At 41.3% G+C, this 57,671-nt stretch carries 42 protein-coding genes and 1 pseudogene (2 of these 43 running past the window's edge); 22 read left to right on the forward strand and 21 right to left on the reverse strand.

Annotation, left to right across the window (positions count from 1 at the left end; all coding sequences use genetic code 11):
* Window positions 1–73 carry the beginning of a PA4780 family RIO1-like protein kinase gene (locus MTF66_RS09370; RefSeq protein ID WP_248527088.1) on the reverse strand. 782 nt of this gene lie to the left of the window's left edge, so the window shows 73 of its 855 coding nt (coding positions 1–73); its start codon is at window positions 71–73; its stop codon lies off the left edge, out of view.
* 268 nt (window positions 74–341) lie between these two features.
* Window positions 342–2,327, reverse strand: coding sequence for a ligand-gated channel protein (locus MTF66_RS09375; RefSeq protein WP_248527089.1), 1,986 nt, complete (start codon window positions 2,325–2,327; stop codon window positions 342–344).
* Between the two features lie 121 nt (window positions 2,328–2,448).
* Here MTF66_RS09375 and MTF66_RS09380 point away from each other — a divergent pair, with 121 nt between their 5' ends.
* On the forward strand, window positions 2,449–3,333 hold the full coding sequence (locus tag MTF66_RS09380) for a LysR family transcriptional regulator (protein ID WP_055011472.1): 885 nt from the start codon (window positions 2,449–2,451) through the stop codon (window positions 3,331–3,333).
* Window positions 3,334–3,366: 33 nt separating this feature from the next.
* On the opposite strand, the gene MTF66_RS09385 is transcribed toward MTF66_RS09380, so the two are convergent.
* Both MTF66_RS09385 and MTF66_RS09390 read right to left on the reverse strand, forming a co-directional pair.
* A complete protein-coding gene (locus MTF66_RS09385) occupies window positions 3,367–3,984 on the reverse strand; it encodes a LysE family translocator (protein WP_138621801.1) in 618 nt (205 codons plus the stop codon).
* A gap of 203 nt (window positions 3,985–4,187) precedes the next feature.
* The gene (locus tag MTF66_RS09390; protein WP_248527091.1) at window positions 4,188–6,629 is read right to left on the reverse strand and encodes a prolyl oligopeptidase family serine peptidase; all 2,442 of its coding nucleotides are present in this window, start codon (window positions 6,627–6,629) and stop codon (window positions 4,188–4,190) included.
* Between the two features lie 275 nt (window positions 6,630–6,904).
* Between MTF66_RS09390 and MTF66_RS09395 the strand changes: the two genes are divergently transcribed.
* Window positions 6,905–8,128 (forward strand): glycosyltransferase, encoded by a 1,224-nt coding sequence (locus MTF66_RS09395; protein ID WP_248527093.1) that lies wholly within the window; start codon window positions 6,905–6,907, stop codon window positions 8,126–8,128.
* Between the two features lie 122 nt (window positions 8,129–8,250).
* Window positions 8,251–9,483, forward strand: a complete 1,233-nt coding sequence (locus MTF66_RS09400) for a threonine/serine exporter ThrE family protein (RefSeq protein ID WP_075169987.1) — start codon at window positions 8,251–8,253, stop codon at window positions 9,481–9,483.
* A 41-nt stretch (window positions 9,484–9,524) separates the two neighbouring features.
* Here MTF66_RS09400 and MTF66_RS09405 read toward each other — a convergent pair whose 3' ends face one another.
* Complete coding sequence (locus tag MTF66_RS09405) at window positions 9,525–10,583, reverse strand: alcohol dehydrogenase family protein (protein WP_248527095.1); 1,059 nt, start codon at window positions 10,581–10,583, stop codon at window positions 9,525–9,527.
* A gap of 11 nt (window positions 10,584–10,594) precedes the next feature.
* Complete coding sequence (locus tag MTF66_RS09410; protein WP_248527096.1) at window positions 10,595–11,101, reverse strand: TetR/AcrR family transcriptional regulator; 507 nt, start codon at window positions 11,099–11,101, stop codon at window positions 10,595–10,597.
* A gap of 226 nt (window positions 11,102–11,327) precedes the next feature.
* Here MTF66_RS09410 and MTF66_RS09415 point away from each other — a divergent pair, with 226 nt between their 5' ends.
* Both MTF66_RS09415 and MTF66_RS09420 read left to right on the forward strand, forming a co-directional pair.
* Window positions 11,328–13,376 carry a S9 family peptidase gene (locus MTF66_RS09415; RefSeq protein ID WP_178956887.1) on the forward strand — a complete coding sequence of 683 codons (2,049 nt, stop codon included), beginning with the start codon at window positions 11,328–11,330 and terminating at the stop codon, window positions 13,374–13,376.
* 136 nt (window positions 13,377–13,512) lie between these two features.
* The gene (locus MTF66_RS09420) at window positions 13,513–15,180 is read left to right on the forward strand and encodes an RluA family pseudouridine synthase (protein WP_248527098.1); all 1,668 of its coding nucleotides are present in this window, start codon (window positions 13,513–13,515) and stop codon (window positions 15,178–15,180) included.
* Window positions 15,181–15,525: 345 nt separating this feature from the next.
* Here the strand turns inward: MTF66_RS09420 and MTF66_RS09425 are convergent, their stop codons facing one another.
* Window positions 15,526–15,939: a hypothetical protein gene (locus tag MTF66_RS09425; RefSeq protein ID WP_054201343.1), complete on the reverse strand. Its 414-nt coding sequence runs from the start codon at window positions 15,937–15,939 to the stop codon at window positions 15,526–15,528.
* 235 nt (window positions 15,940–16,174) lie between these two features.
* On the opposite strand from MTF66_RS09425, the gene MTF66_RS09430 reads away from it, so the two are divergent.
* The 10 genes from MTF66_RS09430 to MTF66_RS09475 all read left to right on the forward strand — a co-directional run bounded on the left by MTF66_RS09430 (window position 16,175) and on the right by MTF66_RS09475 (window position 32,559).
* Window positions 16,175–18,526: a TonB-dependent siderophore receptor gene (locus MTF66_RS09430; protein WP_248527099.1), complete on the forward strand. Its 2,352-nt coding sequence runs from the start codon at window positions 16,175–16,177 to the stop codon at window positions 18,524–18,526.
* A gap of 17 nt (window positions 18,527–18,543) precedes the next feature.
* Window positions 18,544–20,697 (forward strand): FAD-dependent oxidoreductase, encoded by a 2,154-nt coding sequence (locus MTF66_RS09435; protein ID WP_248527100.1) that lies wholly within the window; start codon window positions 18,544–18,546, stop codon window positions 20,695–20,697.
* 1 nt (window position 20,698) lies between these two features.
* Complete coding sequence (locus MTF66_RS09440) at window positions 20,699–21,505, forward strand: DUF547 domain-containing protein (RefSeq protein ID WP_248527101.1); 807 nt, start codon at window positions 20,699–20,701, stop codon at window positions 21,503–21,505.
* The gene (locus MTF66_RS09445) at window positions 21,492–22,754 is read left to right on the forward strand and encodes an ABC transporter substrate-binding protein (protein WP_248527102.1); all 1,263 of its coding nucleotides are present in this window, start codon (window positions 21,492–21,494) and stop codon (window positions 22,752–22,754) included. Before MTF66_RS09440 ends, MTF66_RS09445 begins: the two co-directional genes overlap by 14 nt.
* Entirely contained in the window at window positions 22,751–24,469 is a 1,719-nt protein-coding gene (locus tag MTF66_RS09450) for an ABC transporter permease (RefSeq protein WP_248527103.1), read from the forward strand. Before MTF66_RS09445 ends, MTF66_RS09450 begins: the two co-directional genes overlap by 4 nt.
* 24 nt (window positions 24,470–24,493) lie before the next feature.
* Window positions 24,494–25,147, forward strand: a complete 654-nt coding sequence (locus tag MTF66_RS09455; RefSeq protein ID WP_131692198.1) for an ATP-binding cassette domain-containing protein — start codon at window positions 24,494–24,496, stop codon at window positions 25,145–25,147.
* Complete coding sequence (locus MTF66_RS09460) at window positions 25,137–25,784, forward strand: CDP-alcohol phosphatidyltransferase family protein (RefSeq protein WP_010389273.1); 648 nt, start codon at window positions 25,137–25,139, stop codon at window positions 25,782–25,784. The genes MTF66_RS09455 and MTF66_RS09460 overlap by 11 nt, the downstream gene beginning before the upstream one ends.
* A complete protein-coding gene (locus tag MTF66_RS09465; RefSeq protein WP_248527104.1) occupies window positions 25,774–26,562 on the forward strand; it encodes a sterol desaturase family protein in 789 nt (262 codons plus the stop codon). Before MTF66_RS09460 ends, MTF66_RS09465 begins: the two co-directional genes overlap by 11 nt.
* Before the next feature lie 271 nt (window positions 26,563–26,833).
* Complete coding sequence (locus tag MTF66_RS09470) at window positions 26,834–29,491, forward strand: glycoside hydrolase family 16 protein (protein ID WP_248527105.1); 2,658 nt, start codon at window positions 26,834–26,836, stop codon at window positions 29,489–29,491.
* A 74-nt stretch (window positions 29,492–29,565) separates the two neighbouring features.
* Window positions 29,566–32,559, forward strand: coding sequence for a TonB-dependent receptor (locus tag MTF66_RS09475; RefSeq protein WP_138621774.1), 2,994 nt, complete (start codon window positions 29,566–29,568; stop codon window positions 32,557–32,559).
* Window positions 32,560–32,632: 73 nt separating this feature from the next.
* On the opposite strand, the gene MTF66_RS09480 is transcribed toward MTF66_RS09475, so the two are convergent.
* From MTF66_RS09480 to MTF66_RS09505, 6 genes are all read right to left on the reverse strand, one after another.
* A complete protein-coding gene (locus MTF66_RS09480; protein ID WP_138621772.1) occupies window positions 32,633–34,105 on the reverse strand; it encodes a S41 family peptidase in 1,473 nt (490 codons plus the stop codon).
* Window positions 34,106–34,282: 177 nt separating this feature from the next.
* Window positions 34,283–34,540 carry a hypothetical protein gene (locus MTF66_RS09485; protein WP_138621770.1) on the reverse strand — a complete coding sequence of 86 codons (258 nt, stop codon included), beginning with the start codon at window positions 34,538–34,540 and terminating at the stop codon, window positions 34,283–34,285.
* A gap of 43 nt (window positions 34,541–34,583) precedes the next feature.
* Window positions 34,584–35,135 carry a GNAT family N-acetyltransferase gene (locus tag MTF66_RS09490; protein WP_138621768.1) on the reverse strand — a complete coding sequence of 184 codons (552 nt, stop codon included), beginning with the start codon at window positions 35,133–35,135 and terminating at the stop codon, window positions 34,584–34,586.
* 70 nt (window positions 35,136–35,205) lie between these two features.
* Window positions 35,206–35,415 carry a hypothetical protein gene (locus tag MTF66_RS09495; RefSeq protein ID WP_054201355.1) on the reverse strand — a complete coding sequence of 70 codons (210 nt, stop codon included), beginning with the start codon at window positions 35,413–35,415 and terminating at the stop codon, window positions 35,206–35,208.
* A 114-nt stretch (window positions 35,416–35,529) separates the two neighbouring features.
* Window positions 35,530–36,135, reverse strand: a complete 606-nt coding sequence (locus tag MTF66_RS09500; protein WP_109875142.1) for a DUF998 domain-containing protein — start codon at window positions 36,133–36,135, stop codon at window positions 35,530–35,532.
* Window positions 36,136–36,461: 326 nt separating this feature from the next.
* A complete protein-coding gene (locus MTF66_RS09505; RefSeq protein WP_010389285.1) occupies window positions 36,462–37,982 on the reverse strand; it encodes an aldehyde dehydrogenase family protein in 1,521 nt (506 codons plus the stop codon).
* Window positions 37,983–38,176: 194 nt separating this feature from the next.
* Here MTF66_RS09505 and MTF66_RS09510 point away from each other — a divergent pair, with 194 nt between their 5' ends.
* Both MTF66_RS09510 and MTF66_RS09515 read left to right on the forward strand, forming a co-directional pair.
* Window positions 38,177–39,070 carry an AraC family transcriptional regulator gene (locus MTF66_RS09510; protein ID WP_010389287.1) on the forward strand — a complete coding sequence of 298 codons (894 nt, stop codon included), beginning with the start codon at window positions 38,177–38,179 and terminating at the stop codon, window positions 39,068–39,070.
* 81 nt (window positions 39,071–39,151) lie between these two features.
* Window positions 39,152–40,183, forward strand: a complete 1,032-nt coding sequence (locus MTF66_RS09515; protein WP_138621766.1) for a LacI family DNA-binding transcriptional regulator — start codon at window positions 39,152–39,154, stop codon at window positions 40,181–40,183.
* A 74-nt stretch (window positions 40,184–40,257) separates the two neighbouring features.
* On the opposite strand, the gene gtfA is transcribed toward MTF66_RS09515, so the two are convergent.
* Entirely contained in the window at window positions 40,258–41,730 is a 1,473-nt protein-coding gene (gtfA, locus tag MTF66_RS09520; RefSeq protein WP_248527106.1) for a sucrose phosphorylase, read from the reverse strand.
* 172 nt (window positions 41,731–41,902) lie between these two features.
* Here gtfA and MTF66_RS09525 point away from each other — a divergent pair, with 172 nt between their 5' ends.
* The 3 genes from MTF66_RS09525 to MTF66_RS09535 all read left to right on the forward strand — a co-directional run bounded on the left by MTF66_RS09525 (window position 41,903) and on the right by MTF66_RS09535 (window position 46,760).
* A complete protein-coding gene (locus MTF66_RS09525; protein WP_055011497.1) occupies window positions 41,903–43,132 on the forward strand; it encodes a sugar MFS transporter in 1,230 nt (409 codons plus the stop codon).
* A gap of 167 nt (window positions 43,133–43,299) precedes the next feature.
* Window positions 43,300–45,693, forward strand: coding sequence for a TonB-dependent receptor (locus MTF66_RS09530; RefSeq protein ID WP_138621762.1), 2,394 nt, complete (start codon window positions 43,300–43,302; stop codon window positions 45,691–45,693).
* A 116-nt stretch (window positions 45,694–45,809) separates the two neighbouring features.
* Window positions 45,810–46,760, forward strand: a complete 951-nt coding sequence (locus MTF66_RS09535; RefSeq protein ID WP_138621760.1) for a carbohydrate kinase — start codon at window positions 45,810–45,812, stop codon at window positions 46,758–46,760.
* Window positions 46,761–46,808: 48 nt separating this feature from the next.
* Here MTF66_RS09535 and MTF66_RS09540 read toward each other — a convergent pair whose 3' ends face one another.
* The 3 genes and pseudogenes from MTF66_RS09540 to MTF66_RS09550 all read right to left on the reverse strand — a co-directional run.
* Window positions 46,809–47,198, reverse strand: coding sequence for an STAS/SEC14 domain-containing protein (locus MTF66_RS09540; RefSeq protein WP_010389301.1), 390 nt, complete (start codon window positions 47,196–47,198; stop codon window positions 46,809–46,811).
* Window positions 47,199–47,301: 103 nt separating this feature from the next.
* The gene (locus MTF66_RS09545; protein ID WP_138621758.1) at window positions 47,302–47,997 is read right to left on the reverse strand and encodes a cupin domain-containing protein; all 696 of its coding nucleotides are present in this window, start codon (window positions 47,995–47,997) and stop codon (window positions 47,302–47,304) included.
* A gap of 48 nt (window positions 47,998–48,045) precedes the next feature.
* Window positions 48,046–48,194: pseudogene (locus MTF66_RS09550) on the reverse strand (glutathione S-transferase); the annotation flags it as partial.
* 174 nt (window positions 48,195–48,368) lie between these two features.
* Between MTF66_RS09550 and MTF66_RS09555 the strand changes: the two are divergent.
* Window positions 48,369–48,887, forward strand: a complete 519-nt coding sequence (locus MTF66_RS09555; RefSeq protein ID WP_010389306.1) for a TetR/AcrR family transcriptional regulator — start codon at window positions 48,369–48,371, stop codon at window positions 48,885–48,887.
* A gap of 130 nt (window positions 48,888–49,017) precedes the next feature.
* Here MTF66_RS09555 and MTF66_RS09560 read toward each other — a convergent pair whose 3' ends face one another.
* Complete coding sequence (locus MTF66_RS09560; RefSeq protein ID WP_010389308.1) at window positions 49,018–50,481, reverse strand: carbon starvation protein A; 1,464 nt, start codon at window positions 50,479–50,481, stop codon at window positions 49,018–49,020.
* Between the two features lie 351 nt (window positions 50,482–50,832).
* Here MTF66_RS09560 and MTF66_RS09565 point away from each other — a divergent pair, with 351 nt between their 5' ends.
* Entirely contained in the window at window positions 50,833–51,315 is a 483-nt protein-coding gene (locus MTF66_RS09565; protein WP_010389309.1) for a putative 4-hydroxy-4-methyl-2-oxoglutarate aldolase, read from the forward strand.
* Between the two features lie 92 nt (window positions 51,316–51,407).
* Here the strand turns inward: MTF66_RS09565 and MTF66_RS09570 are convergent, their stop codons facing one another.
* From MTF66_RS09570 to MTF66_RS09580, 3 genes are all read right to left on the reverse strand, one after another.
* Window positions 51,408–54,038, reverse strand: a complete 2,631-nt coding sequence (locus MTF66_RS09570) for a glycosyl hydrolase family 18 protein (protein ID WP_138621756.1) — start codon at window positions 54,036–54,038, stop codon at window positions 51,408–51,410.
* 65 nt (window positions 54,039–54,103) lie between these two features.
* Window positions 54,104–55,717 (reverse strand): lytic polysaccharide monooxygenase, encoded by a 1,614-nt coding sequence (locus tag MTF66_RS09575; RefSeq protein ID WP_248527107.1) that lies wholly within the window; start codon window positions 55,715–55,717, stop codon window positions 54,104–54,106.
* Between the two features lie 66 nt (window positions 55,718–55,783).
* Window positions 55,784–57,671, reverse strand: the 3' portion of a protein-coding gene (locus tag MTF66_RS09580) for a glycosyl hydrolase family 18 protein (RefSeq protein ID WP_138621752.1). The gene runs 1,286 nt beyond the window's last position; only the last 1,888 of its 3,174 coding nucleotides appear in the window; its start codon lies off the right edge, out of view; the stop codon is at window positions 55,784–55,786.

Genomic DNA, 57,671 nt, shown 5'->3' on the forward strand with positions numbered 1-57,671 from the left:
TCATTAACCGGCTGATCACTTCATCAATAAAACCATCATCAACTAATGGCTGCAAGCGTTTAGGTATTTTCAAACGACACCTACTAAAAATACAGGGCTGGCTTTTTGTTTTGCTATGTGGTTCAAACGAGGCATACCTTTGGGGATTGAAGAAAGTTATAAATTATTAGTAAACTTTAAAGTTACATTTAATGACTAAATACGCTGCTAGAATAAGCGACTACACAGAAAAAGCCAACCGCCTTTTGTGCTTTTTAAACATTATTGAACAAGAACCGAGATAAAACCAAAAAACGAGTACGGTTTAGCGTACTCGTTTACTTTGTATTATTAAAAAGTGTTTAGAACTGCCACACTAAAGACGCCCAATAACGGCGACCATCTTCAACATAACCATACTCTTGCTCTGTGATCTCTTTATCAAGCAAGTTATAAATTCCAGCACCGAGTTTAACGCTGTCACTTAGCTGATAATTAGCACCTAAATTGGCAATGGTATAATCAGGAGCAATTAAACTGCTTTGTGAAGGCCCTGTCGTTGGCTGGCTTTCTTCTCCACGATATTGCACGCGTAACCATCCGCCTAACTTATCTGTTGGACGCCAATTTAAAGACGTTTGTAAACTATGTTTTGGTAGCTGATTAAGTGGGCTCCCCTTATATTCACCGGTTTTTTGCTCTGAGTCGGTATAGGTATAACTGGCACTCACATCAATTTCAGTTGAAATATCATAATCTACTGATAGCTCAACACCTTGGGTTATGGCTTCATCCACATTAATGTAGGTAGTTGGCATGGAGCCGAACTGATTTGGGCCATCTGTGCACTGCGTTAATGGGCATGCTATACGGGTTATTTTGTCATCAAATTCATTATAAAAAACGGTTGTCGATATGCTTAAATCGCGTCCAGAATCATAGTAAACACCCATTTCATAGTTGACTGATTGCTCAGGCTTTAAGTCAGGGTTACCATAAATATTACCGCCACGACTCACTTGTCCCCACTGCGCAGTAGATTGGCGAATATTTGGCGCACGGAAACCCGTTGATATGCCGCCTTTGATGGTGATCGCTTTAGATGCGCTATAAACACCGTATAAACGTGGACTCCAATGACCCGCAAAGTTGCCATCATGATCGTAACGTAGGCCTGCGGTAAGCTGAAAGTCATCCGTTGCTGCCCACTCGTTTTCACCAAAAACTGACCATTGCTCGTTTTCTACATGGGTTAAGTCGCTAATTTTATTACTTGTATAATCATCCAATGACTCTTTTAAATAGGTCGCACCAAACGTAGAGTTATGATCACTAAATAGCGGTAAACTCCAAGTTGTTTGAATGTCGGTATTTTCGACAAACATTTCACGTGAGTTATTATCAAACTTATCGTATTTAATGTAACTACGCGACGAGCCAAAGTCATAAAAACCATTGTGTGACATAGAGTATGTTTGTTGCTCATACTCAGTAGTTGCTGATTCAGGGCAGCCACGTCGACCACAACTTTCTCCTGGAGCAAGCTCGGCAACTGTTTTGCCGAGGGTTTCATCTAATGTTTGTTTTGCCGAGCCAAGTTCAAACATTAATTCGTGACTATCATTAGGTGTTAATGTGAACTTAGCTTTTACGTTACTTTGTTCTTTGCCTCGAAATCCTGCAGTAAAATCATCTTCATTTCGCTTTGAAAATTGACCGTATAATTGCACGCCCAATAGATCTGGAATAATGCCACCAGAAGTGAAAAAGCTGGCTTGGTTTATATCACCTGACTGGCTTTGCTCTTGAATGGTGCTGTCTAAACGCAGTTCTCCATACCACTGCTCTGGCGCTTTACGGGTAATAATATTGATCACACCACCAATAGCATCAGAGCCATACAACGACGACATAGGGCCACGTATTACTTCAATACGTTCAATCGCTGAAATTGGCGGCGTCCAAGCACCTTCTACGCCTGGGCCATCACTATTAGGTCGTGTTTCTCTTGAGCTTTGCCGTTGTCCATCAATAAGAATAAGCGTGTATTGGCTTGCCATACCACGCAAGCTAATATCTTTTCTGTCACCTCCGCCAGTCACTATTACACCCGGGATATCAGCCATTGCGTCGGTTAAGTCACGATAAAAGCGTTTTTCTAGCTGCGCTCTGTCGATAACACTAATACTTGCAGGTGCCTCTTTGAGCATTTGTTCGTAACCAGAAGCAGTGACAACCATTACTTCCATATCTTGTTTTTTTTCATCAGCAAAAGCAGGGTTAGCAATTGCAAAAGTACTTAAAATAAATGCAGTTACCGGCCTTAACTTACAACTTACCGTGTTCATGATATTTCTCCGTGACATTTAGCATGTAAATGATAATAATTAGCGTTTGCGATAATAGTGAGAAGTTCCCTTCTTCTCAACGCTATTTTTATTAAAGCTAATTTAAGTAAGGCTTAACGGTATGAGTGATAAGTTAACTAAAACCCTGAATATATTTGTTCGCACTGTGCAAACGGGAAGTATGAGTAAAGCTGCCGCTGACCTTCTAATGACAACCTCTGCAATTAGTCAGCAAATAAAACAAATAGAGCAAGATGTAGGTTTGAGTTTATTTAATCGCAGCCCTAGAGAATTAACGCTTACCGAGGCGGGTGAGCTGTATTATCAAAGTTGCTTACAAATGCTTGCCGTTGCAACAGCTACATCAGAACAATTACAGCATTTACAAAATTGTCCGAGTGGGCAACTAAAACTAGCAGCCCCTGTTGGTTTTGGTGGTGGGTTATTAAGCGAGCCTGTAAAGCATTTAATTAACCAATTTAGTGATATAGATGTGCACTTAACGCTTTCTGACGAGCCGATTGATATGATCAGAGCAGGTATTGATTTGGTGTTGGCGATTGGCCCTCTCGAAGACTCAAACTTAATTGCACGCCAGCTCGCTAGTTGGCCATTAATACTGTGTGTTCATAAAAATCATGCACTAGCACAGCAACCAAAAATCACACTGGATGACCTAAAAGCGCATAACCGCATTGCACATATAGCTGTTGATCCGGCGCTTACGCACCTTACCCGCGGTGAAAGCACAACACTACCAAAAGCACGTATTGCCATTAATAATATGCAAACTGTGATTCAATTTGTTCTCGATGAGTTAGGCTATGCTATTTTGCCAGAGCCTGAAGTACGCAATTTCTTAGCTACAGGAGAACTTTTAGAAATATGCACTGATTGGCAGCTTCCCCATTACGATGTATTTGCTCTAACGCCTGCACGCGACACGTTAGCAGCAAAAACAAAAGCTGCAATTAAAGCACTTAACGCATCATTTTCAGCTATTTAAATAAGCTAAGTTCAGGTTAAGGCTTGTTTATAGTTAACTAATTGCAAGCCAAACTCCTACTAGCACCATTAAACTCCCCGCAATACGATTCATCCACTTAATGTTATTGCCTTTGGTTAAAAATAACCGCAGGCTTTTACCACCTGTTGCGTAAATCATCATACAGATAAACTCTGAGAGTAAAATAATGGCCACCAGCACCGCTAATTGCGGCGCAACACTGTATTGTACGTTAATAAAAGGAGGTAATAAGGAAATCATAAACGCCCATCCCTTTGGATTGGCGATAGCGGTTACAAACCCCTGTGAAAATAATGAATATCGGCTCACGGCTGTTGTGTTATGCGTATCAACCGACATTTTTCCTTTCGCACGCCACATATTAATGCCAATGTAGATTAAATAAGCACCACCTAGCCACTTTAAAATATCAAATGCACTGGGGTAATTAAGCATAACACTGGCTACACCTAGCACCGCGGCTACCGCAACACTGGCAACACCTAATAGTTCGCCAATCATCATCCATAAAGTTCGGCGCACGCCTATACTCATGCCTAAAGTCATGGCCAGTGTCATGCACATACCCGGAGTAATAGACACAAAAAAGAACGTAGGAATAAATACCGCAAGTGCCGCTACATCAATCATTTAAAGCTCGCAATAGGTTAATTAAATGGTGTTAATTATGAATGAAAGGGTAAAGGAAAAAAGCCAAAGGTGAAATAGCTTCCGATAAATTAGAAGTAACAGCGTCGAGACTCGGGCTAAGGGTAACGAGCTTAGCCCGAGTTAGCAGCGCAGTATTTCGCGCCGCCAAACCTCGAAGCCCTGAGCTCGAAACTCTTAGCAAATTAATTTACTGTTGTTTCAGTGTCTACTTCGTTATCACTTAACAAGTACTTATCAAGCCACTGCTCTTGCTCCCACAGTACATGTAATAAGCTTTTACGGGCACGGTAGCCGTGGGCTTCGTAAGGAAGCATCACTAAACGCGCTTCTTTACCCAAGCCTTTAAGTGCAGCATACATACGTTCACTTTGCATTGGGAAAGTTCCCGAATTCGGATCTTCTTGACCGTGGATCATTAACATAGGTTCGTTAATCTTCTCAGCATGGAAAAACGGCGACATGTTTGCGTACACACTTTGTGCTTGCCAAAAATCACGTTCTTCACCTTGAAAACCAAACGGCGTTAATGTGCGGTTATACGCACCACTTCGGGCAATACCAGCCTTAAATAAGTCGCTATGCGCTAATAAGTTAGCCACCATGAATGCACCGTAAGAGTGCCCTGCAATGGCGATATTATCTTTATCAGCAATACCCTTTTCAACCAGTACATCTACCGCTGCTTTGGCGCTAGAAACCAGCTGTTTTCTAAAGTGATCATTTGGCTCACTACCATCAACACCTACAATCGGCATTTTAGGATCGTCAAATACTGCAATCCCTTTAGCCAAATAAGGCATTGGGCCCCAGTAACCTATGTAGGTAAATTCGTATTCTGATTCGCGTACTTGTGAAGCAACCGCTTTATCTTTATATTCAAGTGGATATGCCCACATCAGAACAGGTAAAGGCCCTTGTGTTTTGTCATACCCTGGCGGTAAATAAAGCGTACCGGAAAGCTCAACACCGTCATCGCGGGTATAACGTAATTGCTCTTTAGTCACCCCTTTAAATGCTGGATACGGATGCTCAAATTGGGTCAGTTGCGTTAAGCTATCTTTATCTAAATCGCGAATAAAAAAGTTAGGCTGCTGCGTTTTAGACTCACGAATAGTAATAATGCGCTTACCTTCATCGTCTAATAAAGCACGCACCCGCTCGTAGTAAGGTGCAGCCGATTGCCATATTCGCTTAGTGCTATTTGTTTTTACATCATATTGATCTAAAAATGGAATATTTCCTTGCTCAGATGCACCGTTTCCACGAAGGTAAATGTAACGTCCACCTACGACTTTTATAACACGCGTGCCTAAGTCGTTTCGCTCATATATGGCACTACCTGGATCTTTATAGGCATCATTGTAGCTTCGCTCTGAAAATAACACGCGGTTACTATCAGCATTACGTGGTTGAATTACATAAGTGCGCACTTGTCGGTCACTAAAGCGCCAATCACTTAGCATGGCAATGTTGTCATTACCCCATTGTATGCCTGCAAAACGACGCTCTACTTTGGCAAATAATTTAGGGTCGCGTTTAAACGGTGCACGTAAACTATAAAGGTAATCATGATGCTCAACCTCAGTTTTCATATCGCCGCCATCTTGCGCTTCGGCCCAAATAACCTCCGCGCCCTGATCGGCTCGCCACTCAAAATCACGACGACCAGTGCGAACACTGTCATACCCTTGAGGAATGTTGTCGGCAAGAGGTTGCTTAGCCAGCTCGACTAATGCATATCCCCGCATTCCCCATATTTGCCATGTAGTTGCAAAACGGCTGTAAGGGACTTGATACGAAAATGGCTCGTCGATGGTCGCGACTAAAATATTGGTTGAATCAGGCGAAATTGAAAACGATTTAAATAAGCCAGCACGGCCAATTGGCTGTGCTTTACCATCAAGCGTGATATACGCTAATTGACCTTGACCATAAAATTTAAATTGTGCTTCATCAAATGGGCTGGTTAATAAGTTTTGATAAGTACGCGCTGGGGCTTTTTCACCGCTACTTTGTTGAATAACTGGTACTGTGCTTTGGGTATCATTGGTTAACCTGGGTTTGTCTAGGTTAACAGCTAAATTCGCCACAATCGCTGTGCTATCGGGTAGCCACTGATAAGGTGTAGCGGTTAATACTGAATTAAGCGCAAACTCATTTAACTGCTTTGCTTGCTTGGTTTTAACACTATAAACCCAAAGCCGTGCGTTATCCGGTTGTTCAACAATAAACGCTAAATACTCGCTATTTGCTGACCAGCGAGGGGAACGAATGATCCCCTGCGGCAAATTATTTACGTTAACCACAGTACCACTTTCTACATGCTTAAGTTCTAAAGCACTGTATTTGGCACTTACCCGTGAGCGTGAAAAATTAGCTGGGTTGAGCTTTATTCCCGCAAGCTTAAATTCTTCTTTTGCCAGCTCATCAAGCGACACAACACGCTTGCGTTCAAACAAAGCCAGCCACTGTCCATCACTTGATAAAGAACTAGTTGGTGCTAACTTAGCATCTACAAGTGTAGCAAGCGCTGGTGAAGGGGTTTGATATCCTTGCTCTGCATAACTTGCAGGCAATAAAACAATGCAGCCTACCAAGGCAATTAACAGCCTAAAAGCATTCATGTTTTCATCCTTTTTATTGTTAAATATTACCGGATATATAAACACGTTTTGCACCATTCATAAAGTGTTAAGCTAAGTAATGACTTAAGTAGCCTGAATACGCTAAAATACACGCCTATTTACTCAACGCTAAAATTGGTTGTTTATGTCCATTAATTTGCAGCATTTTAGTTTTTCGAAATCATACTCTGCTTTTTAAATACCGTTACAGCTTTTAAAAATATACCACTGTGTTTGAGTCTGTTTTTCCATCAAATAATTAGAGAATCTAGCCAATGAAAAAAGTGCTGGTAATTGGCTATGTATGGCCAGAGCCCAATTCATCTGCTGCAGGTACGCACATGATGTCGTTACTAAATGCGTTTAGGGCGCAAAACTGGGATGTTGAGTTCGCCACGCCCGCACTGCCTACCGAACACATGGTTGACCTTGCCGACTTTGGTATAACCAGCCAAAACATCGCTCTTAACTGCGATAGTTTTGATGACTATGTTAAAGCTTACAACCCCGATTTAGTGATGTTCGATCGTTTTATGATGGAAGAGCAGTTTGGTTGGCGCGTAGATAAGCATTGTCCTAATGCACTTAAGATTTTAGATACCGAAGATTTACAGTGTCTGCGTAATGCTCGCCATGAGGCGCATAAAGCTGAGCGTGAATTTAACCACAGCGATTTACTATCAGACATAGCTAAACGTGAAATAGCCGCTATTTTACGCTGTGATCTCAGCTTAATTATCTCAAGCTATGAGATGGAGCTACTCAATGAAGTGTTTAAAGTTGAGCCTAGTGTGTTGCATCATTTACCTTTTATGGTTGATTTAAGTGCCTTACCTGAGCAAACTAAATCGTATGAACAACGCCAACACTTTATGACCATTGGTAATTTCAGACATGCCCCAAACTGGGATGCGGTACTCTATTTACAAAAAATTTGGCCGCTTATCCGCAAACAACTACCGCAGGCAGAATTGCATATTTATGGGTCTTACCCACCACCAAAAGCCACCGCACTTAATAATCCTAAAACCGGCTTTTTAATTAAAGGCTGGGCCGATGATGCGTATGAAGTAATGCAAAGTGCGCGGATTTGCTTAGCTCCTTTGCGTTTTGGGGCAGGTATTAAAGGTAAACTTTTAGAAGCCATGATCATGCAAACCCCAAGCATCACCACGCCTATTGGCAGCGAAGGTATGCACAGCACGTTGCCGTGGCCAGGTGTGGTAACAGCAGATGTGCAAGCTTTTGCAGATGCCGCAGTCTCTTTATACAACAACGAGGCTAAATTTAGTGAAGCACAAGCCGCTGGCGGCCTTCTGCTTAATACTCTGTATGACAAAGTACAGTTAAGTGCTCAATTAATTGAAAAAATCGACTCAATAAGCAGTAATTTAGATGCTCACCGGATGAAAAATTTCACGGGTCAAATGCTCAAACACCATACCATGCGCAGCACACAATATATGTCGCAGTGGATAGCAGAAAAAAATAAAAAATAACATTAAAAATCACTAGACAGGCGGCGATTTGTGTTTAAAATCGCCGCAAATAAACTTGGGCAATTTTAGCATTATTGCCTATATTTTTAGCTTAGTTATTTAATAGTTGGTTCAAAACAAATTTGAAAACCGCAACGTTTACTGAAAAACGCAAATTTATCGTTAAATTGGGCAAAATGCTCCATAAATACGGTACACCTGCCTATCGCTTAGAAGCCCACTTAATGGAAGTGGCGACCTATTTAGATCTTAAATCATCGTTTGTTATGTCGCCCACGTCGGTTACCTTTGTTATTTGGACCGATGGCCATGAAGATGAATATACCCATGTTGCCCGCGTTGACCCAGGCGATCACGATTTAGGTTCACTTGCCGATACCGATGACCTAGTTAATAAAATGCTTAATGGTGAGCTCACGTTGCAAGAGGTTGATCAGCAACTTGATATTATTTTTGATGCCCCTAATCCATATAACAGAGTGCTGACAGGCGTTGCCTTTGCCACCTCTGGCGGCGCATTTGCAATGCTTATGGGCACCAGTTGGAATGATGTTCTGTGGTCTGGGTTATTAACCTTTATTGTATACTTATTTGTATTGTGGTCGGCCCGTTCGAAACGTGTGGCTCACATGCTTGAGCCATTAGTGGCAATAGTGTCGGCTATTCTTGCTTGTGCTATTAGCGTTCATTTAGATGCACACATCAACATTCGATTAATTGTGCTTTCTGCCATTATTGTGTTTATACCCGGTTTAGCCCTTGCACTTGGCCTTGCTGAACTCGCAGCCAGACATTTAGTATCGGGCACAGCTCGCGTTATGGACTCATTTATGTTGCTGTTTAAGCTTTATTTTGGGGCTTTTATTGGTCTTGCTATTGGCTTTGCGGTCTTTGGGCAAGCCGATTTCGTACAACCAGAGCCGTTACCAAAGTGGACTGCATGGCTCGCTATTTTACTTTTATGTAGTAGCTTAATCGTTATTTTTAGAACTAAGCTTAAACATGCAATCTGGTCTATTGCCTCAGGCTTTATAGCTTATGGCACCAGTATTGGGCCTGCTATATATTTAGATTTAAATTACACGTTAGGCACCTTTATTGGTGCATTTTCAGTTGGTGTATTTAGCAACTTATTTAACCGTGTTGCCAATGCTCCGGCCTCTATTGTAGCTATGCAGGGATTAATTGTATTAGTGCCTGGGAGCAAAACGTATATTGGTTTAAACTCACTAATTGAAGGCCAAGACTTTGTTTATGCAGATCATATTGGTCAGCAAACGTTTTTAATATTCATGTCGCTAGTGGCAGGACTTATTTTTGCAAACGTGGCGCTTCCTCCTAAAAAGAGTTTGTAAGCTTAAAGCCCGTTAACTTTAAAGTAGCGGGCTTTAGTGTGCTATTCGCTGTGCGGTATTGTTAAAACAATTTTTCCCACGTGCAGCTTTTGCGAAAACACTTGTTGCGCTGTTACTATTTCACTTAATGGCAATGTTTGCGCCACTATCGGCTTAATTTTTTCCTGCTCAATAAAGTTTACCAAGCTTTTAAATACACCTGGTTCTATAACTGTGCAGCCAAAGAATGTTAAATCTTTTAGATACAATGTACGAATATCAAGCTCAACTAACGCTCCTCCAATTGCCCCCGACACCGCGTAACGCCCTTTTGGCTTTAAAACCTCTAATAACTTTGGCCATTGCTCCCCTGCTACTAAATCGATAACTACATCAACACTGCTTTTACCCAAGGTTTTAATTAAATCGTCTTCACGAGATAAAACTTTATCAGCACCTAAATCTTTTAACTGCTGCGCCTTACTTTCACTAGTGATTGCAATAACATTAGCACCGCGCGCTTTTGCTAACTGCACAGCAGCAGAGCCAACACCACCGGAAGCTCCAGTAATTAATACAGTTTGCCCTTGTTGCGGGTTAGAGCGGTACAACATATTTTCAGCAGTTGAGTATGAGCACGGAAACGACGCAAGCTCTACATCGCTATAGCTGCTATTAATTTTATATGCATGCAAAGAATCAACTACAGTATATTGTGCAAAACCACCGTCGCACTCTGAACCAAAATACCACGGTGTTTTCAATGATTCACCGTTAGCTTTTAGCAAACATGGTTCAACTAAAATACGCTCGCCAATTCGATTTTTATCAACACTTTCACCAACGGCTATAATCACACCACATACATCAGCACCTTGAATGCGGGGAAATACTAATGCATTACCAGACCAGCTAGCATCATCGCTTTCATCACCTTTTTTTGAATACCAAGCTAAACGTGTGTTTAAGTCAGTGTTATTTACTCCCGCCGCCATGACTTTTATTAATACGTCGGTACTTGCAAAACTAGGTACAGCTATATCGGTTGCATATTTTAGCGTATCAAAATCGCCATGGGCTGTGAGCTGCACGCCATGCATTGTAGTGGGTAGGTTTGCCATTATTTGCTCCTTTAAATTAACTTTAAGATACTTTGTTTTGCGGCTAGTACTGCCTCATCACCTATTACTGGCCATGCGCTCGAAACCCCTTCATGCAATAAGAATAAGCTACTCGCTATTGATGCATTTAAGCTTTGCTCACCTAACAATTGCTTAACCTCATTTTTATGATTTTGCACTGCGCTGCTAATTACTTCGTCTTCAGGAAATGCCGACAATGCATTAATTGATAAACAGCCATTAGGTGCATACTGCTGCATCCATAATTTAAGCTGATCAAACATATGTAAAACCGCATTTACACCTTCATCGGGTGATTCCTTTAGTAAAAAATGTAGATACCGAGTATGGCGATACTCAAGTGCAGCAATAATCATTGCTTGCTTTGAAGGATAATATTTATAAAGGGTACGTAAGCTGACACCACTGAGCTTTTGCAGCTTTGCTACGCTTGGTTCGGCAAAACCATGCTGGCTAAAGGCAACCTCTAACGCTGCAGCTATTTCTTGTTTAAGCATATTTTTATACCAATGTAGAATGAACACTCTACACAAATAGTAGAGCGTTCATTCTACCATGTCAATATATCAGTTACAGTCCAAAGGTAAAAACACTGAGTAACTGGCAAACACTGAGCCTATACAGTTCATATCTCTGCGTTTTTTGTTAGATCATCGCATTTTTTAGTATATTAAGAACACCTTGCTATAATGGCTGAAATCTAATAAAGCAAAGGAAATAACAATGCTAAAAACTAGCTTAGCGATAGCAATTGGGCTTTCAAGCTCACTTGCATTTGCGCAATCAGCAATCACTGTTGAAGACATTCCAAAAGTAAAATCGGTAATACAAACAACTGTTAGCCCCGATGGCGACAGTGTTGCATTTACCCGTTCGTTACCTCGCACGCTTTACGTTGACGAAAATGGTAGCAATTACAGTGAGCTTTACGTTGTTGACGATAAAGGTGTTGAACGCCCTTTTATTACCGGTTCAGTTAATATTAAAAGCCTACAATGGTCAAACGACAGCAAAACAATTTACTTTTTAGCGAAATTAAAAGACGACAAATATACTTCGCTTTACCAAATACCTGTTGATGGCGGCCAAGCACAAGCGGTTATGTCATTAAAAGACACATCTATTTCAAGCTATCAGTTAAGCCCTGATAACAAGCAAGTCGCTATTTTAGCAATGCCAGCTGCTGATAAGTCAGAAAAAGAACTTAAAAAACTTGGCTTTAAAGCAGAAGTGTACGAGCAAGGCCTTAAAAACAAGCAGCTTTTTATTGTAGATTTAGCTAAAGCAGACAAGCCACTTACCCCTACCGCACTCAATGTTGATAACTATGTGAGTGATGTTAATTGGGCTGCGAATGGTGAAAAGCTTCTGGTTAAAACTCAACCTACTGCACTAATTGATGATAAATACACAAAATCGATGTGGCACTTGTTTGATATTGCCAGCAACAAAGTCACCTTATCGTTTAAAACTGAAGGAAAGCTAGGCGATGCCGAGCTTTCGCATGATGGTAAATACATTGCTATTTTAGGTGCTGAAGATAAGCACGACCCTGCAACTGGCCGCTTATTTATTGCCGATACTAAAACCGCCGAAATCACTGAATGGTTACCTAACTTTATGGGCCACGTTGTTGACTTTGAATGGTCGCATAAACGTAACACGCTTAACTTTATTGCCAATGTGGGCACAGAAAGTTTTGTTGCGAGCATTAAAACCGGCTCTAACAAATACAAGAAGCTAGTAAAAGAGGGCAAATTTATTGCCTCACAGCTAAGTGTTTCTGATTCAGATAAAACACTAGCACTTCGTGGTAACACGGCAAAACACCCTAACGAAGTCTTTATTGTGCGCAGTAACAAGGCAAAGCGTTTAACTGATTCAAACAGCTGGTTAAACGACAAACGCTTTGCTAAACAAGAAACAATTACGCTTAAAGCGCGTGACGGTGTAGAACTTGATGGTGTACTAGTTTACCCACTCGATTATGAAAAAGGCACACGCTACCCACTAATTATGTCAGTACACGGTGGCCCTGAAAGTCATGATAAAAACGGCTGGGTAACTAACTACTCGCGTCCTGGTCAAATGGGCGCTGCACGTGGTTATGCGGTATTTTACCCTAACTACCGAGGTTCAACAGGTAAAGGCGTTGATTACTCTAAACTAGGTCAAAACGATTACGCAGGTAAAGAGTTTGACGACTTAGTTGATTTTAAAAATCACCTTGTTGATATGGGATTAGTTGATACTAAACGCGTGGGTATTACCGGTGGCTCTTACGGCGGTTATGCATCAGCGTGGGGCGCAACTAAGCTAACCGAGCACTTTGCTGCCAGTGTTATGTTTGTGGGTGTAACTAACCAGCTATCTAAATTTGGTACTACTGATATTTCAAACGAAATGAACCTAGTTCATGCGCGTTCATACCCGTGGGATAAATGGCAATGGTATCTAGAGCGCAGCCCAATTTACTGGGCGGGTCAATCTGAAACGCCACTGCTTATTATGCATGGTAAAGACGATCCTCGCGTTCACCCTGCGCAATCTATGGAACTTTACCGTTACATGAAAGTACAAGGTAAAGATGTTCGCCTTGTTTACTACCCAGGCGAAGGCCATGGTAACCGTAAAGTAGCGGCACAGTACGATTACAGCTTGCGTTTAATGCGTTGGATGGACAACTACTTGATGGAAGGCAAAAAAGACATGCCTGCATTTGAAATTGACCATGCGGCTAAATTAAAAGCAGTGAAAGACGCTAACAAATAAGTCTTAGCTTAATACCAAAGGCCAACATAAATATGTTGGCCTTTTTGTTTGTAATGCCAGGCATGCTTAGTGGCACAGCGCTGCTTATGTTACACTCTGACTAATTATTCTGATAACTGCTAATCACACTATTGCCATGTCAAACCCTGCTAGCTGCTTTACCACTTTTAATGAAAACATAGATAACCTCGCACTGCCTGAGCAGTTTACGTTTCCCTTTTATTATAAACCTCATCCGCTGGCCGTTGCCGCTGCAAAACAATTACAACAACAATTAAAAAAGCTAGATAAGGCTATTTTAGATACAGATGATATTGATGCCGGTAAAATGTTTGGCGTATTGGTTGTTCAAGATGAGTCGCAACAGCTAGGCTTTATTAGCGCCTATTCGGGGCAAATAGCGGGGATAGATGAGCAACTGCATTTTGCGCCAAATGTGGCACTTAAACATATAGACGATGCAGAATTTAGTCAGCAAAGCCAAGTGATTAACGATATTAATGCGCAAATTACAGCCTTGCAAAACAGTGATAATTATCAGCAAATTGAGCAACAATTAACGACTGCTCGCCAACACTATGAGCAACAACTTATCGCCAAGCAGCAAGCGATGCAAGTAACTCGAAAACAGCGAAAACAGCAACGACAAGTTGCCAGCAAGCAACTCAATAATGATGAGTTTGAAAAACTGAAGAACCAATTAGCTGGGCAGAGTATTGTTGAGAAAAAACAACTACAAGCATTAAAGCAACAGTGGCAAAAACGCATTGCAGCGCTTGAACAGGCACAACTAACAATAAATGATGAAATTAACGGATTAAAAAAACGCCGTAAAGTACTCTCTAAAAATTTACAAAAAAAGCTATTCGCTCAATACCAGTTTTTAAATGCAAACGGCGAAGTGACCGATTTGAATGCCATTTTTGCCAAACTGCCCGAACACACACCGCCTTCAGGCGCGGGAGATTGTGCCGCGCCAAAATTATTACAATATGCTTATAAACATAATTTAAAGCCCCTGGCTATGGCCGAATTTTGGTGGGGCGCACCGCCTAAGTCGGCAATAAGACATCATTTACATTATTACCCATCGTGCTATAGCAAATGCCAGCCTATTTTAGGGCATATGCTAGAGGGGTTAAATGTTGAAGACAACCCGCTCTTGATCAACCCTGCACAGGGTAAAGACCTAACGATTGTTTATCAAGACGATGATTTGTTGGTGGTAAATAAACCTGCTGAATTTTTATCTGTGCCAGGCATTAATATTGACGATTCGGTATATATGCGAATCAAAACTCAGTTCCCACACGCTTCGGGGCCACTTATTGTGCACCGATTAGACATGTCGACTTCAGGGCTGTTAATGATTGCGTTAAATAAACGGGTGCATAAAGCACTGCAAAAACAGTTTATAGAGCGTAGTGTAGAAAAACGTTATGTTGCTTTAGTGGCGGGTAATATTGCTGCTGAAAGTGGCAGCATAGAGCTACCTTTAGTGCTTGATTTTGATGATAAGCCACGGCAAATGGTGTGTTACAAAACGGGGAAGCCGTCATTAACAACATGGCAGGTACTGGAACGTAAAAATAATACTACCCGCTTACAACTCTATCCAAAAACAGGACGTACTCATCAATTGCGTGTTCACTGTGCCCACCACTTGGGGTTAAATACACCCATTGTGGGCGACACCCACTACGGTGAAAAATCAGACCGACTACATTTGCATGCCGAGTATTTAGCTTTTACCCATCCTATTAGTCATGAACGATTAGAATTTGAAGTAGCCGCTGATTTTTAAATCTTCGCTGCTTTTAGTTGTATCGGATTCTAAAACAGTGCCATTTTTTCATATTGCAAAGTAGGTAACTTTTACCGTTGCAATATAGAAAAAATTACCTGCATTATGCAAAGCCACAATCCAAACAATATAAATATCTATAAAATTCATACTGTTAAAAATTGGCATTAGCTTTGCTTTTATTATTGTACGTATTTATTAAAGCAACTTAAAGCACCAATAAGTGCTTTTAGTCACGCACAGTAAATGGCTTGCTAGCCGCTTACTCTGCTCAACAGAACTTCCTACACTCCCTGTGTACTTTATTGGTTATAGGCTAACGCTTATAACCATTTTTTTTGCTTATTATTTAACGGTAAATTTTACGTCTTGATCGCGTAATAAATAAAGCGCAAAACACGCAGCCCACATCGGCCATGCTGCAAAAAACAGTAAATTATTAAAGCCATCAATGTACTGGTTGTAAGAAGACAGCGTTGATAGTCCATGCATTATAAAAATAACACCGTAAGTTATACGTTTTTTAAAACCGACTAAAAATGCTATTACTAATAATAATTGCAGTGCACCTAAAATATAAGCAATAGTATCGGTAGAGCCACTGATCCCATAAAAATGTTCAAAAATACGGGCGCTATGCCCCGGATTTACAAATTTATCTAGTGTCCACATTACCATCACAATAAACACCCCTAAGCGCAGCGATAAAAGCGACCATTGCAAACGAGTTTGTACATCTGTATTGATCGAATCTGTCATAAAATTTCCTTAAAAAAGATATAAATAAACTAATTGGCAAGTAAGACCGTATAAACGTATTTTTATTTTCAATTAATTAAAATTAAACCTAAACTGATCTTAAGTTGAGTTATTTAAAGGCACTATTATTTAAGCGCTAAGATAAAAAATAAAAATATTAGCAATTGATTGAAAGATATTTTTATCTGTCTTGGTCTTTTGTGTACATCAACATATAACAATAGAGAAACACGATTTGAAATACACGTATTTAGCTTTAACCCTCGCCCCCCTATTAAATTTAGCTTTAGCTGCTCAGGCTAATGAAACAACTAGCTCTGACCCCATTGAGCGAATTGAGGTGGCAGGTCAAGCGCTTAAATCTAAAAACCTCTCTATTAAAAACACCACAGTAAACGGCCCTTTTGGCGACAACCTGGCTTTGCAAGACATAGCCCGCTCTGTGACCCCTATTTCTAAAGAGCTAATTGAGCAACTTAACATAACAACATTGCACGATGTTCTGGCAGTAAGTCCTAATACATACGCTGCAAGTGGTTTTGGTGCACCAAGTTTACCGACGATCCGCGGCCAGTTAGGTGAGTTATTTCAAGATGGTACTCGACGCCAAGCGGGTAATAATGGTTTTGGTGTGCCGTTGTCGTTTAACGCGATAGAACAGATAGACGTAGTTAAAGGTGCACCACCTGTATTGTTTGGTTCAAGCCAACGTAACGGGGGCTTTGTAAACTTGCACTCTAAAACAGCGTCAACTGATCAGCGCAAAGGCAATGTGAAGGTGTCTGCAGGCAGTTGGGATAAGTATAGTGCCCAAGTAGATTACAACGCACCGATTGTTGAGGATAAAATTGGCTTACGTGTTAGCTATGAGCATATTGATCAGGGTAGTTATTATGACTATTCAGCCACACAAAGTGATAGCTTGTTTGCGGCATTAAAAGTTTTACCGGATGATAAAAGCAGTTGGGACATTAACTTTGAACTGTACCAAACAGAATTTACCGATAACGCTGGTATAAACCGCCCTACCCAAGCGCTTATCGATCATAATCTTTATATTACTGGTCAAGGGTTACAAGCGAATGGCAGCACAGTTCCTGGCGCAGGCTCTATTATATCGCCTACAGGACAAGTCAAAATAGATACCAGCCGTGTGCTTACCGATCCTGATAATCTCAATCAAGCAACCACTTATTTAGTTCACAGTATTTATAAGCGCGCACTGTCTGATGTAATGTCGATTAAAAACATTAGTTACTTTCAACATTTGCAGCGCGAAGAAATAGCACAAAATAGTTTTGTTGAAATAATTGATGGCGCCGATACCGCACAAAACCGCTCTGAACTCACGTATCAATGGAGCGATGAGCAGCAAACCTTATTCGCTGTTGATGTTCGTTATAATAAAGTATTGGGTTACAGCCAGTTTACTACTGAAGCCGACACACCTATTGATTTAACCGGCCCACTTTCAAACCGCCGCATTCCATTAACTGATGCACAAAAGGCACGTTTGGTAGAGCTACGCCCCGGTGTATATGTGTCCCCTGGTGGTCAGTACGATATCAACAATGATGGCAGTGGTGATTTTAACTTATCAGACACTACAGATTCACGCTCATGGCAAACCGGCATTGCCATTCAACAAGACTCACAATGGACTGACAGCTTACGCACCAGTGCTGGCTATCGTGTTGATTACTATGACGTAGAAGCAAATGACCCGATTGCACCTCAAGGGCAAATAGCCGCTAGTGATAGCATTAACGATACACTGCAATCAGCGCAGCTGAGCGTTAATTACTCAGTAAATGACGATTTAACCACTTATGCGGCAGCAAGTTATAACGAAGCCACCTCTAACAGCATGGCCGGCGGTAATACGTTAGGTGGTGACAATACAATTAGCGCACAAAATTTTGCTACGGAAAATACTTTAGTCGAGTTTGGCGTGAAATATGCGCCAACACAAAGCGACTGGTATGCAGATGCTGCTGTATTTAGCCAACGCCGCAGCTTACGTAATCGCGATGGTAGCAATACAGGCATTCGTACAACCGGATTCGAAAGCCAAGTATTTTACGACGCTTACCCTTACTGGGTAAGCGCAGGCTACAGTTACATTGATGCCCGTTATGATAACTCTGCGACAGGCCAAGACTCAGCTCAAATAGCCGATGCGTTTGATAATTCGCGTCCCGATATTATTGCGGGTAACAGCATTGGCGCACCAAGTTACACAGCTTTTTCGCCCTCAAACCGTCAAGTACAAGGGATCCCAGAGCAATCATTAAGCTTAAATGCTAACTATACAATAACTTCTCAGTGGCAAGCTGGATTTTCTGCCCTGTATACTAAAAGCTACCCATTGGATTTTTTAGCTACCGTATACATTCGCGATCAGCACACCTTAAATGTTAATACCAGCTATGCGTTTACTTCTGCAACTAAATTGAGGCTTGATGTAAATAATATTACCGATCAGCAAAACTGGCGTCCTGTATTTGAAGGTGGCTATTTTGGCGCGACACTCGCGTTCCCAGAATTACCAATTAACGCTAAGCTCACACTTACCCATAACTTTTAAACCGTTTGAGAGATAACATGTTAAAAAAACTAAGTTTGTTATTACTGGCGGCGATAGGTGTCGGCTTATTCTTTTTTTATGATCTAAACCAGCTTCTTACCCTCGACGGGTTGAAAGGGTCAATGGCGCAATTTGATCAGTACAAAGCTCAATCACCGTTTTTGGTGATCGGGGGGTTCTTTTTACTTTATATATTAGTGACCGCGCTTTCACTGCCTGGTGCAGCTATTTTAACGCTAGCCGCTGGTGCATTATTTGGTTTGGCTCAAGGGTTATTAGTTGCCTCGTTTGCCTCAAGCATTGGTGCTACGTTGGCATTTTTAGTGTCACGTTATTTATTGCGCGATACCATAAAAAAACGCTTTCCTGAACGTTTAGCTGCTATAGATACTGGGGTTGAAAAAGAAGGCGCATTTTACTTATTTACGCTGCGCTTAGTGCCTGTTTTTCCGTTCTTTTTAATTAATTTATTAATGGGTTTAACTGCTATTAAGTCATGGACTTTTTACTGGGTAAGCCAAATAGGAATGCTGGCGGGTACCTTTGTATTTGTGAACGCTGGTACTCAATTAGCACAAATAGATAGCTTATCGGGTATTTTATCGCTGGATTTAATTTTGTCGTTTGCGCTATTAGGGGTATTCCCGTTAATTGCAAAAAGCCTTATAAATGCAATAAAAAAGCGCCGTGTTTATAAAAACTTTACTAAACCCAAAACATTCGATCGCAACATGATTGTTATTGGTGCGGGCGCCGGCGGCTTAGTCACCAGCTATATTGCAGCAGCAGTTAAAGCCAAAGTTACCTTAATTGAAGCCGGCGAAATGGGCGGCGACTGCTTAAATACTGGCTGTGTGCCTAGTAAAGCTATTATTAAAAGTGCAAAAGTAGCCCAGCAAATGCGCCAAGCTGAAAAATATGGGCTACAAAGCACGACACCGCAGTTTTCGTTTAAAAAAATAATGGCACGTGTACAGCAAGTGATTGCCGATATAGCCCCACACGACAGTGTTGAGCGCTACACAAACCTAGGCGTAGATGTTGTAAAAGGCTACGGTAAATTATTAGACCCGTGGACTGTAGAAATTAAGCTTAACGATGGCGGCACACAAACACTCACTGCTCGTACGATTGTGATTGCCACCGGCGCACGCCCATTTGTACCTCCACTACCTGGCATAGAAGAAACAGGCTATGTAACCAGTGATACGTTATGGAGCAAATTTTCTGAGCTTGACGAAGCCCCTAAAAAGCTTGTTGTACTTGGCGGTGGACCAATTGGTAGCGAACTTGCACAAAGCTTTGCGCGTTTAGGTTCAAACGTTACACAAATTGAAATGGCTGAACGCATTATGATCAAAGAAGACTTAGAGGTGTCTAAATTTGCTCATGAAGCGCTAACGCAAAGCGGCGTAAACATTTTAACCTCGCATCAGGCACTGCGCTGTGAAGAGCGCGATGGCAAAAAATTCATTGTGGTGAAACATAACGATAATGAAATCGATATTGAATACGATGAGCTACTATGTGCTGTAGGGCGAAGCGCACGCCTAGAAGGTTATGGCCTTGAAACGCTCGGCATAGAAACGAGCCGCACTGTAGTCACAAACGAATACCTTGAAACACTCTATCCTAATATTTTTGCAGCGGGCGATATTGTAGGACCGTATCAGTTTACTCATGTAGCCGCTCATCAGGGCTGGTACGCAGCAGTAAATGGGTTATTTGGTAACCTTAAAAAGTTTAAAGTAGATTACCGTGTTATTCCTTGGACCACATTTATTGACCCAGAAGTAGCACGGGTGGGCATAAATGAACAAGAAGCGATAGAAAAAGGCATAGACTATGAAATCACCCGCTTTGAATTTGAAGAGCTAGACCGCGCCATCACCGAAAGCGCTAACAATGGTTTTATTAAAGTGATCACCCCTAAAGGTAAAGACAAAATACTTGGTGTTACTGTGGTATCTGAACACGCTGGCGATTTAATTGCTGAGTTTGTATTAGCCATGAAACACGGTTTAGGGCTTAATAAAATATTGGGCACCATTCACAGCTACCCAACATGGGCTGAAGGTAACAAATATGTGGCGGGCGAATGGAAACGTGCTCATGCTCCTGAAAAGGTACTTAACTTGCTGGAAAAATACCACGCCTGGCGCAGAGGCTAGTATGTTTAAAACACCTTTAAAAGCGCTATTGTTAGGTTCTGCTTTGCTTGCAACATCGTTTGCAAGCAAAGCTCAAAGCATGCATGACAGATGGAATGCATTATTAAATAACCATGTTGTAGCTATTAATCATGGTCACAGCACTGAGGTTGATTACTCAGCAATAAAAGCTAAGCGCAGCGACCTTAAAGCTTATTTAGATTCGTTATCGGCTGTTACGCAAAATGAGTTTGATACATGGGAAAAACCTAAGCAGCTGGCGTTTTTAATCAACGCGTATAACGCCTTTACTGTTGAGCTGATATTAACAAAATACCCAGATCTTAAATCAATTAAAGATTTAGGCAGTTTTTTTAGCTCACCGTGGAGCAAAGAGTTTATTTTTCTGCTGGGTAAAACTCGTAGCTTAGATAACATAGAGCATGACTTAATCAGAGGTAGCGGTAAGTACAACGATCCTCGTATTCACTTTGCTGTAAATTGCGCCAGTATTGGCTGCCCAGCACTACGTGAAGAAGCCTACACAGCCACTGATTTAGAAAGCCAATTGCAAGAGCAAACGATGCGTTTTTTATCAGACATGACTCGAAATATAGCGCAAGATAACACGCTAACTATGTCTTCAATATTTAAGTGGTACGGCGATGATTTTGAACAAGGCTTTAAAGGCGCAAATACGCTACAGCAGTTTTTTATGCAATACCCTAAAGCACTAAAGCTGACACCCGCTCAGCAAAAAGCACTTAAAAATAACAATATGAAAGTTAAGTTTTTAGACTACAACTGGGATTTAAATGCTCGCCAATAAATTTTGGCAAACATTATCGCGATACAGCTTATGTTGTGTCGCGTTTTGTATTTGCCTTATTATTAGTTTTAAAAGCCTAGCAAGTACACAATTACAAAGCCGTTGGCAGCAAGTTGAAAAGTTAGGTAAAGACCAAAGCGTATATTTTTATGCTTGGGGCGGTGATGCGCAAATAAATGCCTATATTCAGTGGGCGGCTGAGCAAGTAAAAGCTAAATATAACATTGAGTTAGTGCATGTAAAGCTTAGCGACACCAGCGAGGCCGTTAGCCGCGTACTCGCTGAAAAATCAGCAAATAATCACACTCAAGGCAGTGTCGATTTAATTTGGATCAATGGCGCTAACTTTGCAGCTATGAGTAAACACGGGCTTTTACTAAAAGACTGGGCTGATAAATTGCCTAATTTTATTTACACCAATCCAGAAAACAATCCCAGCGTGTTGTTTGATTTTGGTTTACCCACTCAGGGAATGGAAGCCCCCTGGGGGCAAGCCTCACTGACTTTTTATTACGATACGCTAGCAACGAGCTCTCCTCCTCAAACCCTTAATAAGTTATTGAGCTGGAGTAAAGCAAACCCAGGCCGATTTAGTTACCCCAAACCCCCTGACTTTTTAGGGATGAGCTTTTTAAAATATGCATTAGTGGTATTACACCAACATAGCGATGCAATGCTACAAGCAAAACTAAATCAACCAGCTAATGATAAAAACAAAGCCCAAGTACTTGATCCGTTGTGGACGTTTCTAAATAAATTGCACCCTAATCTGTGGCGCAATGGCGAATACTTCATGCAAAGCGGTGTACAAATGCGCCGCTTAATAGACGATACCGAGCTTAGTATTGGCTTTACTTTTTCGGCACCAGAAGTACCGGCTGCGGTAAAGCGCTATGATTTACCAAAAAGTATAAGAAGTTATGCAATGGCCGATGGCAGCTTAAGTAACACTCACTTTGTCGCTATTCCTTATAATGCAAGCCACCAGCAAAGTGCGCAATTAGTGGCTGACTTTTTATTAAGCCCCGCAGCGCAAGCGCATAAACAAAAAACTGCTATATGGGGTGACAAAACGGTATTAATTCAAACCAGCTTAAGCGCAGAGCAGCAGGGCTTATTTAAAACCGTACAGCCGCATCCTAGCGCACTGCCTCTACATAGTGTTAAACGTACACTCAGTGAGCCACATCCGAGCTGGGTGGAGGCAATTAATACTGGCTGGGAAACCCGTTATGGAACAAGCCAATGAGTAAGGTACTCCATTCAACTGATTTATTCTCACGCCTAGTCAAAGTAACCCCTTACTGTTTGCTGGCACTGTTAGCAATGCCTGTATTAGGCGGCCTAATGGGGGTAATGTTGCCTGCCTTTGGCTGGGCGCCTGCCTTGAATAAAACCAACATGAGTTTGGCTGGGTTTAATGTTTTATGGGATACACCGGGGCTTTCACAAATGATAGGCCTGAGCATACGCACTGGACTAATTAGTACATTAATAGCGTTTGCGCTCATGATTATTATGCTGGCTGCATTTTTTAATAGTGTATGGCTAAAACGAATTGAATACGTGTTGAGTCCCATACTGGTTATTCCCCACGCTGCAGCGGCAATTGCGGTCAGTTTTTTAATCGCGCCATCGGGATTATTTACGCGCTTATTTTCGCCTTGGTTAACGCACTGGCAATTAGCTCCTGAGGGCTCATTACCTTATGACGCTTTTGGCTGGAGCATTATTATTGGGCTTGTACTTAAAGAGCTGCCTTTTTTATTACTCATTGCATTGGGTATTTTAGCGCAGCCTGAACTTGGCAAAAAGCTACGAATGCAGCATCAAATTGCCATTAATTTAGGTTATTACCCCATGGTGGCATTTTTTAAAGTGGTGCTACCTAGTTTATACCCACTGTTACGTTTGCCCATTTTTGCAGTACTTGCTTATGCTAGTGCGAGCGTTGAGATGCCACTGATACTTGGGCCAAATACGCCCCCTACTTTAGCCGTTGCTATCATGCATTGGTTTAACGATGTAGATTTAACCCTGCGCATAAAGGCCTCAGCGGGTGCTCTGTTACAATTAGCGATCACTGTTGGACTACTGCTAATTTGGCTATTGCTTGAAAAAATCAGTGCCATGATTTTTAGTCAGTCACTCATCAACGGCCGACGCCATTATGCTCACCAACTTGTTCGCGCTTTTACTTATGTCGTCACTTGCGTAATTTTAGTCTTCATTGCAGCTGCGTTAATTGGATTAGTACTTTGGTCAGTAGCTGGCTATTGGCGTTTTCCGGATACCTTACCTTCAAGTTTGGTATTACTACACTTTGAAAATGCCTTTACACACATTCACACTCCTTTATTTAATACCTTAGTGGTTGGCGTGGTTAGCTCGGGTTTTGCCACTATTTTGGTGCTACTATGTTTAGAAGCAGAGCAAATCACGGCTAAACCTTTGGCGAAGTGGGCACTGTTAATTATATACCTGCCGTTGTTGGTACCCAGTATCGCCTTTTTATTTGGTATTGTGTGGCTACAGCAATTGCTAAATAGTCAGCATGCTTTTTTTAATGTGATATTTGTACACTTGCTGTTTGTTTTACCCTATGTTTTTTTATCTATTGCCGATAGTTACAGGCGTTTAGACCCAAGATTAGCGCGTGTTGCTGCAAGCTTAGGCTCAAGCCCATGGAAGGTGTTTATACAAGTTAAATTGCCACAACTATTTGCGCCTATTTTAATTGCGATGGCGCTGGGGTTGGCAATAAGTTTTGGCCAGTATTTATCAACCCAGTTAGCAGGGGGTGGCCGAATAGCCACCATAACCACCGAAGCCGTAACACTTGCCAATGGTGCAAGTAGGCGAACCAGTGCTGTGTATGCAATACTGCAAATGGGCTTACCTCTTCTCGGCTTTATACTGGCATGGGGACTTCCTAGGTATGTTTTTAATAACAAGCAAGCATAATATGAATACATCAAAGGGCGTTTAATGCAGCCATCATTACAAATTAAAAATTGTCAGCTTTATCGTCAAAACGAGTTGTTACTGAGCTTGAATGAACAGGTTAAAGGTGGTGAAATTCTTACTATTATGGGGCCATCAGGGAGCGGTAAATCTAGCTTATTAAATTGGCTTACTGGCGCATTACCTCCGGGTTTTAATGCGACTGGCGAGGTGTGGCTAAATGATACTAATATTAGTTCCTTGCCCAGCCATTTACGCCATGTTGCTGTGCTATATCAAGACCCATTACTATTCTCGCATCTATCTGTTGGCGGTAATATTAGCTTTGCCATGCCAAAAATGGATAAAAAACAACGCCAACAGCAAATAGATGAAGCACTTACACACGTTGGGCTAAAAGGCATGGCCAAGCGCCATCCAGACACTCTCTCCGGTGGGCAGCAAGCCCGTGTTGCTTTACTGCGACTATTACTGAGTAAACCCAAAGCGATTTTACTCGATGAACCCTTTAGTAAGCTTGATCAGCAATTACGTATTGAAACCCGTCAGCTGGTGTTTTCACAAATTAGGGAATATCAGTTACCCGCCATTATGGTCACCCATGATGAAAGTGACGCAATAGCCACAAATGGCAAAATCATCAATCTAAACGTACAAAGTGATATAAATGTTAGATAAATTTATTACCCCACTTATAAAACCGGTGCTTATTCCGTGCGTAAAACAGCTGCACAAAAAAGGAGTGAGTGCCGATCAGTTAACCTTAATAGGTTTTTTAATTGGCTTACTAGCTGTGCCACTAATTATTTTTGAATATTGGTATGGCGCATTAGCTGTAATTTGTATTAACCGCATTTTTGATGGTCTTGATGGCGCACTCGCGCGTTATGCTCAGAGCAGTTCAAGCGCTGGGGGATATTTAGACATTACTCTGGATTTTTTATTTTATGCGCTTATTCCTTTTGCATTTATTTTAACCAACCCTGAGCAAAATGCACTTGCTGGGTCACTATTGCTTGTGACTTTTATAGGCACCGGCTCAAGCTTTTTAGCTTTTGCTATAGCCGCTGAAAAATTTAAACTCGATAAACCGCAATTTAAATACAAAAGTTTTTACTACTTAAATGGCTTAACCGAAGGCACAGAAACCATTGCCTTATTTATTGCCTTTTGTATTTGGCCGCAGTATTTTTCAATTCTTGCTGTTTTATTTGCTATAGCCTGCGCGATAACTATTTTCACCCGTATATATGGAGGTTATTACACCTTAAAACAGCAAGAAACCGCACTCAACGAGGTAAACCATGAGTCATGAAGTATATTGGCGGCTAGGCTTCTTTTTTAGCGTACTAGCAATAATGATGCTGCTTGAATGGCAAAAGCCTGCACGCCAATCAACTATTAAAAATAGGTCACGCTGGTTTGCTAATTTTGGATTAACCTTTACTTCTACCCTGCTTGCACGCTTTACAGTGCCGGTTGGATTAACTGCGGTTGCTGCTTATTATCAGCAGCATGGAATTGGGCTATTTAATCAACTCAATGTCTCACCACTCATTGCAGTGATACTCAGCTTACTTTTGCTTGATTTAATTATTTACTGGCAGCATCGGCTTTTTCATCAGGTGCCTATTTTGTGGCGTTTGCACCGCGTACACCACGCTGATGCACATATTGATACCAGTACCGGTCTGCGATTTCATCCTATTGAAATTGTACTCAGCATACTTATAAAATTGATTGCCGTTACCGCTTTGGGTGTACCTGCTATTGCAGTATTAATATTTGAAATTGCACTCAATGGGTTAGCACTGTTTAATCATGCGAATATTCGTTTACCCAACTCTATTGAAAAGCCGCTGCGTTTAGTGCTTGTAACTCAAGTACTGCATCGTATTCATCATAGCCAAAAACCCGAAGAAACAAACAGTAACTTTGGCTTTAGTGTAACTTGGTGGGATAGACTTTTTGGCAGCTATAAATCACAGGCAAGTCAGCCTGATAAAAATATTGCACTTGGTTTAAGCCAATACCCAAACCCCAAACAAAATTCATCCTTGTGGCAATTGTTAATAATGCCATTTAAAAAATAGCAATACAGCTAATGAAAACATCCATGTACACCTTTTAAACCTCTATTTATAACATTACTTAGGCGTTTAACCGTTCCTGTTAACAAAAACACCCCGCTAAAAGTAAACCAGTTGTAAATTATTTAAACAAATTCTTGACCCAGTTGAGAATCCCCCATATTATTTGTAAGCGCTTACATTTACCACACAGAAAAATGTAAGCGCTTACAAAAATGAAAAAATCAACAAATACACTATATTCTGACAATAATCAGTTGAACGGGGTTCAGTTATGAACATTGAAACAACACGCATTACTCGCCTTTTGGCTGCTATTTCATTAGCATCTTTGGCGGGTTGTGGTGGTGACGCAGCGACCACTACTACCGATATTGAAAAAGTAAACCCTACTGAACCAGTCTCAGACTGGCGTATGGTATGGAGCGATGAGTTTGACAGCACTAGTATTGATACTAACAAGTGGAACTTTGAATTAAACTGCGCTGGCGGTGGTAACAACGAAAAACAATGTTACACCGACAGTGAGGAAAATGCCTTCATTAAAGACGGTGTACTAAATATAGTCGCCTTACCTGCAGAAGAAGGTGCAGAAAAACCATACACGTCAGCCCGTTTAAACACCCGCTACAACGCCGACTTTACTTATGGCCGTTTTGAAATGCGTGCAAAGTTGCCTTCTGGTCAAGGTAGCTGGCCCGCATTTTGGATGATGCCAACCGATGAAGTATATGGCACTTGGCCGCGATCTGGCGAAATTGATATTTTAGAAGCGGTTAATTTAAAAACAGTCGCTGAAGATGGCACCGTTGAAGCAAATATTCATGGCACACTTCACTATGGTCGTGAGTGGCCAAATAACTCAAGTTCAGGCAAAGCTTATGCCTTACCTGAAGGTATGAACCCAGCAGATGACTTTCATACTTATGCAATCGAATGGCAAGAGGGAGAAATTCGCTGGTACGTAGACGGCTATTTATACGCTACACAACGTCGCTCTGAAGTACGTTACAACTCTAAAGATGAGCCTGTTGGTCTTAAACATAAAGGTTGGTTTGCTGAATACTTTGAACAAGGTAACGGCGAACTTACCACTCACTGGGATAATGCCCCATTTGATAAAGACTTTTACCTTATATTAAACCATGCTGTTGGTGGCGATTGGCCTGAAAATGTAAACAATTTAGGTATTGATGCAGCTGCATTTGCAGAAGGTCAAAGCTTTGAGATTGATTATGTTCGTGTGTACGAATGTGCCTCAGATCCGGCCACTGGTAAAGGTTGTGAAACAGTACGTCCAGGTTACGATAGCCTAGACGATGCACTTGTAGAAGGTAAAGCCCCTGTACCTACTCCGCCAAGTGATGGTGTTGCAAAGAATCTTGATATTTTTGATGGCAGCTTAAATGCCAACTGGATCGCATGGGATTGTTGTGGTGGAACAACACCTGAAACAATTACTGACGCTGACAAAGGCGATGTAATTAAGTTTAACATTAACGATAATAACGGGACTGTGCTTGGGTTTTCTACTCGAGGCGGTCACTTCCCTGATGATTTTACCGGCACTTCATCTCCGTTTGATGCATCACTTCTTCTTGATCTAAATGGTCGACTAACTTTTGATATGAAAGTGGTAACCCCGCCAACATCAGATACTACATGGCTATTGAAAGCCGAAGCGGGCGATGGTGGTCCTAATACCGGCGATGTAGCCCTTAGCGATAGTAATGAAGGTGTTACTCCTGTTACTGGTCAATGGCAAACTTACACCTTCCCACTTTCTTTACTACAAGAAAGAGGCTTAGATTTAAGTGCCATTGATGTATTAATGGTATTCCCAGCATGGCAAACAGGTGCAGGCGCTGAATATTTAATTACCAATGTGGCTATTGAAGGCGATGTAGGTGAATCACCATCAGTAGATTTATTTACTGACGAGCAAAACTTAGATTGGCCGATGTGGGATTGTTGTGGCGGCTCTACTCCATCAGAAGTTATGGACGATGCAGAACACGGCTTAACTGCAGAATTCACTATTGGCGAAGCCCCCACTGTAATGGGCTTTAATACTCGTTCATCTGCTGGTGGTAGCGACACTCCATTTGATGCAACCAGCATTTTAGAAAATGGTGTACTACAGTTTGATGTGAAAGTGATGTCAAACCCAAATAACCCAGATGCAACTTGGTTAATGAAAATTGAATCTAATGAGGGTGATACCGCAGTAGAATTACCATTAACAGATGCTGGCGATGCACCTGTTGTAGGTGAGTGGAAAACTTATACCTTTACATTCGCTGACTTAGCGGGCGCAGGTTTAGATGTTAGTGCCATTGATGTAGTGATGATATTCCCAGCATGGGGCACAGGTGAAGGTGCGGTTTACCGTGTTGATAACGCTAAAATGTACGATCCTAGTGCATCAGCAGGCGATGAAATCACTATTTTCCAAGATACTGCTGCAGATATGTGGAGTATTTGGGACTGTTGTGGTGGCTCTACACCGACTGAAGAAACTGACGATGCTGATCATGGCACAGTGGCTGAGTTTGTTATTGGTGCTACACCAACAGTAATGGGCTTTTTAGCGGACGACGGTATCTCTTTTGATGCATCAGCAATATTAGCCAATGGTGTTGTGCAATTTGAAATGAAAATGGTGACACCACCAAATGACCCTGACTCAGTATGGACATTTAAAATTGAGTCAACAGGTGCAGCAACAGCGGTAGAGCTTCCTCTTGCACAAAGCGTTGAAGGTGAAGTACCTGTTATTGGACAGTGGCAAACATACACGTTTACGTTGCAATCATTATTTGATGCAGGTTTAGACATTAGCGACATCAATGTACTGATGATGTTCCCAGCGTGGGGAGCAGGTGAAGGTGCAGTTTACCGTATAGACAACGTAGTTATCGCTAACCCATAAACCCTAATTCAGTGGTAGGTACTAAATTACAAGTACCTACTTACCGTAATAAATTAAGTAAAAGCAGAGCAATTATGAACACAAATAAGTTTAAAAAAAGCCCACTAGCGGCTTCTGTGTCACTTATCATCGCTGCAAGCACATTTAACTTCGCTTACGCTGCGCAAGAAAATACTGCCGAACCTGAACTAGAAGTTATTGAAGTAAAAGGTATTCGTGGCTCACTCATTCGTTCAATGGATGTAAAACGTGACGCATCAGGCGTGGTCGATGCCATTTCTGCTGAAGAAATGGGTAAATTTCCAGATACTAACTTAGCTGAATCACTACAGCGTATAACCGGTGTATCGGTGAGTCGTTCAAACGGTGAAGGTAGCCAAATTACCGTACGTGGTTTTGGCCCATCATTTAACCTTGTAACACTTAACGGCCGTCAAATGGCGGGCACAGGCTTTACACGCTCATTTAACTTTGAGAACTTATCATCGGAGGGTGTAAGCTCACTTGAAGTTATGAAAACAGCGCGTGCAGATACACCAACAGGTGGCCTTGGTGCAACTGTAAATATTGTTACCGCTAAACCTCTACAGAAGCCGGGTCAACGATTTTCATTAATGGCTAAAGGTATTCACGATACATCGGTAGAAGAAGGTGATGAGGTTACTCCTGAAGTAGCAGGTATTTACAGCAACACGTTTGCTGACGAAATGTTTGGTTTTTCAGCTAACTTTTCTTACCACCGTCGTGATTTTCAGCGCCAAGCAGCCAATGTGCGCTCTTGGTTAGTCAACCCTAACCTATCGGTTGATGCTGAAAACATAATTGATAACCGCCCAATGGATGCTGATGGCAATCCAGCGAAGCAGTTTTTCGACCCTAACGCTGGGGAGAGTGGTGAATTTGTATCTGCCGCTTTCTTCCCACAAGAAGTCAGCTTTGCAAAAGACGACATTCAGCGTGAACGTTTAAACGCGCAAGCCACTTTTCAGTTTGCACCAACAGATAACTTAACGTTTACACTAGATCACACAATCTCAAATGCAACAACGGGTAATAACTCGTTATCGTGGGGTATTTGGAATGGGTCGTTTGGCGGCAATGGTAATGCCTATGAGCTAGATGAAAACGGCACCGCTATTTACTATAACTCAGCTGGCGATGACGCATCATTCACTGCATTTCGTGAAACCTCAGAAGTAGACTCAAAAGCAACTGGTATTAATGTTGAATGGTTAGCAACAGACAATCTAAGTTTTAACTTTGATGCCCATACTTCAAAAACCACTACAGATAACGGTAAAGATCCAGGCTTGAACTCTAATGCCCGTATTATTTTGGGCTCAGCCGATCTCTCGACTAAAGAATACTTTTTCCGCGAAGGCGATGTGCCCGGTTTCAATATTAATTGGAACAATGGCACACAAGAAGTGAGTCCAAATCAAATTGGTTCTAACTTCAGTATTTTTACCAGAACACCGGGTGAGTCAGAAGTTTCTCAAGTGCAATTAGATGGTAAGTTATTTACTTATACAGACATTGGTCTTGAGACTGTAAAATTTGGTGCGGCTTACACTAAACAAACACTTAGTGGTTGGGGTGGTTCTAATAACGCCAATGCACCAGGCTTTAACAACGGTACATTCGCTGAAATTTTTCCGGATGCGATGTTCGAAAGAGTTGATTTAAGCGGATTCCTTGATGAGTTTTCATTTGGTCCTAACGGCGTAGCCCCTGGTTATGCTTACACTTATGACCTTGATGAAGCATTTGCTCGCCAAAGCGCTTACTTAACCGAAGATGTTATTGGCAGTGATTATTACCGAATTGGTAGCTTTGATAACTTCCCAACTAACGAAGTTGAAGAAGAAACCATCAGTGTGTATCTCTCTAGTAATTGGGTATTTGACGTTAGCGACTACGAAGTATTTGTAAATTTAGGTCTTCGTTATGAAGAAACTGATATTGTCAGCCCAGCTAAAAGCCGTGTAGCGGAACAAGTGTACTGGGCTGGTGGTTCAGAGTGGTTAACTCAATTTGCCGCTGGTGGCGAATTAGTTGAAGTAGACTATGAAGGCCAATACGACTTACTACTTCCTATGATTGATATTAAAGTCGATCTTACGGATGACCTAGTGACCCGCGCCTCATGGGGTCAAACAATCACCAGACCAACACTCGGTGATATGTTAGGTAACTTGGCTTTAACACCTTCACCTAAATTAAATTCAAGAAGTGGTAGCCGTGGTAATCCAAACTTAGAACCATTTAAATCAACGAACTTAGATTTAAGTCTTGAGTATTACTACAGCGAAGGCAGCTACGCTGCTATTGGTCTATTTTGGAAAGACGTAGATAATTGGATTGATAACACGCAGGTTAAAACAACATTTGAAGGCTTACACGATGTGTATTTAGGTCAGCGTTGGAACAACGCAGTAGCCGCCATTGAAGGTCGTGGCGATCAAGCAACTGACACTGCAATTTACAATGAAATTGTAGCTAATGGTGTGGGTATTGGCGAAAACAACCGTATCTTACCAGACCCAGCAACCGACCCGCTAATTGAATGGACTATTAATTCACCTGAAAACGTTGGCTCACGTAAAGTGAACGGCTTTGAATTTGCTGTTCAGCACTTGTTTGGCGACTCGGGCTTTGGTGCGGGCTTCAATGCCACCGTTGTTGATGGTGATGTTGAGTACGATAACTACTACCTTGCCTCTCAAGCGGTATTGGCTGGCCTAAGTGACTCTGCAAACCTACAAGGCTTTTATGAAAAAGATGGCTTATCGGTAAAAATTACCGGTGCATGGCGTGATGAGTACTTAATTGCCCAGGGTTTACCTGATTCAGGTGCTACGGCTCCGCCACAATATGCTGAAGAGTACTTGCAGTGGGATATTAGTGTTAACTACGAAGTTAACGAAAGCACAACGGTATTCTTTGAAGGTGTGAACTTAACTAACGAAACCGAGCGTTCATTTAGCCGTTTCGAAAGCCAGTTCTTAAGCGCGGCTCAATACGGTCCTCGTTATGCCTTTGGCGTTAGATACTCTATGGGCAATTAATGCATTGCCCAAATACAGTTTTTGATTACCCCTTATAGTTGAAAAGTCAAAGCCGCTCATTGAGCGGCTTTTTTTATAACTGTTTAATTTTTTCTAATAGCTTATCGGTTGTCCAATCAATATCGTTATAGGCAATATCGGGTTTATAATAATCGCCCTTTCCTCTTGCTCTATTCACATACACTTTATTAGGCACTATCACTTTACCTAAACCTGAGGGTAACTCAGCTAATCGAACATCCATATACAATGAGTCAGCACTACTTGGCGCGCCAAATAACTGAGTATTTGTAAATTGCTTAAATACATCAATGGCATCAAGACACGCACTTGCACACTGTGGCGGTACAATAACAAGAACCTGTGTTTTAAAGTCACTCACTGGTACCGTACTTTCGCTTAGGTTTGATTTACTTTGCTTTTCTTCGATGTAAAATGGCTTATTTTTTTCAAGTGACTGCGCCATACCTGCTGCTATTTCTTTAATCAATTCATGAACTTCAGGTTGATCTTTTACCACGTCAATTAACGATTTTACATAGTTAGTATTGTCTTTTGACGCTCTCCACCAAACCCGGCTATTTTGTGAGTAGCTATCCATTTTTTGTTCAACAACCTGCTCACCCCACAACGCTTTTGCAAGCGTTAAGCTCCAATACGACGAGCCACCTTGGTTATGACGAAGATCTAAAACCACCGTTTTTGCACTGAGTAACTTGGAACGTTGACTCGTCACCTTCTTATAAAGGTTATTGTAATCTTTAGTTTGCTTATCGTTATTTGCAAAACTAGGCATAGCAATCCACGCAGTGTTTTGTGCAGGCCAAGTTAAATCGGTTGCAAGCTCATCCCCATTATAGGCGTGTGTTAAATGCTTAGTTACGCTCTGTGGCTGAACAGACCAATCAAGGGTTTTACTGTAGGATTGTCCATTGGCTTTAACAAATTGACATTCTTTTAGAGGTGTTAAAAATGGGTTGCCCTCATCAACAAGTAACCGCCAACCTTGCTGCCACCAATGCCCAGGCTGTGTAACCTGTCCATGAAACTTAAACACTCTTTGTCGCATTAACGTCTCTGTACTTTGCCCATCGCAACCAGTTATCACGTCGCCTTTATTTATATTATCTGTTTCACTGTAATACACTTTTAGTGCATCACCCCGCCAAACTGCACGAAAACCAGGCCAGCGACGAGCAGGTCGTTCAACACGTGAAAACACACCAGCATGACCATCTTGTAGCACAGTACTAAAACGCGCTATTGCCGCAACATGAACCTGTGGCCCGCTCGCTTTAGCAGACAGTGCAAGTGCTTCTGCTTTTGCTTGCTTTAATAGCTCAGGAAAGACTGGATTGTTAAGATCAAACATACCGGGATGGTTTTTTGCCGAAATACTGTAAGCAGCTTCAATATCACGATCAGTAACACTGCGCCATTGCTCTGGTGTTTGAGGAGTAACTGCTAATTCTGCCATGCTCAAGGTAGGCGTAATTAATAAAGCACTCAATAAAGTACGGCTAACTATTTTTGTTTTTATGTTCATGAAAATCCATTTTAGCTTAGGTTATATAATTACTGTAAACTCATCTGGTGGAACTAAAAATATCTTAAATCCAATAAGTATCAGCAAATTTTTTTACAGCAATAACTTAGCAACAATAAAAGCAGCTAACAATGAGTAAAATGTAAAATGAACTGGCTTTAAATTAAGAGCAACAGCTTACTTAGCGGTTTGTTCAATTTTGATTTGCAGTAGTGTTATGCGGGCGTTGAGTTTTCTAAAGGTATACTGTGAATAGAAAAAGTTTAAAAAGAAAGCAGCAAAACCTGAACAAGCAAGCCCTATCAATGGGCTGAAATAAAACATTAACAACAAAACAATAACAGCCATCGCTATCGTAAGTCCCAAATAATGAGATGCACTAAATAACTTTCGGTTATTTTTTTCAAGCTGAACTATGTGAGAATCTATATCCATTAAAAATCTCCTTTTAACAAACCAACGTTAACTATCTTGAGCTTTAGGTAGCTACATAAGCAGCATCTAAAGAAGTCCATTTACTCCACTGCGCCTTTGTTAATCGATATAACTGTACGGCACGACCGTGAAATTCATGATTGCTATAATCTGTAAAGCCAATTTTCTTTGCTACTCTCAATGACGCAATATGCTCAGGTTCAATAATAACAACAACGGATTGATGAGTAGTTTGCGTAAACACATACTTTAAAACACCTTTAGCCGCTTCGCATGCTAACCCTTTATTCCAAAAATCGACCGCTAATCGATACCCTAAATTAGGCTCTTCGTTACCCGCGATATTTTGTGGAGAAATACCACAAAATCCAATGAGTAAATCGCTGTTTTTATCTATTAGTGCCCATGGGCCCAAACCATATGAATCGTAGCATTGTAAACACCACTTTATAAATTCACCAGTTGCGGCTTCATCGCACACACCACGAATTGAGTATTTCATCACTTCATCGTCACTAAGAATTTCACTTAATGCCGGCACATCATCAATTGAGAATGGCCGGATAACCAACCTTTGGGTTTCACAAATTTTCACTCAAACCTTCTTGTAATTACAGCTAAAAACTTTCAAAAAACCAAGTAATTAAGGTAGGTCTCTCAGTTATTTAGTTCTTTTTATGTTTTGAATGCCACATAAAGTATCCAAATAATATGCCTACTAAAGGAAATATTATTAAAGATGAAATGATTCCATCAAAAAAATCTTGCTCACCTGTAAGGTGCATGATTAATTGAAATAAAATAGCTGTAGGAATTCCCCAGCCTAAAGGACCTCTTAGTAAAATAAAACGTAATTTAGTATCGTTTATATTCATGAGTCTTCCTTAATTTATAAGCCCAAATAATGAGCTAAAATCAACACAATGCTGATGTATTTCTTAGATTGACAAGCCTAACGTTTAAAAAAATGATAGGCACTAGTGATTGTTTTAAATTAATGCTATTGAAAAAACACTTAACCAACTTAATTGAATACCATAGGAGATACGTTGATAGGTACCAGGTTTACTTTGTAGTTTTATTGCTTTAGCCATAGCAAACAGATAATAAAATGTAGCGATAACAGAAACAATTGAAAAAACACGAAAGTATAGAGAGGTAACTTCTGTGGTTGGACTAATAGCTATTAATATTGGTGCTACAACCAGCGAAAGTAACATAATAAAACCAGCCCAAGAATGTACCTTGCAGCTAAAAGTTGGATGTTTAGTAAATGGGTCAGCATCCATAGGAAAATAACCCGCAACCCAGGTACCAATACCATGCACTATAACTAACCAACCAGCAATATTAACCAATATAGAAACATTAGCCAATTGCGCCAAATACCAGCCAAAAAAGCAAAATAGAAAACCTAAAGGATAATTATTAATTAGCGGTGACAGTTTTTCAGTTGGGCTTCCTGTTGCACCTAATTCACTACAAAATTGTTTAGAATGGCTGTAACCTTTATAAAACCGACTTGCTACATAAACACCAATGAATATCCATAATGTGGCTATTAACCCTGAATAAATCGCAATCGTTTCAAACATCACCATAATCCTTTTTGTGATTAATTCACTAAAGCCTTTTTAAACACAGAGGAGAAAATGAGCCGGCTTCGAGTGACGAGCTGTGAGCTTGTACAAACAGCCCTGAGCTAGAACCTTTAATCTACTTTTTCAACCCAGCGCCCTATTACCCTCTTTGTGCATGATTCACTGAGGTTTTATTTCGCCTCATTAATAAATCATTTCTTTATTATTATAATTAACCACTAATCAAATGCTATCAGTATTAGTTTTAAAAAAAACAAAGCGCTACAACAATGCAGCGCTTTCATTACTTATAGGTTGTTTGTTTAAACTAAAACGCCTTATTAAAAGAAGCCAAGGGGATCTTCGCTGTAACTTACTAATAAGTTTTTAGTTTGTTGGTAATGATCGAGAGCGAGTTTGTGCGTTTCGCGGCCTATACCAGACTTTTTATAACCGCCAAACGCAGCGTGTGCTGGGTACATATGGTAACAGTTGGTCCATACGCGACCGGCTTCTATTTTGCGACCAAAGTGATAAGCGCGGTTCATATTACGGCTCCATACACCTGCGCCTAAACCAAATTCTGAGCTGTTAGCCAATTCGAGCGCTTCGGCTTCGTCTTTAAAGGTCGACATTGAAATAACGGGACCAAAAATTTCTTCTTGGAACACGCGCATATCGTTAGTGCCTTTTAATAAAGTAGGTTGAATGTAATAGCCACCATTTAGCTCATCGCTAAGTTGCTCAACATGACCGCCACTGAGTACTTCAGCACCTTCTTGTTTGCCAATATCAATGTAACTTAAAATTTTATCAAACTGTGCTTTAGAGGCTTGCGCACCTACCATGGTTTCGCTGTCTAGCGGGTTACCGCGTTTAATTTGCTTGGTACGTTTTAAAATGCGTTCTATAAATTGCTCATAAATATCTTCTTGAATGAACAAGCGTGATGGACAAGTACATACTTCACCTTGGTTAAAGTAGGCAAGAATGGCGCCCTCAATTGCTTTATCTAGGTATGAGTCGTCTTTTTCCATAACATCGTTAAAGAAGATATTAGGTGATTTTCCCCCAAGTTCTACCGTTGAAGGAATAATATTTTCAGCTGCGCATTTTAAAATATGTGAACCCACAGGGGTTGAGCCTGTAAAGGCAATTTTAGCTATACGCGTATTAGTTGCCAGTGCTTCACCGGCTTCTTTACCAAAGCCATTTACTACGTTTAGCACGCCGCCGGGTAGTAAATCACCAATAATTTCCATTAATACTAATATTGAGGCGGGTGTTTGCTCAGCAGGTTTAAGTACCACACAGTTACCAGCTGCAAGTGCAGGTGCTAGTTTCCATGCAGCCATTAAAATTGGAAAGTTCCACGGAATAATTTGCCCTACAACACCTAATGGTTCATGAAAATGATACGCCACCGTGGTTTCGTCTATTTCACCAATACTGCCATCTTGAGCACGCAAGCAACCGGCAAAGTAACGAAAGTGGTCCGCAGCAAGTGGAATATCCGCGGCGAGGGTTTCGCGAATGGCTTTACCGTTATCCCATGTTTCGGCCACTGCAAGTAGCTCTAGATTTTGTTCAATGCGATCAGCAATTTTTAATAAAATATTACTGCGCTCGGTAACTGAGGTTGTGCCCCACTGCGTTTTTACGGCATGCGCTTTATCAAGCGCCAAATTAATATCGTCTTTGTCAGAGCGGGGAATTTTACAAAACACTTTGCCATTTACAGGGCTAATATTCTCAAAGTATTGGCCATTAACGGGTTCAACCCACTCGCCGCCAATATAGTTACCATACTGCTGTTTAAATGTGATGAGTGCGTCTGCTGTGCCTGGATTTGCGTAAATCATATGTGTGTTCTCTTGTTGTTGTTAGCTAAAAGTCTAAGCCGAAATACCAGCAACTTGTTAGAGTAATGTAGCTAGTTGCTTTATATTTAATCGGTATTGATTGACATTAGACTATTAAGCGCTTAAAAACTTGATTAGCAGTCCAAAAAAATTGTCTGTGAGTCCAAACGATTTAATCATTAAAAAGGCTGATTATGTATTCGTCACAGTTAAATAAAAAACGCCAACAACTTGATGTACTTATTGAAAACAAAGTGAGCTTTGCTGCCGACAACAGCGAACTGAGTATTTATGATACTTATAAAAGTGCGCAAAAAGTGGCGCTGCATTCAAACGAATTACTGTTTTGTGCCATGCTCAGTGGCAAGAAAATTATGCATGTTGAGAATAGTCATTATCATAAAGCGTTTTTACCCCACGAATCGTTTGTATTAGCGCCCGAGCAAGGGGTGCTGATTGATTTTCCACAGGCAACTCTCAACTCACCTACCACCTGTTTAGCGATTGAAATCAGCACAGATAAAATAACCAATGTGGCTAATGCGCTTAATATGCAGCAAAACTTTGCTAGTGATACCTTATTTGAATACAGCCCTAATTTAGTGCATACCCAACATAATGCGCAAACTCAGCAGTTATTAGAGCGAATGGTGCATTTATTTAGTGAGCAAGGCGCCGAGCGACACTACCTAATTGATTTATCGTTAAACGAATTGATCACCCGTTTACTGCAACAACAAAGCCGCGATTTATTAATGGCCAACTGCGATAAACTGCGTCTAAAAAGTAACGTGAGTGATGCACTGCAATACATTGAAGAGCATTTAAGCGACACACTCGACATAGACACATTATGCAAAATAACTTGTATGAGTCGTAGTAAGTTTTACCAGCAATTTAAACTCGCTTTTGGCACCAGCCCTGCGCTTTGGCAGCAACAACTTAGGCTTAAAAAAGCCCGCACGCTTTTATTAGAAGGCCAAGCTATAAGTAAAGTGTGCTACGACCTTGGTTTTAATAGCGCCAGTCATTTTAGCCGTTTATTTAAGCAAACCTTTGGGATTGCACCTAAACAGTGTCGGCATTAACTCAATGCAACAGTTTTTGTTATATTAAACAGCCTAATATGTTAATTTACTAATTTCCTGCTAAGTAGTAATGAGTCGCTGATGAGTAAACCCACCCGCTGGACATTAAAAAGTATCGCCAAAGAGTTAGGTGTGTCTAATGCTACGGTATCAAATGCGTTTAATCGCCCTGATCAACTCTCGGCTAAACGACGCGAAGCCATACTTAAAGCTTGCAAAGAGCTCGGTTATTATGGCCCTAATAAAGCGGCGCAATCTTTGCGAAGTGGCACATTTAATATTGTTGCTTTAGTGCTGCCAGATAGCGTGGAATATATGGTGTCAGACCCTGTCGCCAGTAGCTTTATGCGTGGTGTAACCTCAGTGCTTGAAAAAAACAGCATTAATGTTTTATTGTTTTCAGGCAATAGCGACAATCTCAATAACGTTGTTGATTTTGTTGATGGCTTTATTTGTTATGGTCGCCCGCGAAATAAAGCACTGGTAGAGCAACTAAAAACAGTACAAAAACATGTGGTTACTGTGGATTTTGATATTGCCCGCAACGCATCAATTAACATAAACAACGAACAAGCCAGTTACGAAATAGCCAAACATGTTTTGCACAGGGCAACTGATAACGTGGCAATATTGGGCTTGAGATTACTCGATGAAAATGTATTGTGCCGAGTTTACGAACATCATGAGTTTGAAACGGGTCAATCTATTTCTCACCAACGCTTACGAGGTTATCAGCGTGCGTTAAATGAAGCGAATGTAACTGTAGCCGACGACCGCATTTGGAATATTCCTGAAAGTAGCGAGCGTTTTGCCAGCATAGCTGCAAAAGAAGTATTAAACGCCTCACCACGCCCTGATGTGATTATATGTATGAGTGATTTAATCGCCCTCGCCACCATGCGAGAAGCAATAAAACAAGGGATAAAAATAGGGAATGAGCTACGTATTGTTGGATTTGATGGCATAGAAGAAGCAGCCCGTTTTGTGCCTCGCCTTACGACTATTCATCAAAATAGCCAAGAAAAAGGTGTAATAGCTGCTAACTTATTTATTTCTAAAGAAGAAAAACAACACGAAGTAGGTTACGCACTCGATATTGGTGCAAGTAGCTGAGTGCTGTTAGTAGCGCAGATAAAAAAGCCAAGCTTAAGTTGCTTGGCTTTTTGGTTTTCAACAAATAAAGCTATTTAAACTAATAAACTTTGTAAGTTTAAAGTGGTTTCTTGAGCACCATTAACCTGTGTAATAAGTGCGGTACGACTTGTAAAATCAATACTCAAAGAAATTGAATGTTGTTCAAGCTTCCACATTAAACAACATACATTTTCGCCACCTTGAGCAGTAAATTCACCAGCAAATGCAGGGTGTTCATTACGTATTTTAATTAACGCTATTAATCCTTTTACTACCGGCTTATTTAGCGCTTCATCTATTTTAGCGGCATCTAAATAAGGGCGATTAATATCACGACCAACGTTCGTGCTCGCCAGAAGCTCCATATCATTTTTGCAAGCAAATAAACCACCGTAATATACTTGTGGTACACCCGGTGCAAAAAATTGAATGGCGCGAGATAATAAGTAATCAAAATCATTTGCGCCCAATGCATCGTAATACGTACAGTTAACTTGATATAGGTCGACGTTACTTGCAGCTGCACCTGTTGCTTTACGGCTCTGGTTATTGCTGTTGGCATGCATGGTTTCTACTAGATTATCTATTTGAGATGCGTTCAACAGCCCAGGTTTATCGCCCATTGGACCCGCGTCAATAATGCCAATGCCATCATGGGTGTCTAGTACAGTTAAACAGTTACGCGGTGAAATTTGTAACCACTTAAGCAGTGCGTCTACGTCATTATTAAATAAGCTATGTAAAATAAGCGGTGGTAGGGCAAAGTCGTACACCATGTTTACGCGCTTAGCCACGTCAACTTGAGTTTGATAATGGCTATGAATTTCAGCAATGGTTTCCATGCCTAAATCATTTGCCTGCTTTGAGAGTTTATCTAAATAGGCAAATGTTTCATCCAGCATAAAACAGTTAGTACCTGCTTGCTTAATGGCATAACCCGCTGCATCTAAACGAATAATGTTTACGTTGTTAGCAGAAAATTTAGTAAGTACGTTATTTAAATAGGCAATGCCTGCTTCTACTTTTACATTTATATCAATTTGGTTGTCAGTAAAGGTGGTCCAAAAATCATACGTTTGACCATCACCGCATTTCATTGGTGTAAAACAGCTTCCAGGCCGTGGACGGTAAATGGCTTGTTGTTCTTGGTTGCTCATGCCATTAGGGAATACGTCTTCTTTAGTTAAAAATAAATCCCAAAATTCAGAGGCTTTGCCTTTGGCCAGCACATCCTGAAATTGAAACGATTGCGCCGATACATGGTTCACTATTAAGTCGGCCATTAAATCATGGTCTTTTCCAAGTACTTGAATATCTGACCAAGTTCCTATTCGGGCATCAACTTCACTGTGATCAATTGGGTCAAAACCTGCATCGCTACCATCTATTGGGTTATAAAATGGTAATAAGTGCACCCCTGCAAAAACGTCTTTAAGTGGACCCTTTAGAAGTGCTGTTAATGCGTTTATATCTTTACCGGTGATTCGATCAGCATATGTGATCAATTGAACTTTATTCTTCATCATGTGTGATTACCAAGTTGAAACTTAATCGATTAAGATATATCTTTAACTAGCAGGTGAGAATTTACAAGTAATTTTTAAATATTTTACATACAAATATCGTGGCTCGATTAATACTACAATAAGTTACTGACGACTTAATGTGTGTTACCAAGCATTTAACGAGGAAAAGCAAATGACAAAATCACACACACACGTAAGCAGCGATCCGTTGCAACAAATTCGTTGGCTCACATACATGATGTTTTTTATGTTTGCCATGACCTCTGACGCCGTTGGCATGATCATTCCCGAACTCATAAGCGATTTTGGATTAAGTATGACCCAAGCCAGTGCGTTTCATTATGCGCCTATGGCCATGATTGCAATAAGTGGATTATTTCTAGGCTTTTTAGCCGATAGTCTTGGCCGTAAAAAAACGATTATGCTTGGTTTATTAATATTCTCTGCAAGTTGTTTTTTGTTTGCGATTAGCAGCAGCTTTATATTTTTTGTTTTTTTACTGTGCTGTATTGGCCTCGCCATTGGTTTATTTAAAACCGGTGCATTGGCGCTTTTAGGTGATATTTCTAATAGCAACGAAGAGCACACCAAAACCATGAATAAAGTAGAAGGCTTTTTTGGCATTGGAGCCATTGTTGGCCCTGCTTTAGTTGGCGTGCTACTGGTTCAAAATGTAAGTTGGACTTACCTTTACATCATTGCTGGCATTATGTGTTTGATTTTGGCATTGCTTGCTTGGCGTGCCGATTACCCTGCTGTGGTAAAAAGTACAGATAAGCCAGCCTCACTAAAAACGACTATAAAAATGGTTAAAAATCCTTATGCACTGGGTTTTTCACTTGCAATTGCTTTATATGTTGCCACCGAAGTCGCCATATACGTGTGGATGCCTACTCTGCTAAAAGATTACACTGGCTCATGGCCGCTGCTGGCCACTTACGCACTTACAATCTTTTTTGTGTTACGTGCTGCAGGGCGTTTTATTGCGGTATGGTTACTGAATAGGTTTAGTTGGCAAGGAGTTATGGCTTACTTAAGCTTTGGCATTGCGCTGTGTTACGTTGGCACTCTTTATGGCGGCGTTGATTGGGCTGTGGCTTTATTACCTCTCTCAGGTTTATTTATGTCGATGGTCTACCCTACTTTAAACTCTAAGGGAATATCGTGTTTTCCTGTGCATCAACACGGTGCAGTAGCCGGCGTTATATTATTTTTTACCGCACTGTCAGCCGCCTTAGCACCTTTATTTATGGGTATGATCAGCGATTACTTTGGACACGTACGCTACGGTTTTTATTTAGCTACGGGTTTTGCAGTCATATTATTTTTGGCTATGCTATTTAATTATATTCGTGACCCATCAGCAGCAGCATTAGAGCAAAGTAACTTAGTCGCTGAGTAAACAAACAACTTTTAATGCTATAAAAACATTATAAAAATCAATGTTTGAGTAAAAAAACAGCAAATAATTAACAAAATAATTTGCTTATTGTAAAAACTTTGTTATTTTTACTTAATCGATTAAGTAAAAATAACAACTTCCCTTAGGATTTAAAACGAGGCGTTCACATGACAACACACAACACACCTTTATATCTGATCAGTGCTTTAGCGCTCGCCGTTAGCCAAGGCGTTAATGCACAACAACAAGAGCAAAATACACAAGCGCAAGCTAACAAAGGGCTAGAAACAATTGTTGTTACCGGTGTTCCCCGCCGTACAACGATAATGGCGTCAAGTTCTTCTGTAAGCAGTGTGTCGCTTGAGCAAGTTGAGGTGTCTACGCCTCGCTCTACTGCTGAGGCATTTAGAATTATTCCTGGGGTTCGCTCAGAATCAACCGGCGGTGAAGGTAACGCCAACATTGCAGTACGTGGTTTACCGGTTGCCTCTGGTGGTGCTAAATTTTTACAGCTTCAAGAAGATGGCTTACCTGTTTTACAATATGGCGATATTGCATTTGGTAACGCTGACATTTTTATGCGCTTAGATAACACAGTGCAAACCATTGAATCTATTCGTGGTGGTTCAGCCTCTACCGCAGCAAGTAATGCACCGGGTGGCATAATTAATTTCATTTCTAAAAATGGCGAAAACGAATCGGGCAGCGTATCAACTACACTTGGCCTAGATTACGATACTATTCGAACTGACTTTGAATATGGCACCTATTTAAATGACACTGTACGCTTTCATGTTGGTGGTTTTGTACGTCAAGGTGAAGGCCCACGTGAAACAGGTTACACATCAAATAAAGGTGGGCAAATTAAAGCCAACCTGACCAAAGATTTTGAAAATGGATACGTGCGTCTTTATTACAAACATTTAGATGATAAAAGTGTTGGCTACTTACCTATGCCAATGTATGCAAATGGTGACTCAATTCCTGGGTTTGACGCACAATCAGATACCCCGCATTCGGCATTATTTACTAAAACAGTGCGCTTAAACGGCGAAAATCAAATAAGCAACGGCGATATTCGCGATGGTATGAATCCGCAAGTTGACTCAATTGGTTTTGAGGCTGTATTTGATTTAGACAACGATTGGCGTATTGAAAATCGTTTTCGTAAATCATCTGTAAGCGGTAATTTTAATTCATTGATCCCAGCTGAAGTTGGCAATGCATCAGCTATAGCGCAAAGTATTGGTGGTGTGGGTGCAACGCTTAGTAATGCGACCACAGGTGCTGCATTTAACGATGATTTAGCCATGCGTATTCATACGTTTGACGTAACCATGAACGACTTTGACTCAATTGTTAACGACTTCAAACTGACTAAATCGCTAAGCGATGATACTAGCGTTACTTTTGGCTATTATGCGTCAACCCAAAATATTGCCATGTCGTGGTTATGGAATTCCTACCTAATGGAGCTCAAAGGTGATAACGCTGCGCTATTAAATGTAACAGCCGCCGATGGGACTGAATTCTCTGAAAATGGCTTATACGCTTATGGCACGCCTTTTTGGGGTAACTGTTGCCAACGTGATTACGACACAGAATACGACACTCGTGCACCCTATGTTGCATTTTCAACTAAGGTGGGTGACGTAAGTATTGATGCTAGTGCCCGTTATGACAGCGGTGAAGCACGTGGTAACTATGCAGGCGCGGTTACCTCAACCGTTGATATGAATCGCGACGGTGTGATTTCTGTTCCTGAACAAAATGTTGCAGGTATTGACCTTGCAAATGCTAGCCCTGTTAATTACGACTGGGATTACGCATCATATTCAATTGGTGCCAATTACCAAATTGACTCAAGCCTTGCAACGTTTGCACGATTGAGTAAAGGCGGTCGCGCCAATACTGACCGACTTTTATTTGGTAAAGTTCGCGCCGATGGCTCAGTAGCCGATGAAGATGCCGTTGATGAAGTAAACCAGTATGAGTTTGGTATTAAAAAGCGCTTTGATTCACTGTCAGTTTTTGCCACGGCATTTTATGCACAAACTGAAGAGCAAAACTTCGAAGCGACATCACAAACCTTTTTTGACCGCGAATATGAAGCAAAAGGGATTGAGGTTGAATCAACCTACTTTATTGATGCATGGGATTTTCGTGGTAATTTAACGTGGACAGACGCTGAAATTGCAAAAGATGCACTTACCCCTGAAGTGGTTGGTAATACGCCTCGTCGCCAAGCTGATTTAATTTACTCATTAATGGCACGTTACACTTATGAAAAAGGCTCTGCAGGCCTAAGCTTTATCGGTACTACCGATGCCTATGCTCAAGATAATAACGATCTTAAGTTTGATGGTTACACTCAAGTAAATGGCTTTGTAAGCTACGATTTATCAGAAAATCTTAATATTGCGTTAAACGTAAATAACCTATTCGATACGGTAGGTATTACTGAAGCAGAAGAAGGCTCAATACCTGATAACAACATTATACGCGCACGTGCTATTAATGGCCGTACAACGTCATTGACGTTTAAATACGCGTTTAACTAACCAACTTTAGTGTAACAATTGCTGAAGCTATGTTTGTTCAGCGATTGTTACACTAGTTTTAATAATTCTCCCTTGAATTTTGACCTAGCCATGCTAGGTTTTTTAGGATTTACACTATGACCAAATTACTTAGCCTTGGTGAACTGCTTATTGATATGCTGCCTCAAGACTCTCAAAACAGTGCTTACTTGCCCATTCCAGGAGGTGCTCCAGCTAATGTGGCTGTAGGTTACGCAAAGCTCGGCGGCAAAGCTGCGTTTTGTGGCGGTATGGGAGATGATTATTTTGCTAAACAATTAACTAATGCGCTTGAGCAATATAATGTAGATACTGAGTATTTATTTACCATAGAAGGCGCGCAAACAGCTATGGTTATTGTCAGCCTAGATGAAAGCGGCGAACGCAGCTTTAACTTTTATCGTCATCAAACAGCCGATTTACTGTTAACGAATGAGCATTTAAAGCTTATTAATTGGGATAAATTGAGTACCCTACACTTTTGTTCAAACACCTTAACCAATACAGCTATAGCAAAAACCACTGTGTGTGCTTTAAAGCAGGCTAAAAACAACCACAAACTCGTTAGCTTTGATGTAAATTTACGCTACAGTTTATGGCAAAATAGCAATGACATTGAGCAAAACGTGCATGCATGCTACGCGTATTGCGATATTGTTAAGCTCTCACGTGATGAGTTAAATTTTTTAGCAACGCAACGCCAACAATCAGTTGAAGCCTACTTACAATCACTGCTTGAATTAGGCGTCAAGCTGGTGTTTTTAACCGATGGTCCGGCACCAGCGACTGTTTACCATAACGCTTTTACCCTCAGTGAAGCAGCCCCAACAATTACCGCTGTAGATACCACCAGCGCCGGTGATGCTTTTATTGCTGGCGTACTGTACTACTTAAACCACAGCGATAATGCAGTGCCACTTACTGATAAGCTAAATGATGAGTCAATAGTAAAAAAAGCGCTTCACTTTGGTCTTCGCTGTGGCTCAAAAGCATGCTTAGCTAAAGGCGCTTTTCCTGCGCTTCCCACGCAAAAAACACTGTCAAAATAAACCAAGATACTTACAAAAAAGGCCACTGTTGGCCTTTTTTATTAAGCGTCATGCATTATTGGTTTTTAACCACTCTAGAGCGGTAGTGGCATTTTCAAAGTATTGTATTTCACCCGACATAAACCAACTGCCTAACTTAGCTATGGTTGATTGCCACTCTTTATTGCCGTAAATCGCTATTTTTTTAAACTCTTTGTTGTGCTTTAAGCCAAGTTTTAAATCGTCCCAAGCAGCACGAAGCTCCCAACCATCTAACTCGGTGCCATCTATTAATACATTAACAATAGGATGCTTAACTTCGCCTAGCGCTGAATCGATCATCGGTGTGATCACTTCATAGTCTTTGTGAGTTAAGGTACCAATTGCCTTAAGTGTTAAGAAAAACTCACTGCCTGAGCGCTCAATACCAATCGACAAACCATGTGTTAAATTAACCATAACTCAACCCTTGAATGAAAAGAGCTTAAATTATAGGCAATAGTTAAAAGCTTTTATTTGAAGCAGATCAAAAAAGTCACTTAATGCAGATTTATTTTTTGAGTTAATTATGTTTTTTTAACCGATTAACTTGGTTTTTTACATCGTTTAAATAGCCGGTTTTTATCCATACTCTTGCGCCATTGTTACCCGCGGTGGCGTTTATTTGGCTATTAACAGGCACTCTAAGCCAGCTGTGTTTTTCAAGTGTGTCGTTATGTTCTTGTAAAGTGCCATCCAAAACCAACAACTCAGCGCCACCACTCACCGTGAGCGTTAAAGATTGATTAGCATTAAACTGTACAATACTCACTGTTTCATACGTATCTTGATATAACAAAATGACATTTAGGTCATTAAACTCGGGGGTTTTCTGCCCTTGCATCTGCTGTGTGTGAATACACACGTGCTGGCGATCTTCTGGCTGAAACTGCCATAGTTTTACAAAAATAATACAACCGTCTTTTGAGCCAGGAGTATGCTTTGATTGTGGAGGATTACGAATATAGGTACCTTTTGGAAAGTCACCATGCTCATCTTGAAATACCCCATCAAGTACTAAAAACTCTTCACCGCCGGTATGTGTATGTGGGCTAAAGTGGCTGTTTGGCGCATAACGTACAATGCTAGTGGCACGAGCAACCTCGTCGCCCACTCTGTCAAGTGGACGTCTATCAACACCCGGCATGGGCGAAGCTATCCACTCAAGTGACTCACTATGCACCACCACACGTTGACTAAAGTCGGCAGCAATTTTCATATTTGACTCCAAATTATTAATTTATAACTAAACGCCAATACTTGGCTAAGGTTTTTTTGCCAAAAATGCCTCACTGCAGTATTCCCCATTTAATAAATCGACAGCAACAAACTTTCTTTATCAGTCGGCTTTTTTTCAGCAAGTGCAATACGAGCCTGCAATGGGTTTGGGTAATTTTCTACGTCATAAATTTTCATAATGCTCTCTTATATTTTTCACGACAACTTTGGTTTATATTGGCAAACAAAAACTACCTACTGATAGGTAATTTATAGCAAGCGCTAAATATTTGCAAACTAAAAACAAAAGAGCTTGAAAATAACTACCTACTGGTTGATAATTTTTCCAGATAACAGCAAGGAAATATCAAAATGAGTAAAAAAGCAGCCCTGCTACAAGCCGCAGAAAATAAAGTGCGACTGGGTGGTTATAGCAACTTTAGCTTTAGAGAACTTGCTACTGAGATTGGTATAAAAAGTGCCAGTGTGCATTATCACTTTCCAACGAAAGCTGATTTAGGCGCTGAACTCGCGCATCAATACACCGATGCCTTTATTGCAGTACTTGGCGATCCGAATGTACATAAAGCAAACGGTAAAAATCCCATCGATATTTACACTCAGTTATTTAGAAATGCGCTCGTGATAGACAAAAAGATGTGTTTATGTGGCTTACTCGGTGCAGAAAGCGACAGCCTACCCGATAAAGTGCGGGTTGAAGTTCAGCGGTTTTTTAATAAAAACTTAGCCTGGTTAACTCAAGCACATCAAATAAATGGAGAGCTTAATCCTGCTCGGGCGGCAATACAAACAGTCAGCTTATTAGAAGGGGCAATGATTATTAGTAAAACCCTAGATGATATCAGCTACTTCGAACAAGCGACTTTTTAGCGGTAGATAGTCAACATAAGTGGTTGGTGATCAGAAAGTTGATAAATCTATTAACTAAATTACTACTTGTTCAAGCATAAAAAAGCGAGCTTAAATAAAGCTCGCTTTTTGCATTAATAACTATGTAGTTTTAAGCTGGACGCACTTTATGTTTTGAATGCACAAAAGCCAATACAATGAAGCCTACAACAGCAACCGCTACACCAATTGGTTTACCTAAATCACTTGATAAGTTTAATCCTATTGCCGCAGTCATTATGTATGACAGGGTCACAGCTGAAGCAATTACAGCAGGTATACTAGCAATCCAGTGGAATGTACCACGGTCAAATAAATACTTAGTAGCAAGCCATAAAACACTGGTAGAAAGCAGCATATTTGAAAACGCGAAGTAGCGCCAAATAACAGAGAAGTCGAGCTTAGTCATAAAGTAAGCAATGGTTAAAATTGGCAACGCTAACAACAAACGATTACGTAAACTTTGCGGAATACTAAACGCATCCACCATTGTTAGGCGCAGTGAGCGGAACGCCGTATCACCTGAGGTGATAGGGAAAACAGCAACAGCAATAATAGCCATAATACCACCAAATACACCTAAGTAGCTGTTTGCAATATGGTTAACCACTAAGCCTGGACCGCCTAAATCAAGCATCGATTTTAAACCCGCATAACCTTCTGGGAAGGCAGCAATACCAGCAAGCGCCCACACACAACCTACAATACCTTCGCACATCATCGCGCCATAATAAACCGGGCGTACATATTTTTCGTTAGTTAAACAACGAGCAATAATAGGTGCTTGCGTTGAGTGAAAACCACTAATGGCACCACAAGTAATGGTGATAAATAGCAACGGCCAAGTAGGCAGTCCATCAGGGTTTGGGGCTAAAAAGTCGTGAGCATGATCGGCTTCAAAATACGCTAAAAAGTCGCCAGCTACTGGTAAATGGGGTGCGTTGATTAACAGTGAGACTGCAATAGCAACTGTCATTACAATCATTAACAAGCCAAAAATAGGGTAAAACTTAGTGATGATTTTATCGATTGGTAATAACGTGGCTAAAAAGTAGTAAGCTAAAATAGCGAGAACCCAAAATGTATTACTAGCAAAAATGGTGCCTTCAAATGCATCTAAGTTACTCAATAATCCTGCAGGGCTCATAATAAACACTACACCAACAAAGAATAACAACATAGCAGTAAATATAAGCATAAAGCCTTTAAATACTACGTTGTAATAATGGCCTGCAATTTCAGGTAAACTTTTACCGTCTTCTTTAATACTCATTACGCCAGAGAAAAAGTCGTGTACAGCTCCACCTAAAACGTTACCAAGTACAATCCAAACCAGCGCTACTGGGCCATACAAGGCGCCAAGTATAGGACCAAATATGGGGCCTACTCCTGCAATATTCAAAAACTGAATTAAAAATGCACGAACAGGGTGAATAGCAACATAGTCAACACCTTCGCTAAAACGCTTCTGTGGTGTGTCTACTGTCGAGTCCATACCCGCTTGTTTTTCAACAAACGGGCTATAAAACTTATAGCCTAATATTAAAATAGTCAGGCAAATAAAAAAGATGATCATAAAGCACGCTTCTCTTTTTGTATGTGTGTATAGGGCACAGTATTGCAGCCCAAAATTTAAAATAACAATTGAACGTAGCATATGAAAAAACACGCAACAATGAGACGTTTGGCTAATGCGCTTACAAAATGTAATTTATTCGAAAAAATAAAACTAAGTAAAAGCTTAAGTTACTCATAAAAACAGCATTAAAAAACGTTAAAAGTACTTATATTGCGACTAAAATCTATAAGCCAATTTGCAATAATAGCTACACCTGAGTGATTAATTAGCCTACGATAAACATTATTACTACTTTAAATTTACTACCTTTGCCCTACATGGCTTTGCCAAAAAACAAGGATGCCCTCAATGACACCGTTTACTACGCCCGATTTATACGATGAACATCGCGACCATGTGCAAGTTGCTGACAGTGGCTTGCAACACTTTGGTAATAAAACTCACTTTTATGGTCAAGTAGTGACCGTCACCTGCCCTGACGACAACTCATTTGCTGGTAACATACTGCATGAAAACGGTGAGGGAAAAGTATTGATTGTTGATGGTTTTGCCAGTAAACGTTTTGCCTTTATTGGCGATATGATTGCAGAGCGCGCACTAAAAAATGGCTGGCAGGGCATAATTATTAATGGTTGCTGTCGCGATATTGAAATTCTTGCCACACTTGATTTACCTGTAATGGCGCTAGGCGCAACACCGCGCTGCACCACTAAGCGCGGTTTAGGTGCTAAAGATCACCCGGTTAATATGTTAAACACCACAATTAATACCGGTGATTGGGTATATGCTGATGTAAACGGCTTAATAATTAGCTCTAAAGCGTTGTTTTAATCCCTCGTAATAGTCGTTAACAAAAAAAAGCAGCTCGAAAGCTGCTTTTGTAATTTACATGATTTTTTAAAACCCAAATTCTCAGGTTAAAATTAAAGTGCTAACCATACATCGGTTGAGCCAGGTTCGTTCCCTTGAGTCCACCATTTAGCTTGGTACTTATTACCTTGATAAGAAACTTCATCACCACTGTTATAAATAGCCGTTGGCTGCCAAACTGCGACACCCGTACCATCTGTAGGTTGTGTTGTTGCTTCCCATGCACCACCTAAATCAGGACGCTCGCCTTGAGTCCACCACTTTGCTTTATATTCAACGCCGTTATAAGTAACGACATCACCACCAACGTATGCAACACTCGCATCCCAGCTTCCTGTAGGTGGATTTGTAGTATCAACGTTTATAACTGTTACGCTAAAGCTTTGCGTTGTGGTTAATGCGCCATCACTGACTGCAACAGACACTGTGAAGTCTGTATCGGTATCTACAGCGCCAGCCTCAATAGTTACATTTGCATCACTGCCCACTAATGTTAAGCCTGCTGGTACTGTCCACGTATACGAAAGGGCGTCGTTTTGAGCATCATTAGCCACTACAGCTACACTTGCTGATGCGCCCTCTTCAACGCTGATATTAGCGATAGCATCAACGCTCGGTGCTGTGTTTTCGCCTCCTGATGTTGGCGCAATAACATTAACAACAACATCACGATTAACAGTTGCTTGACCATCTGATACCGCAACAGTTGCCACATACTGTGTATCTGCAGTCACTGTTGGCGCTGTAATGACTAATGATGCACTATTTTGTCCAGATACCACCAGTGCGCTATCAGCATTCCAGCTAAAGCTAAGTGGATCGTTATCTGCATCAGTTGCAGAAGCTGTTACTGTAATACTCTCGCCTGAATTAACAGACACTGATGAAGACACAGAAACAACTGGCTTTTTATTTGTTGGCGGAGCAACTACTCCTCCTAAACCATCATGCATAGCATTAAGAATATCACCATTATCCGCATCTATTTCCCATGCAAATAAACCACCTAAATTATACTGATTAACATACGCTCCCTTCGCCAGTACTGACTTACGGCTATCATAAGTAATTAGTTTACCGGTTGCACGATTCCATACATAAGCGGCTTGTGCTTGCTCATCATAACCCACTTCAAAACCATTAATACCGGTGCCCGCAGCACCAATCATATTGGCTTTAACGCCCTTGTAATCAATAACCCCATCTTCCCATACGCCTTGTGCCGTAGAGCCTTTTAACGGGCCATTACCAGGGGCAGTCATTGGGTTACCATCAATCGCTGCATTTTGCGGGTAAACACCTTCCCAACCACGGCCATACATAGCCGTGCCGACGACGATTTTTTTCGATGGTACATTTTGCGCAAGTAACAGCTGCACTGCATTATCGGTGGTATAAGCAGGGCCTTTACGAGGTTCACCATTATCATCAAGCCCGGTACCATTACATTGACCAGCACTCATATGTTCGCCACAGTAAAGTGCTGTTTGGTGACCGGTTACGTTACTCCATGCGCCATAAAAGTCATAGGTCATGGCAAAAATATAATCCATGTATTGGCTTGCGGCTTGGTAGTCTACATCTTCAATTTTATCGTAACCTGCACCAATGGCTGAGGTTAACTCGTAAGTACGACCTGTTTCTGCTTCTAGTTTATCAAGCATAGCGCGTAGCTCTTGCATTAGCGCCACATAGGCTGGGCCATCGTTGATTGGATCGCCAATGTCTGGGTTGGGGCCGTCACCACCTGGGAATTCCCAGTCAATATCTACACCATCATAGAATTTCCATGTTCTTAAAAATTCTTCCATTGAGGCAACAAAGATGTCGCGGTTAGCTTTATTGGTAAAGCCACCGAATGGGTCTGATAACGTCCAACCACCTACAGATGGTAAAATTTTAATATCTGGGTAACGCTGTTTAAGCGCCATTAGCTGAGAGTAAGTACCACGGATAGGATCTTTTGCATCAACCCCTGGCAGTGCTTTTTGTACTGCTGCCCATGGGTCGTGAATAACCACTTCGTAATCTGCAGAGCCGGCACAAGCGGTTTCAAGTGCACGTTTAGGACCACCCGATAACGATGCGTTTTCACCACAAATTGGAATAAAGCCATACAAAATATGACTCAGATTTTGTGCTGGCATATTCGTTACATCATAATCACGGCCATAAATTCCCCACTCCACAAAGTAAGCGCCTGTAACTAAACCTTGTTTGATACCAATGTCACGGTTATTTGGGTCAACATCCATGGGTAATGGTGCTAGGTGTCCGCCGTCGGTGTCAGCAATTACAATTGGTTTGCCTGCACTGCGAGCACACGTTGTGCCACCTTCACATAGCTCAACATACATTGTATGGCGGCCCGCTTTATCATAAGGGAATGTGATAGTGCCACTTTTAGAACCAGCAGCAAGCGTGCCCTCATTGACTAGCATGTCATCAAAATAGACTTTGTAGCTATCGCCACCATCACCACTCCATGCACTCCACTGAATGTTGATATTAACTTGTTCAACACGGGTAACTAGCTGCTTATAAGAGCCGTTTCCCTCAAGATCTACCTCAACAAACGAATATTGCTGTGGTTCCCAATTAATGCTTGGTGTAGACGGTGCAGCAGATGCTGTGCTTGCAAATAAAGCAACACCGATGGCTGCGCTTAGTTGTTTGATATTCATAGGTCTCTCTTATCCATTATTTATGTAATTATTTAATAAGTTTGAACTGCAAAACTTAGGCTTTATTAAAGTTTGGTCCATACATTGGCTTGCCCTGGCGTATCGCCCTGAGTCCACCATTTAGCGCGATAGCGCTGTCCTTGATACGTTACTTCTGCGCCAGCTTGGTAGGCTTTGCTGGTATTCCAAGTGGCTGCTGTGTCAGCTTTCGAGGCTGATTCCCATGCCGCTGAGGTATCTGGTTGTTGGCCTTTGTTCCACCATTTAGCGGTGTAAATCACGTTAGCAAAACGGGCTTTATCGTTTGCTTGATAGATCTGAGTGCTGTCCCATTCAGGTACTGTTGGATCAACAGGGTCAACCGGATCGACCACAGGTACATCGTTAACCGTGACACTAAAACTGGTTTGGGTACTTAATTGACCATCCGATACAGATACTGCAATGGTGTAATCGGTGTTTGCTGATACCTCTGCAGTGGTTAAGTTGATGTTGGCACCAGAGCCTGTAAAGCTTAGCGGTGTAGGTACTGTCCAGCTGTAAGTTAGCTCACTTTGCTCATCATCAAAGGCATGCAGATGAATTGCTGTTGTGGTGTTTTCATCAACTACTAGGTTATCTGGGGTGTGTACAATGGGTGCGGTGTTTGTTGGCGCACCTTGCACACTCAAGGCATAGGTATAATTTGCATCGCTGCTATACACTTGGTTTATCAGTACGTCGGTTGCATCAAACGTAATGTCGCCCGCTTGGTTTTGCACCCCAATTTGCACTAAATGCGCGTAATCAAGGTTAAGTTGTTCAGCCAATGCTTGTTGCCAATTTGCTTGATTGTCGGCATTGATTTTAAGCTGTTGGTTGATTACCTCTTGGCCTGTTTCGTCAAATAATCGCGCCCATACGATGCCGCCTGCAATGGCATTTTGCCCTTGGCGAACAAAATAACCGACGCTAGTCCACGAATTTGGATCAGTCGGGCCTGCGTCATTTACTATGTTGATGTCGCTACAGTTATAAAAGCCTTCACCAACCACATCATTACGTTGCCAACGGCTATATAAAATGGCCTCGCCGCTACGGTCTTGCGGAATTGCAACACTCATTTCGTAGTAGCGTTTACCATCAGGGTCTTTAACAACCTCAATGTTGTCGTGCTCTTGCACTAGCTGTAAGTCTTGCCAAGTTAGTACGTCAGTTGCGCTATTGAAGCTTGGCTTGGTAATGTAAAACTGCCAAAAGCTTGGGTTGTGCGGGGTTGATGCAAGGTAACGTATTTGAATATCACCATTGGCATTGGGCACTACATCGCTGCGCTGCCAATGTGGTGATGGTAAATCCATACCCCGTTTGGCTGTATCGCCACCAGCACATAAAGTGCCGTTTGGTACATTGGCCTCAACTGCAGTTTGATTTAAATAGTCAGGAGTATTAACCGAAAATTCAATCGCTTGTACAAACTGCACCGTGCCCGATTCTAAATATGCGGCTCGACACGCAAGGTTAGGAATATTTGTGCCGTCTTCAGGCCACCAGTACCCGCCATCAACCTGACAAATTGCTTGGCGCGCTTTAGGGCTATCCATATAACCATGTGCTTGCACTTGCGGTGCTAGTGTACTGAGTAGTAAACCACTGGTAATTGCAGATAGCGTAATCGTGTTAAGTTTAATTGATGCCATTATTTTATCCTTTATAAGACTCAATACATGGGGCAAGCTCAGGCTTACCCCTCATTGTTTTGTAAATTACAGGCTACAACTTAAGATCCAATCAGCTGTTACACCCGGCTCAGAGGTTGTCCACCATTTGGCTTTGTACACTGCATTGTTATGCACCATTAGATCGCCGCCAGCAGCATGGCTTGGGTTGCCCGCCCAGTCAGTTTGAGGAAAGTTTGGATAAGCAGGTATCGTGGCTATATCAACTCCTTCACACATACCTACAGGATCACCTCCTCCGTTATCCGGATTGCCCGTATCATCACCTGGTGTTGCATCTGGTAGCATTGGGTATTCAGCTTTGAATGCGTAAGTTTTGCCATCTTTTTCAATGGTAAAGTTACTAGGCCCTGTAATTGGCATGTAGTACATAACTTGCGCATTCACAGTTGCACCAGCGCTAAAGTCTTTTGGCTGACCACCCCACTCATTGTTTAATGTGATTGAGAAACGGTGAAACTCGTTCTCATAACCACCAATGTTGTTACCGGCTGCGTTCGAGCCATTTACTTCTACAGCCATGCCCAGTTTTTCTTGTGCATTCCAGTTAGATTTAAAAATAGCGGAAGTTGATACCGGCACATCAAATGAGATTTTTGCACCACTTAAATCAAGACTTGAGTTATTAGTAAATGCAAACGTTGGGCTGATTGGGTAATTATCATCACCAATTGGGAAGTCTTTTGCTGTAAATGTGACATCTACTGCTTCAGCAGGCACTGTGAAGTTTGGATTTCCGCCATGCACATCATATGCAACACCGCTTTGATTAAACTTGTCGTATGCTAATGAAGTTAACGTAGAACCCATGAAGTACTCGCCTTTGGCTGAATCGTAGTCAAAGTCACCTGCCAGCTCCCAGAACATAATACCGCCAAGACCATTGTTGATAACGTAATCAACTTTTGTTGCCATTGACTCTTCATCTTCAATTGAAAGGAATACTTTTTTATCAGCGTTCCATAACCAAGGGGCTACGGCAACGCTGTCATAGTGACGAGTATAAGTACCTGTTAAGCGGTCATCAGCGTCTGTATCAGGTGTTAAGCCATACACGCCTAAATACGAGCCTACAATACCGTTTTCAAGGTTTTTAACATGCCATAATGGGTTTGAACCAGCTGGCATTTCTTGGCCTGCATCGTTCTTATCATGCCAAAGGTTATCAATGCCTAACGCACCATTACCGCATTTGTTTTTCTCACCTACGCCGGTACCTTTAGCGCAATCAGCTTGATTTGGTAGCGCCGCTTGGCCCCATAAACCGTTTGTTCCGCCTGATACATCTTTAAAGCCACGGGTGTAATAAGGTAAACCAATATTGATTCGACCCGCTGACATCGCACCACGGAAGTAACGCACTGCCCAATCAGTATTTAAATACCCAATGCCTTCAAACTCTTTGGTGCCGTATACATTCCATTGCGCAAGCTCTGAGTCTAACCCAGTATCAAATAATGCCGCGTTGTGACCTACGTGCGAGTTCCATGCGCCATGTAAGTCATAAGACATGATATTTACATAATCGAGATATTGAACCGCTTGGAAGGTTTCCATACCGCGCAGTAAATAACCTGAAGAAGGCGATGCAATCGTGAGTAAATAATGCTTACCCGCAGCTTCACCTGCACGGTCTAGCTCTTCACGTACTTTTTTCATTAGCACTTGGTATGAGGCATTTAAACCACCACGACGTGCATTAGAAATTGGGAAGTCATCAGGGTGGCCTGAGTCATTCATTGATGATGGATATTCGTAATCAATATCAACACCATCAAAGCCATATTTTTCGATAAACTCAACTGCACTTTGTGCAAATGCATTGATACCTGCATGGTTAACTGAACCATCAGCATTGGTGGTCATGGTGTAAAAACCACCGCTCGCAACACGGCCTGTTTCATCAAAGTAACCG

The sequence above is a fragment of the Pseudoalteromonas sp. 2CM39R genome (genome assembly GCF_023161845.1).

Excerpts from the sequence above, each read along its gene's own strand:
- MTF66_RS09475 (WP_138621774.1), top strand. The coding sequence starts at position 29,566 with ATGAACACAAATAAGTTTAAAAAAAGCCCACTAGCGGCTTCTGTGTCA.
- MTF66_RS09435 (WP_248527100.1), top strand. The coding sequence starts at position 18,544 with ATGTTAAAAAAACTAAGTTTGTTATTACTGGCGGCGATAGGTGTCGGC.
- MTF66_RS09555 (WP_010389306.1), top strand. The coding sequence starts at position 48,369 with ATGAGTAAAAAAGCAGCCCTGCTACAAGCCGCAGAAAATAAAGTGCGA.
- gtfA (WP_248527106.1), bottom strand. The coding sequence starts at position 41,730 with ATGATGAAGAATAAAGTTCAATTGATCACATATGCTGATCGAATCACC.
- MTF66_RS09425 (WP_054201343.1), bottom strand. The coding sequence starts at position 15,939 with ATGACAGATTCGATCAATACAGATGTACAAACTCGTTTGCAATGGTCG.
- MTF66_RS09465 (WP_248527104.1), top strand. The coding sequence starts at position 25,774 with ATGAGTCATGAAGTATATTGGCGGCTAGGCTTCTTTTTTAGCGTACTA.
- MTF66_RS09375 (WP_248527089.1), bottom strand. The coding sequence starts at position 2,327 with ATGAACACGGTAAGTTGTAAGTTAAGGCCGGTAACTGCATTTATTTTA.
- MTF66_RS09525 (WP_055011497.1), top strand. The coding sequence starts at position 41,903 with ATGACAAAATCACACACACACGTAAGCAGCGATCCGTTGCAACAAATT.
- MTF66_RS09540 (WP_010389301.1), bottom strand. The coding sequence starts at position 47,198 with ATGGTTAATTTAACACATGGTTTGTCGATTGGTATTGAGCGCTCAGGC.
- MTF66_RS09395 (WP_248527093.1), top strand. The coding sequence starts at position 6,905 with ATGAAAAAAGTGCTGGTAATTGGCTATGTATGGCCAGAGCCCAATTCA.
- MTF66_RS09410 (WP_248527096.1), bottom strand. The coding sequence starts at position 11,101 with ATGCTTAAACAAGAAATAGCTGCAGCGTTAGAGGTTGCCTTTAGCCAG.
- MTF66_RS09560 (WP_010389308.1), bottom strand. The coding sequence starts at position 50,481 with ATGATCATCTTTTTTATTTGCCTGACTATTTTAATATTAGGCTATAAG.
- MTF66_RS09390 (WP_248527091.1), bottom strand. The coding sequence starts at position 6,629 with ATGAATGCTTTTAGGCTGTTAATTGCCTTGGTAGGCTGCATTGTTTTA.
- MTF66_RS09535 (WP_138621760.1), top strand. The coding sequence starts at position 45,810 with ATGACCAAATTACTTAGCCTTGGTGAACTGCTTATTGATATGCTGCCT.
- MTF66_RS09415 (WP_178956887.1), top strand. The coding sequence starts at position 11,328 with ATGCTAAAAACTAGCTTAGCGATAGCAATTGGGCTTTCAAGCTCACTT.
- MTF66_RS09450 (WP_248527103.1), top strand. The coding sequence starts at position 22,751 with ATGAGTAAGGTACTCCATTCAACTGATTTATTCTCACGCCTAGTCAAA.
- MTF66_RS09575 (WP_248527107.1), bottom strand. The coding sequence starts at position 55,717 with ATGGCATCAATTAAACTTAACACGATTACGCTATCTGCAATTACCAGT.
- MTF66_RS09530 (WP_138621762.1), top strand. The coding sequence starts at position 43,300 with ATGACAACACACAACACACCTTTATATCTGATCAGTGCTTTAGCGCTC.
- MTF66_RS09385 (WP_138621801.1), bottom strand. The coding sequence starts at position 3,984 with ATGATTGATGTAGCGGCACTTGCGGTATTTATTCCTACGTTCTTTTTT.
- MTF66_RS09480 (WP_138621772.1), bottom strand. The coding sequence starts at position 34,105 with ATGAACATAAAAACAAAAATAGTTAGCCGTACTTTATTGAGTGCTTTA.
- MTF66_RS09485 (WP_138621770.1), bottom strand. The coding sequence starts at position 34,540 with ATGGATATAGATTCTCACATAGTTCAGCTTGAAAAAAATAACCGAAAG.
- MTF66_RS09510 (WP_010389287.1), top strand. The coding sequence starts at position 38,177 with ATGTATTCGTCACAGTTAAATAAAAAACGCCAACAACTTGATGTACTT.
- MTF66_RS09500 (WP_109875142.1), bottom strand. The coding sequence starts at position 36,135 with ATGTTTGAAACGATTGCGATTTATTCAGGGTTAATAGCCACATTATGG.
- MTF66_RS09405 (WP_248527095.1), bottom strand. The coding sequence starts at position 10,583 with ATGGCAAACCTACCCACTACAATGCATGGCGTGCAGCTCACAGCCCAT.
- MTF66_RS09420 (WP_248527098.1), top strand. The coding sequence starts at position 13,513 with ATGTCAAACCCTGCTAGCTGCTTTACCACTTTTAATGAAAACATAGAT.
- MTF66_RS09440 (WP_248527101.1), top strand. The coding sequence starts at position 20,699 with ATGTTTAAAACACCTTTAAAAGCGCTATTGTTAGGTTCTGCTTTGCTT.
- MTF66_RS09565 (WP_010389309.1), top strand. The coding sequence starts at position 50,833 with ATGACACCGTTTACTACGCCCGATTTATACGATGAACATCGCGACCAT.
- MTF66_RS09445 (WP_248527102.1), top strand. The coding sequence starts at position 21,492 with ATGCTCGCCAATAAATTTTGGCAAACATTATCGCGATACAGCTTATGT.
- MTF66_RS09380 (WP_055011472.1), top strand. The coding sequence starts at position 2,449 with ATGAGTGATAAGTTAACTAAAACCCTGAATATATTTGTTCGCACTGTG.
- MTF66_RS09515 (WP_138621766.1), top strand. The coding sequence starts at position 39,152 with ATGAGTAAACCCACCCGCTGGACATTAAAAAGTATCGCCAAAGAGTTA.
- MTF66_RS09545 (WP_138621758.1), bottom strand. The coding sequence starts at position 47,997 with ATGAAAATTGCTGCCGACTTTAGTCAACGTGTGGTGGTGCATAGTGAG.
- MTF66_RS09460 (WP_010389273.1), top strand. The coding sequence starts at position 25,137 with ATGTTAGATAAATTTATTACCCCACTTATAAAACCGGTGCTTATTCCG.
- MTF66_RS09495 (WP_054201355.1), bottom strand. The coding sequence starts at position 35,415 with ATGAATATAAACGATACTAAATTACGTTTTATTTTACTAAGAGGTCCT.
- MTF66_RS09455 (WP_131692198.1), top strand. The coding sequence starts at position 24,494 with ATGCAGCCATCATTACAAATTAAAAATTGTCAGCTTTATCGTCAAAAC.
- MTF66_RS09470 (WP_248527105.1), top strand. The coding sequence starts at position 26,834 with ATGAACATTGAAACAACACGCATTACTCGCCTTTTGGCTGCTATTTCA.
- MTF66_RS09570 (WP_138621756.1), bottom strand. The coding sequence starts at position 54,038 with ATGAATATCAAACAACTAAGCGCAGCCATCGGTGTTGCTTTATTTGCA.
- MTF66_RS09505 (WP_010389285.1), bottom strand. The coding sequence starts at position 37,982 with ATGATTTACGCAAATCCAGGCACAGCAGACGCACTCATCACATTTAAA.